The sequence below is a fragment of the Pseudomonas sp. BN415 genome (assembly GCF_029871195.1).
Lineage (GTDB): Bacteria > Pseudomonadota > Gammaproteobacteria > Pseudomonadales > Pseudomonadaceae > Metapseudomonas > Metapseudomonas resinovorans.
Map to the genome: position 1 here is coordinate 1 of NZ_SSOK01000046.1, position 55977 is coordinate 55977.

General features: G+C 63.2%; 54 protein-coding genes and 1 pseudogene (1 of these 55 only partly in view). 21 read left to right on the forward strand and 34 right to left on the reverse strand.

Annotated elements, in window-relative coordinates:
* Window positions 1-1625: phospholipase (locus tag E8F20_RS11270; RefSeq protein ID WP_280283794.1), on the reverse strand; the 1625-nt coding region annotated here is incomplete at its 3' end.
* A 583-nt stretch (window positions 1626-2208) separates the two neighbouring features.
* Window positions 2209-2916 (reverse strand): TetR family transcriptional regulator, encoded by a 708-nt coding sequence (locus tag E8F20_RS11275; RefSeq protein WP_280283795.1) that lies wholly within the window; start codon window positions 2914-2916, stop codon window positions 2209-2211.
* A gap of 115 nt (window positions 2917-3031) precedes the next feature.
* Here E8F20_RS11275 and E8F20_RS11280 point away from each other — a divergent pair, with 115 nt between their 5' ends.
* The 10 genes from E8F20_RS11280 to E8F20_RS11325 all read left to right on the forward strand — a co-directional run bounded on the left by E8F20_RS11280 (window position 3032) and on the right by E8F20_RS11325 (window position 14771).
* Entirely contained in the window at window positions 3032-4582 is a 1551-nt protein-coding gene (locus E8F20_RS11280) for an NAD(P)/FAD-dependent oxidoreductase (protein ID WP_280283796.1), read from the forward strand.
* A complete protein-coding gene (locus E8F20_RS11285) occupies window positions 4579-5463 on the forward strand; it encodes an SDR family NAD(P)-dependent oxidoreductase (protein ID WP_280283797.1) in 885 nt (294 codons plus the stop codon). Before E8F20_RS11280 ends, E8F20_RS11285 begins: the two co-directional genes overlap by 4 nt.
* 286 nt (window positions 5464-5749) lie before the next feature.
* Window positions 5750-6658, forward strand: a complete 909-nt coding sequence (locus E8F20_RS11290; RefSeq protein WP_280283798.1) for a glutamate/aspartate ABC transporter substrate-binding protein — start codon at window positions 5750-5752, stop codon at window positions 6656-6658.
* Window positions 6659-6864: 206 nt separating this feature from the next.
* A complete protein-coding gene (locus E8F20_RS11295; RefSeq protein ID WP_280283799.1) occupies window positions 6865-7611 on the forward strand; it encodes an amino acid ABC transporter permease in 747 nt (248 codons plus the stop codon).
* Window positions 7608-8276 carry an amino acid ABC transporter permease gene (locus tag E8F20_RS11300; protein ID WP_280283800.1) on the forward strand — a complete coding sequence of 223 codons (669 nt, stop codon included), beginning with the start codon at window positions 7608-7610 and terminating at the stop codon, window positions 8274-8276. Before E8F20_RS11295 ends, E8F20_RS11300 begins: the two co-directional genes overlap by 4 nt.
* Window positions 8273-9007, forward strand: coding sequence for an amino acid ABC transporter ATP-binding protein (locus E8F20_RS11305; RefSeq protein ID WP_028630926.1), 735 nt, complete (start codon window positions 8273-8275; stop codon window positions 9005-9007). The genes E8F20_RS11300 and E8F20_RS11305 overlap by 4 nt, the downstream gene beginning before the upstream one ends.
* Before the next feature lie 128 nt (window positions 9008-9135).
* Window positions 9136-11049, forward strand: a complete 1914-nt coding sequence (locus E8F20_RS11310) for a sensor histidine kinase (protein ID WP_280283848.1) — start codon at window positions 9136-9138, stop codon at window positions 11047-11049.
* Window positions 11046-12368, forward strand: coding sequence for a sigma-54 dependent transcriptional regulator (locus E8F20_RS11315; RefSeq protein ID WP_280283801.1), 1323 nt, complete (start codon window positions 11046-11048; stop codon window positions 12366-12368). Before E8F20_RS11310 ends, E8F20_RS11315 begins: the two co-directional genes overlap by 4 nt.
* Before the next feature lie 190 nt (window positions 12369-12558).
* Window positions 12559-13851 carry an MFS transporter gene (locus tag E8F20_RS11320; protein ID WP_280283802.1) on the forward strand — a complete coding sequence of 431 codons (1293 nt, stop codon included), beginning with the start codon at window positions 12559-12561 and terminating at the stop codon, window positions 13849-13851.
* Entirely contained in the window at window positions 13848-14771 is a 924-nt protein-coding gene (locus E8F20_RS11325) for an aldo/keto reductase (RefSeq protein WP_280283803.1), read from the forward strand. The genes E8F20_RS11320 and E8F20_RS11325 overlap by 4 nt, the downstream gene beginning before the upstream one ends.
* A gap of 107 nt (window positions 14772-14878) precedes the next feature.
* On the opposite strand, the gene E8F20_RS11330 is transcribed toward E8F20_RS11325, so the two are convergent.
* Window positions 14879-15628, reverse strand: a complete 750-nt coding sequence (locus tag E8F20_RS11330; RefSeq protein WP_280283804.1) for a 3-oxoacyl-ACP reductase family protein — start codon at window positions 15626-15628, stop codon at window positions 14879-14881.
* A gap of 120 nt (window positions 15629-15748) precedes the next feature.
* On the opposite strand from E8F20_RS11330, the gene E8F20_RS11335 reads away from it, so the two are divergent.
* Window positions 15749-16681, forward strand: a complete 933-nt coding sequence (locus E8F20_RS11335) for a LysR family transcriptional regulator (protein ID WP_280283805.1) — start codon at window positions 15749-15751, stop codon at window positions 16679-16681.
* 126 nt (window positions 16682-16807) lie between these two features.
* On the opposite strand, the gene E8F20_RS11340 is transcribed toward E8F20_RS11335, so the two are convergent.
* Complete coding sequence (locus tag E8F20_RS11340; protein WP_280283806.1) at window positions 16808-18082, reverse strand: CynX/NimT family MFS transporter; 1275 nt, start codon at window positions 18080-18082, stop codon at window positions 16808-16810.
* 28 nt (window positions 18083-18110) lie between these two features.
* Window positions 18111-18191 (reverse strand): annotated as a pseudogene (locus E8F20_RS11345) (GntR family transcriptional regulator); the annotation flags it as partial.
* Between the two features lie 182 nt (window positions 18192-18373).
* On the opposite strand from E8F20_RS11345, the gene E8F20_RS11350 reads away from it, so the two are divergent.
* Window positions 18374-18616, forward strand: coding sequence for a hypothetical protein (locus E8F20_RS11350; protein ID WP_280283807.1), 243 nt, complete (start codon window positions 18374-18376; stop codon window positions 18614-18616).
* A gap of 164 nt (window positions 18617-18780) precedes the next feature.
* Here the strand turns inward: E8F20_RS11350 and E8F20_RS11355 are convergent, their stop codons facing one another.
* Window positions 18781-19413: a class I SAM-dependent methyltransferase gene (locus tag E8F20_RS11355; protein ID WP_280283808.1), complete on the reverse strand. Its 633-nt coding sequence runs from the start codon at window positions 19411-19413 to the stop codon at window positions 18781-18783.
* 112 nt (window positions 19414-19525) lie between these two features.
* On the opposite strand from E8F20_RS11355, the gene potE reads away from it, so the two are divergent.
* The 4 genes from potE to E8F20_RS11375 all read left to right on the forward strand — a co-directional run bounded on the left by potE (window position 19526) and on the right by E8F20_RS11375 (window position 23243).
* Entirely contained in the window at window positions 19526-20875 is a 1350-nt protein-coding gene (potE, locus tag E8F20_RS11360) for a putrescine-ornithine antiporter (protein WP_280283809.1), read from the forward strand.
* Window positions 20872-21768 carry an amino acid ABC transporter substrate-binding protein gene (locus tag E8F20_RS11365; protein WP_280283810.1) on the forward strand — a complete coding sequence of 299 codons (897 nt, stop codon included), beginning with the start codon at window positions 20872-20874 and terminating at the stop codon, window positions 21766-21768. The genes potE and E8F20_RS11365 overlap by 4 nt, the downstream gene beginning before the upstream one ends.
* 81 nt (window positions 21769-21849) lie before the next feature.
* Window positions 21850-22914 carry a bifunctional DNA-binding transcriptional regulator/O6-methylguanine-DNA methyltransferase Ada gene (gene ada / locus E8F20_RS11370; RefSeq protein WP_280283811.1) on the forward strand — a complete coding sequence of 355 codons (1065 nt, stop codon included), beginning with the start codon at window positions 21850-21852 and terminating at the stop codon, window positions 22912-22914.
* Window positions 22911-23243, forward strand: coding sequence for an Ada metal-binding domain-containing protein (locus E8F20_RS11375; protein WP_280283812.1), 333 nt, complete (start codon window positions 22911-22913; stop codon window positions 23241-23243). The genes ada and E8F20_RS11375 overlap by 4 nt, the downstream gene beginning before the upstream one ends.
* 27 nt (window positions 23244-23270) lie before the next feature.
* Here E8F20_RS11375 and E8F20_RS11380 read toward each other — a convergent pair whose 3' ends face one another.
* On the reverse strand, window positions 23271-24320 hold the full coding sequence (locus tag E8F20_RS11380; protein WP_280283813.1) for a Gfo/Idh/MocA family oxidoreductase: 1050 nt from the start codon (window positions 24318-24320) through the stop codon (window positions 23271-23273).
* A 76-nt stretch (window positions 24321-24396) separates the two neighbouring features.
* Here E8F20_RS11380 and E8F20_RS11385 point away from each other — a divergent pair, with 76 nt between their 5' ends.
* Window positions 24397-25341: a LysR family transcriptional regulator gene (locus E8F20_RS11385; RefSeq protein WP_280283814.1), complete on the forward strand. Its 945-nt coding sequence runs from the start codon at window positions 24397-24399 to the stop codon at window positions 25339-25341.
* A 117-nt stretch (window positions 25342-25458) separates the two neighbouring features.
* On the opposite strand, the gene E8F20_RS11390 is transcribed toward E8F20_RS11385, so the two are convergent.
* Window positions 25459-26154: a lipopolysaccharide kinase InaA family protein gene (locus E8F20_RS11390; RefSeq protein WP_280283815.1), complete on the reverse strand. Its 696-nt coding sequence runs from the start codon at window positions 26152-26154 to the stop codon at window positions 25459-25461.
* A gap of 227 nt (window positions 26155-26381) precedes the next feature.
* Here E8F20_RS11390 and E8F20_RS11395 point away from each other — a divergent pair, with 227 nt between their 5' ends.
* Window positions 26382-26726: a cupin domain-containing protein gene (locus E8F20_RS11395; protein WP_028630940.1), complete on the forward strand. Its 345-nt coding sequence runs from the start codon at window positions 26382-26384 to the stop codon at window positions 26724-26726.
* 82 nt (window positions 26727-26808) lie between these two features.
* Here the strand turns inward: E8F20_RS11395 and E8F20_RS11400 are convergent, their stop codons facing one another.
* The 5 genes from E8F20_RS11400 to E8F20_RS11420 all read right to left on the reverse strand — a co-directional run bounded on the left by E8F20_RS11400 (window position 26809) and on the right by E8F20_RS11420 (window position 33872).
* A complete protein-coding gene (locus E8F20_RS11400; protein WP_280283816.1) occupies window positions 26809-27606 on the reverse strand; it encodes an SDR family oxidoreductase in 798 nt (265 codons plus the stop codon).
* A gap of 417 nt (window positions 27607-28023) precedes the next feature.
* The gene (locus E8F20_RS11405) at window positions 28024-29406 is read right to left on the reverse strand and encodes an aspartate aminotransferase family protein (RefSeq protein WP_280283817.1); all 1383 of its coding nucleotides are present in this window, start codon (window positions 29404-29406) and stop codon (window positions 28024-28026) included.
* A gap of 216 nt (window positions 29407-29622) precedes the next feature.
* Entirely contained in the window at window positions 29623-31026 is a 1404-nt protein-coding gene (locus E8F20_RS11410; RefSeq protein WP_280283818.1) for an APC family permease, read from the reverse strand.
* A 146-nt stretch (window positions 31027-31172) separates the two neighbouring features.
* Entirely contained in the window at window positions 31173-32225 is a 1053-nt protein-coding gene (locus tag E8F20_RS11415; RefSeq protein WP_280283819.1) for an ABC transporter substrate-binding protein, read from the reverse strand.
* 156 nt (window positions 32226-32381) lie between these two features.
* Window positions 32382-33872: an aldehyde dehydrogenase gene (locus tag E8F20_RS11420; RefSeq protein WP_280283820.1), complete on the reverse strand. Its 1491-nt coding sequence runs from the start codon at window positions 33870-33872 to the stop codon at window positions 32382-32384.
* A gap of 232 nt (window positions 33873-34104) precedes the next feature.
* Here E8F20_RS11420 and E8F20_RS11425 point away from each other — a divergent pair, with 232 nt between their 5' ends.
* The 3 genes from E8F20_RS11425 to E8F20_RS11435 all read left to right on the forward strand — a co-directional run bounded on the left by E8F20_RS11425 (window position 34105) and on the right by E8F20_RS11435 (window position 36611).
* The gene (locus E8F20_RS11425) at window positions 34105-35022 is read left to right on the forward strand and encodes a LysR family transcriptional regulator (RefSeq protein WP_280283849.1); all 918 of its coding nucleotides are present in this window, start codon (window positions 34105-34107) and stop codon (window positions 35020-35022) included.
* Window positions 35023-35162: 140 nt separating this feature from the next.
* The gene (locus E8F20_RS11430; RefSeq protein ID WP_280283821.1) at window positions 35163-36071 is read left to right on the forward strand and encodes a LysR family transcriptional regulator; all 909 of its coding nucleotides are present in this window, start codon (window positions 35163-35165) and stop codon (window positions 36069-36071) included.
* Window positions 36072-36185: 114 nt separating this feature from the next.
* Window positions 36186-36611 (forward strand): VOC family protein, encoded by a 426-nt coding sequence (locus tag E8F20_RS11435; protein WP_280283822.1) that lies wholly within the window; start codon window positions 36186-36188, stop codon window positions 36609-36611.
* Window positions 36612-36748: 137 nt separating this feature from the next.
* On the opposite strand, the gene E8F20_RS28410 is transcribed toward E8F20_RS11435, so the two are convergent.
* The 21 genes from E8F20_RS28410 to pfkB form a co-directional block, all read right to left on the reverse strand.
* Window positions 36749-36892 (reverse strand): hypothetical protein, encoded by a 144-nt coding sequence (locus E8F20_RS28410; RefSeq protein ID WP_348529619.1) that lies wholly within the window; start codon window positions 36890-36892, stop codon window positions 36749-36751.
* 167 nt (window positions 36893-37059) lie between these two features.
* Window positions 37060-38073, reverse strand: coding sequence for a hypothetical protein (locus E8F20_RS11445; protein WP_280283823.1), 1014 nt, complete (start codon window positions 38071-38073; stop codon window positions 37060-37062).
* A 20-nt stretch (window positions 38074-38093) separates the two neighbouring features.
* Window positions 38094-39023: a hypothetical protein gene (locus tag E8F20_RS11450; RefSeq protein ID WP_280283824.1), complete on the reverse strand. Its 930-nt coding sequence runs from the start codon at window positions 39021-39023 to the stop codon at window positions 38094-38096.
* Window positions 39023-39472 (reverse strand): hypothetical protein, encoded by a 450-nt coding sequence (locus E8F20_RS11455; RefSeq protein ID WP_280283825.1) that lies wholly within the window; start codon window positions 39470-39472, stop codon window positions 39023-39025. Before E8F20_RS11455 ends, E8F20_RS11450 begins: the two co-directional genes overlap by 1 nt.
* Window positions 39473-39485: 13 nt before the next feature.
* A complete protein-coding gene (locus E8F20_RS11460; RefSeq protein WP_280283826.1) occupies window positions 39486-40646 on the reverse strand; it encodes a hypothetical protein in 1161 nt (386 codons plus the stop codon).
* Window positions 40647-40674: 28 nt separating this feature from the next.
* The gene (locus E8F20_RS11465) at window positions 40675-41325 is read right to left on the reverse strand and encodes a penicillin-binding protein activator LpoB (protein WP_280283827.1); all 651 of its coding nucleotides are present in this window, start codon (window positions 41323-41325) and stop codon (window positions 40675-40677) included.
* A 628-nt stretch (window positions 41326-41953) separates the two neighbouring features.
* Window positions 41954-44230 carry a type II secretion system protein GspD gene (locus tag E8F20_RS11470; RefSeq protein WP_348529620.1) on the reverse strand — a complete coding sequence of 759 codons (2277 nt, stop codon included), beginning with the start codon at window positions 44228-44230 and terminating at the stop codon, window positions 41954-41956.
* Entirely contained in the window at window positions 44214-44765 is a 552-nt protein-coding gene (locus E8F20_RS11475; protein ID WP_280283829.1) for a hypothetical protein, read from the reverse strand. Before E8F20_RS11475 ends, E8F20_RS11470 begins: the two co-directional genes overlap by 17 nt.
* Before the next feature lie 75 nt (window positions 44766-44840).
* Window positions 44841-45440, reverse strand: a complete 600-nt coding sequence (locus E8F20_RS11480; protein WP_280283830.1) for a GspMb/PilO family protein — start codon at window positions 45438-45440, stop codon at window positions 44841-44843.
* Window positions 45437-46528 carry a hypothetical protein gene (locus E8F20_RS11485; protein ID WP_280283831.1) on the reverse strand — a complete coding sequence of 364 codons (1092 nt, stop codon included), beginning with the start codon at window positions 46526-46528 and terminating at the stop codon, window positions 45437-45439. The genes E8F20_RS11480 and E8F20_RS11485 overlap by 4 nt, the downstream gene beginning before the upstream one ends.
* Entirely contained in the window at window positions 46470-47516 is a 1047-nt protein-coding gene (locus E8F20_RS11490) for a type II secretion system protein GspK (RefSeq protein WP_280283832.1), read from the reverse strand. Before E8F20_RS11490 ends, E8F20_RS11485 begins: the two co-directional genes overlap by 59 nt.
* Window positions 47506-48096 carry a prepilin-type N-terminal cleavage/methylation domain-containing protein gene (locus E8F20_RS11495; protein ID WP_280283833.1) on the reverse strand — a complete coding sequence of 197 codons (591 nt, stop codon included), beginning with the start codon at window positions 48094-48096 and terminating at the stop codon, window positions 47506-47508. Before E8F20_RS11495 ends, E8F20_RS11490 begins: the two co-directional genes overlap by 11 nt.
* Window positions 48096-48521 (reverse strand): prepilin-type N-terminal cleavage/methylation domain-containing protein, encoded by a 426-nt coding sequence (locus E8F20_RS11500; protein WP_280283834.1) that lies wholly within the window; start codon window positions 48519-48521, stop codon window positions 48096-48098. Before E8F20_RS11500 ends, E8F20_RS11495 begins: the two co-directional genes overlap by 1 nt.
* The gene (locus E8F20_RS11505) at window positions 48518-48958 is read right to left on the reverse strand and encodes a prepilin-type N-terminal cleavage/methylation domain-containing protein (protein WP_348529621.1); all 441 of its coding nucleotides are present in this window, start codon (window positions 48956-48958) and stop codon (window positions 48518-48520) included. Before E8F20_RS11505 ends, E8F20_RS11500 begins: the two co-directional genes overlap by 4 nt.
* Window positions 48900-49334 carry a type II secretion system major pseudopilin GspG gene (gspG, locus tag E8F20_RS11510; RefSeq protein ID WP_280283836.1) on the reverse strand — a complete coding sequence of 145 codons (435 nt, stop codon included), beginning with the start codon at window positions 49332-49334 and terminating at the stop codon, window positions 48900-48902. The genes E8F20_RS11505 and gspG overlap by 59 nt, the downstream gene beginning before the upstream one ends.
* A gap of 88 nt (window positions 49335-49422) precedes the next feature.
* A complete protein-coding gene (locus E8F20_RS11515) occupies window positions 49423-50610 on the reverse strand; it encodes a type II secretion system F family protein (RefSeq protein ID WP_280283837.1) in 1188 nt (395 codons plus the stop codon).
* 4 nt (window positions 50611-50614) lie between these two features.
* Window positions 50615-52330 (reverse strand): GspE/PulE family protein, encoded by a 1716-nt coding sequence (locus tag E8F20_RS11520; protein WP_280283838.1) that lies wholly within the window; start codon window positions 52328-52330, stop codon window positions 50615-50617.
* Window positions 52320-53063, reverse strand: a complete 744-nt coding sequence (locus E8F20_RS11525) for an ABC transporter permease (RefSeq protein WP_280283850.1) — start codon at window positions 53061-53063, stop codon at window positions 52320-52322. The genes E8F20_RS11520 and E8F20_RS11525 overlap by 11 nt, the downstream gene beginning before the upstream one ends.
* Before the next feature lie 356 nt (window positions 53064-53419).
* Entirely contained in the window at window positions 53420-53833 is a 414-nt protein-coding gene (gene arfB / locus E8F20_RS11530; RefSeq protein ID WP_280283851.1) for an alternative ribosome rescue aminoacyl-tRNA hydrolase ArfB, read from the reverse strand.
* A 44-nt stretch (window positions 53834-53877) separates the two neighbouring features.
* On the reverse strand, window positions 53878-55623 hold the full coding sequence (locus E8F20_RS11535; protein WP_280283839.1) for a PTS fructose-like transporter subunit IIB: 1746 nt from the start codon (window positions 55621-55623) through the stop codon (window positions 53878-53880).
* Window positions 55623-55977: the final stretch of a 1-phosphofructokinase gene (gene pfkB, locus E8F20_RS11540; RefSeq protein ID WP_280283840.1), read on the reverse strand. 599 nt of this gene lie beyond the right edge of the window; only the last 355 of its 954 coding nucleotides appear in the window; its start codon lies off the right edge, out of view; the stop codon is at window positions 55623-55625. The genes E8F20_RS11535 and pfkB overlap by 1 nt, the downstream gene beginning before the upstream one ends.

Consider the following 55977-nt stretch of genomic DNA (forward strand, 5'->3'; position numbering starts at 1 on the left):
TCGCTGTCCACCTGCATGCTGCGGGTGTTGATGTTGGCCGAGCCGTGGGTGGTGAGTACGTCGTTGACGATCATCAGCTTGGAGTGAATGTACACCGGCACCCAGGGCTTGCCGGCCGGCGAATCGGGGGCCACCAGGGAGCAGATGTGGACCTTCAGGCCAGGGCGTGGCTCGGGGATCAGGTCTTCGTCTTCAATCTCTTTGATCTGCCGATCCAACGCCTCTTGCCACTTGGCCAGCTCCTGTTTGCCATGCCAGTCATTGCCACCATCGGGCCTGGGCTTGGGTGGCATGTCCTTTTCGGCTTTCTTGATACGCAACTGCTTGGTGACCACAGGAATGGTGTCGGCCCGACCGAGGCTTTCCAGCATGCGCTGGGTGTTGACGGTGCCTTTGCCGATGCCTTCGTCCGTGACATTGGTGACCACGAACAGGTGCAGGCTGCCGTGTTGCCCTGGGTCGCGGCCTTCGCGGGTCTGGTCCTGCGCGGCCTGTTTGATGGCTTCGGCCAGGGGCGGCCAACGGAAGTACTGGTTCTCGATGTAGATGAACTGGGTGGCGTTGTTGATGGCCTTCAGGTAACCCGCCTGGATATCGCGAATCCCACCCTGTTCCTGGGCCTGGGTGCGCAGCAGTTGGGCCATCAGTGCAGTGCCGCATTCCGCGCGCGGTTGCAGCTGCACGGCCACCTCTTCGGCGTTGCGTGAGCGCAACAGGTCTTCGCCGGTTTCCTTGGCCCAGGCGGTGGCGAAGTTGTGGTGCAGGTCCCTGAGGATCCGGCCGGTGATCTGGCAGGAAATGTCCTGGCGCGGCAAGGCACCGCGAGGGCCGCGATTGGGGGCGTGGGTCTTCGCATCGGGTCGCTTGGGATCCGGCCGGCAGAGGGCCGAGTGGTGGTCGGTGTCCCAGTACTCGTCAAGCATGTTGTGGCCCATGACGAAGCCGATGGCCCGCTCCGGCAATTCGAAGTCGACCAGCACGGACTTCTGGTGGTGGGTCACCGTGTGACGCATGGTGAAGGCAGAGCGTTTGGCCAGCTCCGGGTCGAGGCGCTTGAGCTTGAGCTGGTGGGCGATTTCCGCACGCTCGGACAGGCTGAAGTCACGGCTGACGAACAGCGGAATATGGGCATCCGCCAAGCCGGCGGCCTTGTTATCGGCGACCGCGTATTGCTTGAACCACTGCCGGTCGTAGGCGTACTGCTCATCGCTGGAGGTCTGCCCTGCCCGGTCGGCGAGGCCGCCCTTACCGGGCAAGTTGGCTTCACCCACCACCCCAGCTGCATTGAGCGGCATCTCCCACCCCAGGATGCGTACCTGCACGCCTTGCCGGGCCTTCTCTTCCAGCAGGACGCCGATGCAGCGGTCGTCACTGCCGTCGCGGATGAAGTGCATCGAAGGCTGGAAGCCCCAGCAGATGATGTCGACCGAGCGCTCGGCATTGGCGATGGCCTGGTGCACCGCACGAAAGGCCTCCTCGCCATTGATCAGGGGCTTGTAGCTGGCCGGCCAGGGCCGGTACTCGGTATCGCAGACGAACCAGGGCGCGCTGCAGACGGCTTCGTGGGTGTGCTGGAGGGCGATGGGCACGACGATTTCGGGGTGCCTGGCGTTGGCGGGTCTCATGGGGCACATCCTTTCTGGCCCAGGTGTTTGGCGAGCAGCTCGGCGTACCCGCGGCGATGTTCGGTAGGCACTTCGTCATTGAAACTACTGATCACCCCGTGCCGGCGCCGCACTGACCGGGCCGGCGGCACGCGCGTGCGAGCTAAGAACGTCGGTGTGGGTAGCGGGAGGAAACTGACGCTGGCCGTCTTACCCCGGAAGACGAGCACGTCAAGCAGCGCATCACGGTTGCAAACGCGGGGCTTGTGGCGGCGGCGGTCGAAGATGGGGTGGAGTTCGTCAAGCATGCGGAGATACTTCCCTGCGTAAATACAGAACGCAGGAGACTGCCGCGAGCCGTCGTAGAACCGCTATCAGGCCAGTTCAGAATGAACACTGGAAAAAGAGCTTCTTCGTGCAGGGAGACGGGTAAACGCAGGAAAGGCGTTTCCGACGGACGTCTGAAAGCGGTGGGCAGGGATGCGCGCCAACCAATAGAACGCCCACCCCCTTCATCGGGGCCCAGGCTTTCCACCCGGACAGGGCAGCAAGCAACCTAACGGTGCATTCATTCGCGAATGAGCTCGCCACCCCAGAAAAACACCTACACCGCCCCCACCGCCTGCAGCACGCTGGCACCGGTGAACAGGAACAGCACCTGCTCCTCCGCCTCCGCGCGGATCGCCTCGCGGCGCTCCGGTTCGCCGATGTAGTCCAGGGACATCTGGAACAGGTTGCGACTGACCAGGCGCGAGACACGCCGCACCACAGGCTCCGCCACCAATGCCGGCAGCAACCTGTATTCGCGGACGTCGTCGGCCATATCAGTGGCGAAGTCTTCCATCACCTCACGCAAGGCTTCCCGCAGCACCGGGGAAGCGCCGTGGAGTTCGCGCACGCCGATGACGAAAGCCTCGGTATTGTCGTCCACGAAATCGAAGAACAACTGCACCGTCTCATGACAGACCCGGCGGCCACGGCCGAGGTCGATGCCCAACAGTTTCGGCATCACCCCGCCATCGCCCTGCACGGCACGGGCCGCCGCCTCGCGACGCAGGTCGCGCAGGGGCTGGCGCAGCTGGGTGGCAATACTGCGGATGATGGCCAGGCCAAGGTCGTCCACATCCTTGAAGTGGCGGTAGAAGGTATTGGGATTCAGGCCGGCCTCCCGCGCCAATTCCCGCAGGCCCAAATTTGCCAGGCTGCGGCTCTGGGAACCCAGGCGCAGTGCCGCCTCCATGAGCAGGCGTTTGCCGGGGGCGTCGGTAGCACGTTCTGGCGACTGGAGCGCGTCGCCGGTGACGGAATTCATCTCTGGCCCTACCTAAGGTTGGTTGTGACGGCGTTGGATTGCCGGCGAGTATACATCTGTCTACTTTGGTATACAGCTGTATATGCCGCAATTAATAAGAACAGGAGCACGGCCCATGTCTGCGTCAGCCTCACCCCGCCCCGCTAACCGCCATTGCAAGGTCGCCATCATAGGTTCGGGCTTCTCCGGCCTGGGCATGGCGATCCGCCTGAAGCAGAAGGGCGAGAACGATTTCCTCATGTTCGAGAAGGAGCCAGGCATCGGCGGCACCTGGCGGGTGAACAACTACCCGGGTTGCGGCTGCGATGTGCAATCGCACCTCTACTCTTTCTCCTTCGAGCCGAACCCGAACTGGACGCGGATGTTCGCCAAGCAAGGGGAAATCAAAACCTACCTGGAAGGCTGCTGGGAGAAGTACCGGTTGCAGGACAAGACCCTGCTCAACACCGAAATCACCCGCCTGGCCTGGAACGACGTGGACGAGTTATGGCAGATCGAAGACGCCGCCGGTAACCACTACAGCGCGCAGTTCGTGGTCTCCGGCATGGGCGCCCTGTCCACCCCATCGATTCCGGCCCTGAACGGCCTGGAGAACTTTCAGGGCGCAAGCTTCCACTCCCAGCAGTGGAATCACGACTATGACCTCACCGGCAAGCGCGTCGCGGTGGTCGGTACCGGCGCCTCCAGCATCCAGTTCGTCCCACAGATCCAGAAGCAGGTCGCCCAGCTCGACCTCTACCAGCGCACCGCGCCTTGGATCATGCCCAAGCCCGACCGCGCTATCAGCGAGGGCGAGCGCTCCCGTTTCAAGCGTTTCCCCTTGCTGCAGAAACTCTGGCGCGGCGCCATCTACGCCGTTCTCGAAAGCCGTGTAGTGGGCTTCGCCCTGACGCCGAAAGTCATGAAGCTCGCCGAGTTGGTCGCCAAGGGCTACATCAAGCGCAAGATCAAGGACCCAGTGCTGCGCGCCAAGGTCACCCCGGACTACACCATGGGCTGCAAGCGGGTGCTGATCTCCAACGACTACTACCCGGCCCTGACCCAGCCCAACGTCGACGTGATCACCGACGGCATCCGCGAAATCCGCGCGAGCAGCATCGTCACCGCCGACGGTCAGGAGCGCGAGATCGACGCCATCATCTTCGGCACCGGTTTCACCCCCAGCGATCCGCTGCCGCGTGGCGTGGTCTTCGGCCGCAATGGCGTCGACCTGCTGGACACCTGGCCGAACGGCCCTGAGGCCTACAAGGGCACCCTGACCGCCGGCTTCCCCAACCTGTTCTTCCTCATGGGCCCGAACACCGGGCTTGGCCACAACTCGATGGTCTACATGATCGAATCACAGATCCACTACGTGCTCGGCGCCCTCGACCTGCTCGACGCCCGTCGCCTGCGCAGCCTGGAGGTCAAGCGCGACGTGCAGGACAAATTCAACGGCAAGCTCCAGGGCAGCCTCGGCAACACCGTGTGGAACGCCGGAGGCTGCATCAGCTGGTACCTGCACCCGGTAAGCGGGCGCAACTGCACCGTCTGGCCCGGCTTCACCTGGCGCTTCCGTTTGCTGACCCGCAATTTCGACCCGGCGGCCTACCACTTCAGCCGCAGCGTGCCGGCGCACGCTGCCCAGGGCTCGCTGCAGATGTCCAACCAGGAGGTGCCCGCATGAAGTCCTTCGAAAACAAAGTCGCCGCTGTCACCGGTGCCGGTTCCGGCATCGGCCGCGCCCTCGCCTGCGCCCTGGCTCGCCAGGGCTGCCACCTGGCGCTGGCCGACGTCAACACCGACGGCTTGGCAGAAACCGCTGCGCTGGCACGCAAGTTGGGCGTTCAGGTCACCGAGACCCGCGTCGACGTCGCCGACCGCGACGCCGTGCATGCCTGGGCCGAGCAGGTGGTGCTGGACCATGGCCGCGTCAACCTGATCTTCAACAACGCCGGCGTCGCCCACGCCGGCACGGTGGAGGGCAGCGACTACTCGGAATACGAGTGGATCATGAACATCAACTTCTGGGGCGTGGTGTACGGCACCAAGGCCTTCCTGCCGCACCTGAAAGCCAGTGGCGAGGGGCATGTAGTGAACGTTTCCAGCGTGTTCGGCCTGTTCGCCCAGCCCGGCATGAGCGCCTACAACGCCACCAAGTTCGCCGTGCGCGGATTCACCGAGTCCCTGCGCCAGGAACTGGACATGGAAAACAGCGGTGTGTCCGCCTGTTGCGTGCATCCAGGCGGCATCAAGACCAACATCGCCAAGACCGCGCGCATGAACGACAGCCTGGCCAAGGTCACCGGCCAGGAAGCCAGCCGCGCCCGCCAGCAGTTCAACGATCAGCTGCTGCGCACCACCCCGGACAAGGCTGCCGAGGTGATCCTGCGCGGCGTGCTCAAGGACAACCGGCGCATCCTCATCGGTGCCGATGCCTGGGCCCTGGACGGCATGCAACGCCTGCTGCCGACTCTCTACCAGCGCCTGGTCACCACCTCCATGCGCCTGGCCGCGAAGTTCGCGCCCAAGCCGAGGGCGGTAGAGGTATCCAAGGCGGCCGATTGATCGGGACTGCCGCGCAGACCCTGGCGATTGAACTCGCCACTACAGCCTGTAGGGGCAAGTTCAATCGTTCGGAAACCCGAACGATATTCGGGGCGCATATTCGGAACCCCGGACAAGGCGTAATTACCGTTAGCCAACTAACAACATTAAATCCTTTAATTTCAATAATTTACCTATCAATCAAAGGCACCATACAGCTGGCACGCATTCTGCGAATACAGATCCCCGACGGACGCGAACTCCTACTCGCGCCGATAAGAACAAACAACATCGAGGACTGTCGTTCATGCGTATGCTCCCCAAGGTTCTGGCCACCGCTATCGCAGCAACCCTGATCAGTGCTCCGGCCTTTGCCGCCGAGCTGACCGGTACCCTGAAGAAGATCAAGGAGACCGGCACCATTACCCTCGGTCACCGTGACGCTTCCATTCCCTTCTCCTACCTCGGCACCGAGCCAGGCAAGCCCATCGGCTACTCCCATGACATCCAGCTGAAAGTGGTCGAGGCCATCAAGCAGGAACTGGGCATGCCGGAGCTGAAGGTCCGCTACAACCTGGTGACCTCCCAGACCCGTATCCCGCTGGTGCAGAACGGCACCGTGGACCTGGAGTGCGGCTCCACCACCAACAACCTCGAGCGCCAGAAGCAGGTCGGTTTCTCGGTAGGCATCTTCGAAGTGGGCACCCGCCTGCTGTCGAAGAAATCCGCTGGCATCAATGAATTCGACGCCCTGAAAGGCAAGAACGTGGTGACCACCGCCGGCACCACCTCCGAGCGCCTGATCAAGTCCATGAACGCCGAGAAGCAGATGGGTATGAACATCATCTCGGCCAAGGACCACGGCGAGTCCTTCCTGATGCTGGAATCCGGCCGCGCAGTGGCCTTCATGATGGACGACGCCCTGCTCTACGGCGAAATGGCCAAGGCCAAGAAGCCCGATGACTGGGTCGTGACCGGCACCCCGCAGTCCTTCGAAATCTACGGCTGCATGGTTCGCAAGGGGGACGAGCCCTTCAAGAAAGTGGTCGACAAAGCCATTGCCGACACCTTCGCCTCTGGCGAAATCAACGGCATCTATGAAAAGTGGTTCACCCAGCCGATCCCGCCGAAGGGCCTGAACCTGAACTTCCCCATGAGCGACGAGCTGAAGAAGCTCGTGGCCAACCCCACCGACAAGTCAGCCGAAGAAATCTGACGCCTTGCGCCCCTCTCCCTCCGGGAGAGGGGTTGGGGATGAGGGTGTTGGAGGCCGCGCGCAGTCGGGCTTCCCTCACCCCAGCCCTCTCCCAGAGGGAGAGGGGGCTGTCCAGAGTCGGTGGAAAACTCGCCGCTCACTTTTCAGCCTCCCCCCTTCTACTGCCCTCAACCGCAGACAGATCGACCTGATAGGGGACAACCCTGATGAATTACAACTGGGACTGGGGCGTGTTCTTCAAGTCCACCGGGATCGGCAGCGAAATCTACCTGGACTGGTTCGTCACCGGCCTGGGCTGGACCATCGCCATCGCCCTGGCGGGCTGGATCATCGCCTTGCTGCTGGGCTCCTTGCTCGGCGTGATGCGCACCGTACCGAACCGCTGGGTATCCGGCATCGCTACCTTCTACGTGGAAGTCTTCCGCAACGTGCCGCTGCTGGTGCAGCTGTTCCTCTGGTACTTCCTGGTGCCGGACCTCTTGCCCGAGCCGCTGGAAATCTGGTTCAAGCAGGACCTCAACCCAGCCACCTCGGCCTATCTCAGCGTGGTGGTCTGCCTCGGCCTGTTCACCGCCGCACGCGTTTGCGAGCAAGTGCGCACCGGTATCCAGGCATTGCCCAAGGGCCAGCTCGGCGCCGCCCGCGCCATGGGCTTCCGCCTGCCGCAGATCTACCGCTACGTGCTGCTGCCCCAGGCCTTCCGCATCATCATTCCGCCGCTCACCAGCGAGTTCCTCAACATCTTCAAGAACTCCTCGGTGGCATCTCTGATCGGCCTGATGGAACTGCTGGCGCAGACCAAGCAGACCGCCGAGTTCTCCGCGAACCTGTTCGAAGCCTTCACCCTGGCCACCCTGATCTACTTCACCCTGAACATGAGCCTGATGCTGATCATGCGCACGGTGGAACGGAAAGTGGCGGTGCCCGGCCTGATCTCCGTAGGGGGTAAATGATGGATTTCAGCGCAATCATCCCCGCCCTGCCGGGTCTGGCCGACGGCCTGCTGATGACCCTCAAGCTGATGCTGCTGAGTGTGTTCGGTGGCGTCGCCCTGGGTACGGTACTGGCCCTCATGCGCCTGTCGCACAACCCGATGCTGTCGAAAGTGGCCGGGCTGTACGTCAACTACTTCCGCTCCATCCCGCTGCTGCTGGTGATCACCTGGTTCTACTTCGCGGTGCCCTTCCTGCTGCGGGCGATCACCGGCGAAGACACTCCGGTAGGCGCGTTCACCTCGTGCCTGGTCGCCTTCATGATGTTCGAGGCGGCGTACTTCTGCGAAATCGTCCGCGCTGGCATCCAGGCCATCCCCAAGGGCCAGATGGGAGCGGCACAGGCGCTGGGCATGACCTACGGCCAGTGCATGCGACTGATCATCCTGCCCCAGGCCTTCCGCAAGATGACCCCGCTGCTGCTGCAGCAGAGCATCATCCTGTTCCAGGACACCTCGCTGGTTTACACCGTGGGCCTGATGGACTTCCTCAACGCCGCCCGCTCCCGCGGCGACATCATCGGCCAGCCCCATGAGTTCCTCATCTTCGCTGGCCTCGTGTACTTCAGCGTCAGCTTCATCGCTTCCCAGCTGGTCAAACTCCTGCAGAAAAGGTTAGCCGTATGATTTCCATCAAGAACGTCAACAAGTGGTATGGGGACTTCCAGGTGCTGACCGACTGCAGCACCGAAGTGAAGAAGGGTGAAGTCGTGGTGGTGTGCGGCCCGTCCGGCTCGGGCAAATCCACCCTGATCAAGTGCGTGAACGCCCTGGAGCCCTTCCAGAAGGGCGACATCGTGGTCGACGGCACCTCCATCGCCGACAAGGCCACCAACCTGCCCAAGCTGCGCTCCCGCGTCGGCATGGTGTTCCAGCACTTCGAGCTGTTCCCGCACCTGTCCATCACCGAGAACCTGACCATCGCCCAGACCAAAGTGCTCGGCCGTGGCAAGGACGAGGCCATGGACAAGGGCCTGAAGCTGCTCGACCGCGTCGGCCTCAAGGCCCATGCCCACAAGCACCCCGGCCAGCTCTCCGGTGGCCAGCAGCAGCGCGTCGCCATTGCCCGCGCCCTGGCCATGGACCCGGTGGTAATGCTGTTCGACGAGCCCACTTCGGCACTGGACCCGGAAATGGTCAACGAAGTGCTCGACGTGATGGTCGAGCTGGCCCAGGAAGGCATGACCATGATGTGCGTGACCCACGAGATGGGCTTCGCCCGCAAGGTCGCGGACCGCGTGATCTTCATGGATCGCGGGCAGATCGTCGAAGACTGCGCCAAAACCGAGTTCTTCGGGGACGTCAACGCCCGCTCCGACCGCGCCCAGCAGTTCCTCGCGAAGATCCTCCAGCACTGATGCACCTGTAGGAGCGAGCTTGCTCGCGAATGGCCCCGAGCACTTCGCCAGCAAGCTGGCTCCTACGGCCCCACTCCACCATTCGGCACCCGCACGTGGTGCCGACTGGAACGGCCCGGATGTCTATGATGCAATGCCCTACCGCCAGCCTCCGCGCCGTACCGCCCGCATTGACCGTGAAACCGCGCCTGCTTCGCCACTCCTTGCTATTCCTGCTGCTGCTCCTGTGCATGCTGGGCTTCGGCTACGTCGGCTATCACCTCAGTGAGGAGTCGGGCATCCGTCATCTGCGGGAAAACGGCGAGCGCCAGCTGGAGCTCCACGCCCGCGCCGTGGAAAGCGAGATCAACCGCTACACCTACCTGCCCAGCCTGCTGGAGCTGGAGTCCAGCGTCAGCCACCTGCTGCTCAACCCCACGCCCTATCGGCGCAATCTGGTCAACGATTACCTCGAAGGCCTGAATCGCAGAAGCGGCGCCCGCGCCATCTACCTGCTGGACACCAGCGGCCGCGTCCTGGCCACCAGCAACTGGCGCGACAGCGACAGTTACCTGGGCGAGGACCTGTCCTTCCGCGCCTATTTCGAGGAAGCCATACACGGCCGCCCCGGCCGCTTCTACGGTATTGGCAGCACCACCGGCGAGGCCGGTTACTACCTGGCCCACGGCCTGCGCTACCAGGGCCGGATCATTGGCGTCGCCGTGGTCAAGGTAAAGCTCGAAGCCCTGCAGGAGCGTTGGGAAAAGGCCCGCCTGCAAGCCTTCGTCAGCGACGAGAACGGCATCATCATCCTTTCCAGCGACCCGGCCCTGCGCATGAAGGCCGTGCGCCCGCTTTCGGCCGAAGACAAGGAGCGCCTGGCGCGCAGCCTGCAGTACTACTGGTGGGCGCTGAATGAATGGGAACCACGCACCCGCCAGGTGCTGGGCGAGGGCCTGGAAGCCATCAGCTTCGCCGCCAGCGGCCCCCAGGGCGAGGCGGAGGGAGAAATCGCCTACCTGGCCCAGACCCGCACCCTCAACGACACGCCCTGGCACTTCACCCTGCTTTCCCCACTGGCCGACTTGCGCCGCGAAGCGGTGATCCAGGGCATGCTCGCCGCCGTCGGCTTCGCCCTGCTGGCCTTCCTGCTCATCGCCTGGAACGAGCGGCGCAAGGTCATCGCGACCCGTCTGGCCGCTCGTGAAGCATTGCTGGCGGCCAACAACGAACTGGAACGCAAGATCGCCGAACGCACCCAGGACCTGCGCGCCAGCAACAGCCGGCTGCTAGCGGAGATCCGCGAACGCAAACAGACCGAAGACAACCTGCGCAAAGCGCAGGACGGACTGGTCCAGGCCGGAAAACTGGCGGTGATCGGGCAGATGTCCACCAGCATCGCCCACGAGCTCAACCAGCCGCTCGCCGCCCTGCGCACCCTCTCCGGCAACACCGTGCGCTTCCTGGCGCGCGGCGCCCTGGACACCGCCAGCACCAACCTGGCGGCGATCAACGAACTGGTCGACCGCATGGGCCGAATCACTGCCAGCCTGCGCGCCTTTGCACGGCGCTCCGACGACCACGGCCAGGCACGCCTGGGCAAGGCGGTGGATGCCGCACTGTTCCTCCTGCAATCCCGCCTGGAGCGCACGCCGCTGACCCTGCACCGGGACTTTGCCGACGAGTTGCTCGCCATCGACCAGACCCGCCTGGAACAGATCCTGGTCAACCTCATCGCCAACGCCCTGGATGCAATGAGCGGCCAATCCGATTGTCAACTCTGGCTCAGCGGCCAGATCGATGGCGGCAAATACCGGATTCAGGTGCGCGACAACGGCCCCGGCATCGACCCGGCCAACCGCGTGCACCTGTTCGAGCCGTTCTTCACCACCAAGCCCGGCGAGCACGGCCTGGGCCTCGGCCTGACCCTCTCCGCCAGCCTCGCCACCGCCGCTGGCGGCAGCCTGGCGGCGCACCACCCGGATACCGGCGGCACTGCCTTCGAGCTCTGCCTGCCACGCATGGAAAGCCCTGAAGGATCCCCCGCGAGCCCCGCCCCATGACCGAGCCGCTCAGCGTTCTCATCGTCGAAGACGACCCCCACGTACTGATGGGTTGCCAGCAGGCCCTGGCCCTGGAGGACATTCCCAGCATCGGCGTCAGCAGCGCCGAGCAAGCCCTGCAGAAAATCGGCGAGGACTTCGCCGGCATCGTCATCAGCGACATCCGCCTGCCCGGCATGGATGGCCTGACCCTGCTCGAACGCCTGAAGAGTCGCGACCGCAGCCTGCCAGTGGTCCTCATTACCGGCCATGGCGACATCTCCATGGCGGTGCAAGCGATGCGTGACGGCGCCTACGACTTCATGGAGAAGCCTTTCTCCCCCGAGCGCCTGGTGGACGTCGCGCGCCGCGCCCTGGAGCAACGCGCCCTGGCCCGGGAAGTGACGAACCTGCGTCGCCAGTTGGCCGGCCGGCACGCCCTGGAGCAACGCATCATCGGCCGCTCGTCGGCCATCCAGGCCCTGCGCGAACTGATCGCCAATGTTGCCGACACTTCGGCCAATGTGCTGATCGAAGGCGAAACCGGTACCGGCAAGGAGCTGGTCGCCCGCTGCCTGCACGACTACAGCCGGCGCCAGACCAAACAGTTCGTCGCCCTCAACTGCGGCGGCCTGCCGGAAAACCTCTTCGACAGCGAAATCTTCGGCCACGAAGCCCACGCCTTCACCGGCGCCGGCAAGCGCCGCATCGGCAAGATCGAGCACGCCCACCAGGGCACCCTGTTCCTCGACGAGATCGAGAGCATGCCGATCAACCTGCAGATCAAGTTCCTCCGCGTGCTGCAGGAACAGACCCTGGAGCGCCTGGGTTCCAACCAGTCGATCCCGGTGGACTGCCGCGTCATCGCCGCTACCAAGTTCGACCTGGACGAGGAAGGCAAGGCTGGGCGCTTCCGTAGCGACCTCTATTACCGACTGAACGTGGTTACCCTGGAACTGCCGCCACTGCGTGATCGCCGCGAAGACATCCTGCTGCTGTTCGAGCACTTCCTGCAGCTCTCTTCCCTGCGATTCGATCGCGCTGTCCCCGAGCTGGACAACGCCACCGTTTCGGCGTTGATGGCCCACGACTGGCCGGGCAACGTGCGCGAGCTGCGCAACGTCGCCGAACGCTTTGCCCTCGGGCTACCAGTATTCAAGAAGAGCAGCCAGACCCCGGACGGCAACGATCCCCGCTTTGCAGAAGCGGTGGAAGCCTTCGAGAAATCCCTGCTCAGCGCCGCCCTCGAACGCCATGGTGGCAACCTCAGCCAGGCCTGCATTGCCTTGGGCATGGCCAAGACCACACTGTTCGACAAGGTGAAGAAGTACGGGCTTTGATCGAGCCCCCCGGGGGCGGGCTGAACCTTGTGGGGGCGAATTCATTCGCTAAGGGCAGCACAGCTGCCCCCACCAGATCCCGAATGGCAGACCTGCGGTCTGCGTAGCGATTGAAATCGCCCCCACAGAAAAGCGACTCCCGCCTCCCCATGGTCTAAAACCACCAGACCACCCCACACGAACCACCACCATGTCCCTCCTGCACCGCGCCATCCATGCCAGGGCCGGTGAACTGGCCCCGGCCCTGGCCGCCTTCGCCCTGCTGCTGTGCCTGTTCGGCGGCTACTTCATGCTGCGGCCGGTGCGCGAAACCATGGGCATTGCCGGCGGTGTCGAGAACCTGCAATGGCTGTTCAGCGCCACCTTCGTCGTCATGCTGCTGGCGGTGCCGGCCTATGGCTGGTTGAACGCACGGGTACCGCGACGGCTGTTCCTCGACTGCGTCTACCTGTTCTTCGCCAGCAACCTGCTGGGCTTCGCCTGGCTCCTGTGGCGCACGCCGGACCCGCTGTGGGTGGCGCGGGCCTTCTATGTCTGGCTGTCGGTCTACAACCTGTTCGTGGTGTCGCTGGCCTGGAGCCTGCTGGCGGATGTGTTCGATCGGCGCCAGTCCAAACGCCTCTTCCCCTCCATCGCCGCCGGAGCCAGCCTGGGCGGGTTGCTCGGTCCTGTACTGGGCGGACTGCTGGTTGGGCCACTGGGCACGGCAGGGCTGCTGGCCTTGGCCGCCCTGCTCCTGCTGCCGACCCTGGCCCTGCGCCGCTTCCTGATGACCTGGCGCGGTATCGGTGGGGCAGGAAGGCCCGGCGCAGAAAGCGAACCACCGGAGCGCCCGGTGCCCGGCAATCCCTTCTCTGGTATCAGCCTGGTGCTGGGCTCTCCCTATTTGCTGGGTATTTGCGCCTTCGTCCTGCTGCTGTCCTGCACCAGCACGTTCCTCTACTTCGAGCAGGCACGGCTGGTGGCAGCGCTGTTCCCGGACAGTCGACAGCAGGTCCGCGTATTCGCCCTGATCGACTTCAGCGTGCAGTCGCTATCCCTGATCTGCCAGCTCTTCGTCGCCGGGCGCGTGGCCCAGCGATTCGGCGTTGGCGCCCTGTTGGCAGTGGTGCCGCTGCTGGTCGCCCTGGGCTTTCTGGCCCTGGCGTTGCAGCCGCAATTCGCCGTGTTGGCCGGGGTGATGGTGCTGCGTCGCGTGGGCGAGTACGCCTTCATTCGGCCGGGGCGGGAAATGCTCTTCGTACCGCTCGGCGCCCAGCAGAAGTACCGGGCGAAGAACTTCATCGACACCGTGGTCTATCGCGGAGGCGACGCCCTCAGCGCCTGGCTCAACACGCTGCTCATCGGCATCGGCCTTGCTGCCGCCACGGTGGCGCTGGTTGGCGCAGGCGTAGCCGTGGTCTGGTCCGTACTGGGCTGGCGCCTGGGCGTGCGGCACGAGCACACTGAATCCTCGGCAAGCCCACAGGAGGCCAAGCCATGAGAACCGGTATCACCCGCGCCGAATTCCTCCGCCTCAGTGCGGGTACGGCACTTCTGGCCATGAGCCCATTCAGCCTCAGCGCCGACTTGGAGCCGCATCCATTACACCGTCGCGCCATCCCTTCCAGCGGCGAACAGTTGCCAGTGATCGGCGTCGGCACCTACCGGGGCTTCGACATCTCCCATGATGCCAGCGAGGCCTGGGCCGACTGTCGCAAGGTACTGGAAGCGCTCTTCGCGGCCGGCGGCTCGGTGATCGACAGCTCGCCCATGTACGGCCAGGCGGAAGAAGTGATCGGCGGCTTGCTGAACGAGCTGAAGGCCCATGAGCATGCCTTCGTCGCCACCAAGGTCTGGACCCAGGGGCGTCAGGGCGGCGTGAAGCAGATGCAACATTCCATGCGCCTGCTGCAGCGCCAGCGCATCGACCTCATGCAGGTACACAACCTGGTGGACTGGAAGGAGCACCTCACAACGCTGCGGCAATGGAAAGAGGAAGGCCGAATCCGCTACCTGGGCGTCACTCACTACACCTCCAGCGCTTACGGCGAACTGGAAAAGGTGCTGCGCGCCGAGAAGCTGGACTTCCTGCAGGTCAACTACGCCCTCAACGACCGCGACGCCGAAGCGCGCATCCTGCCCCTGGCGCAGGAGCGCGGCGTGGCGGTGCTGGTCAATCGCCCTTTCGGCGGCGGCAACCTGCTGCGCAATCTCTTGCAGCAACCACTCCCGGAATGGGCTGCCGACTACGACTGCACCAGTTGGCCGCAACTCTTGCTGAAGTTCTGCCTGAGCCACCCGGCGGTAACCTGCGTGATCCCCGGAACGGGCAACCCCCGCCACATGCTGGACAATCTCCAGGCCGGACGGGGGAAAGAGCCCGACCAGGCGCTACGGGACAGGCTGATTCAGCTCCCGTAGGGTCCACGTGCGTTTGTAGGATGGGTAGAGCCTGCGAAACCCATCGATCACGGTCCGCATGGATTTCGCCCATCCCATCCAATTACGGAAGCCTTTCTCGCCCGTCCTCAGGCCGAGAAGCCTCCGTCGATCATCAGATTGGCGCCAGTGATGTACCCCGCCTCCGGGCCGGCCAGGTAGGCCACGAAGCTGGCAATCTCCTCGGCCTGGCCATAGCGCGGCAGGGCCATGATCTGCTTGAGGGATTCGGCGAACTCGCCCTGATCGGGGTTCATCTCGGTGTCCACCGGGCCCGGTTGCACGTTGTTGACCGTGATGCCACGCGGCCCCAGGTCACGGGCCAGGCCCTTGGTGAAGCCGGCCACCGCCGCCTTGCTCAGGGCGTACACCGAGCCGCCGGCAAATGGCATGCGCTCGGCATTGGTGCTGCCGATGGTAATGATGCGACCGCCCTCGCCCATCACACGGGCGGCTTCCTGGCTGGCGATCACCACACTGCGGACGTTGACGTCCAGGGTACGGTCCAGGTCATCGATGCTGAACTCTTCGATGGGCGCCACGGCCAGCACGCCCGCATTGTTCACCAGGATGTCGAGGCGGCCGTAGGTTTCCACCGTGTGGCGGATGGCAGCGCGGATGGCCTGCTCGTCGCGGCTGTCCGCCTTGATGGCGATGGCGCGGCCACCAGCGGCTTCGATGGCCTGGACCACTTCAAGTGCGCTGCTGGCGGATGCAACGTAGGTCAGGGCGACGGCGGCGCCTTCCTTTGCCAGGCGCTTGGCAGTCGCGGCACCGATGCCGCGGGAACCGCCCTGGATGAATGCGACTTTGCCTTCGAGGGGTTTTTGGGTGCTCATTGAGGATCTCCTGGAACTAGGGGGTGTGGTTGAGTACGGCCCCAGTATTGAGCGCCGATTCACAACCGATAAGCCGGCAATCGCTATATTCAGTCGATACCAATGGTTTATGGAGAGCCCATGGAAACCCTCAGCAGCATCGAGTGCTTCGTGCGCGCCGCCGAGGCTGGCAGCTTTGCCGAGGCCGCGCGGCGCCTGGGCTTGACCCCCGCTGCGGTGGGCAAGAATGTGGCTCGGCTGGAGTCCAACCTTGGCGTTCGGCTGTTTCTGCGCAGCACCCGGCGCCTGACCCTGACCGAGGCCGGCGAGCGCTTTCTGGCGGAAGTGAGTGGTGGACTGGCGAGCATCCAGGGGGCGGTGGCGAACCTCGCCAGCAGCCAGGGCCAGCCGGCAGGCACGCTCAAGGTAAGCATGGGCGTCGCTTTTGGCCGCGATTACATCCTGCCGCACCTCGCCGACTTTCTCGCCCGCTACCCAGCCATCGTCCCCGACTGGCAGTTCGACAATCGCCCCGTGGACCTGATCGGTGAAGGCTTCGATGCCGCCATCGGCGGCGGCTTCGAGCTGCCTCCCGGGGTGATCGCCCGCCAGTTGGGGCCGGCCCACCGCGTACTACTTGCGTCCAAGGATTACCTGGCACGCAGCCCGGCCATCGAATCACCGGAAGACCTGGCCCGGCACGACGGCATCCTCATCCGCTCGCCCCAGACCGGGCGAGTGCGCAGCTGGCCGTTGCGTACCCGCGACGACCGCCAGGCGACGTTCGAACTGAAACTACGCATGGCCATGACCGACCCGGATGCCGCCTGCCATGCGGCCATTCAAGGGCTGGGCGTCACCCTGGTCAGCACGGTACACGCCCTGCCCCACCTCAAGCGCGGCGCGTTGGAACGCGTACTGCCGGATTGGTATGTGGACACTGGTAGCCTGTCCCTCTACTTCAGCGCGCAGAAGTTGCTGCCAGCCAAGACCCGCGTGTTCATCGATTTCATCGTCGAGCGTTTCCGCCAGCAGAAGCTGGCGGAACAGTTCAACGCCAACTGGCGGCCCTGAGCACGGCTTGGCACGGTCCACGCGAAGGGTGGAAGTCGCTCTTCACTTCCACCCGCGCGCCACACCGGGGCCCGACGCTGATGGGTATCGCTTCGCTCTACCAGATCCTACGAATAGGTCCGGGCCTCAGAGGTGCTCGCTGCGGGCGGCCACATGCAGGTTGCGCCCGGCGCCGAGGCCGAATGCGGTAGCCGCCAGGCTGATGACGACGAAGATGATCCCGACCGCGCTCCAGCCGTGGGTCAGGTCATGCACCACCCCCACCATTAGCGGCCCCATTGCAGCCAGGGTGTAACCCACGCCCTGGGCCATGCCGGATAGGTTGGCCGCCACGTGGGCATCCCGCGAGCGCAGCACGATCAGCGCCAGGGCGATGCTGAAAGTGCCGCCCTGCCCCAGGCCCAGCACCACCGCCCAGCCCCAGATGCCAGTGAGCGGCGCATAGAGCATGCCCAGCAAGCCGGCCAGGGTAAGGCCCATCACCAGCACCACCGCCAGGCGCTGGTCGCGGCCACGGGTAGCCAGCCAGGGGGCGCCAAGGGCGCTGATCAACTGCGTCATCACCGAGCCTGACAGCACCAGCCCTGCCTCCACCGCGGAAAGTCCCCGGTCGGTCAGGATCGACGGCAGCCAGCCAAAGACGATGTAGGCCAGGGACGATTGCAGGCCCATGTAGAGCGTCACTTGCCAGGCCAGCGGGTCGCGCCACAGGCCCGTCACCTTGTAGGCCTGGCGATGGGCGAGTTGGCCCTGGCGCGCTTGGGGCAGCCAGATCAGCGCGGCGAGGATCGCCGGCAGCGCCCAGAAGGCCAGCGCCGGTTGCCAGGCGTGGTCCAGCAGCTCGGCCAGCGGCACCGTGGCGCCCGCAGCCAGCGCCGCGCCCAGGCACAGGGCCATGGTGTAGACCCCGGTCATCAGCCCGGCGATATGCGGGAAATCACGCTTGACGATCCCCGGCAGCAGCACGCCGATAATGCCGATGCTCGCCCCCGCCACCAGGCTGCCGAAGAACAGCCCGGCGACCGGGAACAGGCTGCGCAACACGATGCCGCCAGCCAGGGTGAGAAGGATCAGCAGCACCGTACGCTCGCTGCCCAGGCGTCGCGCCAGCAGGGGCGCCAGTGGCGCAAACAGGCCGAGGCAGAGCACCGGCAAGGTGGTCAGGAGGCCGGCACCGGTGGCTGACAGGCCGGTGGCCTCGCGCACCATGTTCAGCATTGGCGCCAGGCTCGACAGCGCTGGGCGCAGGTTCAGCGCCACCATCACCAGCCCCGCCAACAGCAGCCAGGTACTGCCGTGCAGTGCATGGGGTTGGGTTTCGTCGTCGGCTTCGGCGTCGATGAGCAGCTCTTCCGGCGGGCAAACCGGCTTGGCGTCATCCAGGGGATTCGGGGCATTCATTCAAGGCAGTTCCAGAAAGGGGACGAGGTCAGATCAGCAACGCGCGGTTCGCCGCAGCGGCGGCATTCGCGTCTTGTCGTTCGATGGCGTCCCGCAGCACAGGGTGCAGATGAAGGGCCCACCGGTATGCTCTGGGAGGTGAAGTCGAAAAGGTTAGCTCCCTAAGTAATTCACTGCAACCGCCATACTTGCGAGTAACGAAATAGTCATTATCGGTGGGGATGATTTTTCCCCCTCCCCGGCCATTGGTAGCCTGCGCGCTCTGAACCACACACCGCTCGGGGCCACCCCATGAAACACGCACACATCCTTGCGCTGGCCGCAATAGCACTGATCCTCAGCGGATGCGCCAGCCAACCCGAACCCGAGCAACGCCCCTACACCGATGCCGAGGTGAAGCAGTTCGCCCTGGAAATGCTCAGCCGCGCCGGCCTGCCCTACGACGACTACGAGAAGGTGCGCCAAGCCCTCAACCAGCCGAAGGTGCCCGCGGCCGGAAAAGACCTGCCGAAGCAATTGCCGCGCAAAGGTTGAAGTCTCTACTCGAGCCTGACAGGGCTCACTGTGGGGGCCAATTCATTCGCCAAGCAGGCCTGCCGCCTGCCTTAGGTTGAGCAGAGGAACGAAGCCCAACGCGTGGACGTGACCGTAAACGTTGGGCTTCGCGGAGCTCAGCCGCAACCTACGATTGCAAGCCCCTACCGAGCGCTCTTGCGCCACACACTCGCCAACCATGGCTGCTGCTCACGCGGCAGGCCTGCTGGCCGGTAGTAGTGCTCCACGGCTTCGAAGCCGGCCGCTTCCAGCAGGGCTTTCCAGCTTTCGTAGTCGTGCCAGGCGCCGTAGCGGCTGCCGTTCCAGCCTTCGTCGTTCTGCCCGCGCGGGTTGGAGCTGAAGAGCACGCCGCCGGGTTTCAGGGTGGCGTGCAGTTGGCGCAGGACGCGGGGCAGTTCCTGGCGCGGGACATGAAACAGGCTGGCGTTGGCGAAGATGCCGTCGAAGCGGCTGGCAGGCAGGTCGAGGGCGAGGAAGTCCTGGTGCCAGACTTCGCAACCGGAGTCAGCACGCGCCATGGCAACGAAGCTTTCCGCGCCGTCCAGGCCGACGGCGCAATGGCCCAGACGGGTGAAGGTTTGCAGGTCGCGGCCGGGACCACAGCCGAAGTCGAGGATGGTGAACGGCGCGCGTCCCCGGATATGCCGCAGCATCGCCTCGATGTTCTGGCTCACGTCGTGGTCGCGAGTGCCTTCGCGGAAGCCTTCGGCGTTGCGGTTGTAGTCGTCGAGGGTAATGGCGGTGATGCTGGCGAGGTCTTCGGGCTTCAGGGGCATGGGCGACTCGGGACGGGATAGTGCAGGAAAGTAATTCTACTCCCTGGCCGGCAGCAACTATGCCGGGAGCAGCCTATCGTTCTGGATACGCCTTTCCAGCAAGGAGCCAGACATGGCCGTCTCCGGCAAGAAAATGAGCCTGACCGCACTCACCACCCTGGTGGCGGTGAACATGATGGGCTCCGGCATCATCATGCTGCCCTCCAGCATGGCCCAGTTGGGAGCGATCTCCCTGCTGTCCTGGATCATCACGGCGATAGGCTCCATGGCCATCGCTTACTGCTTCGCCCAGTGCGGCATATTTTGCGCCCGTTCAGGCGGGATGTCGGCGTACACGGAGGAAGCCCACGGCAAGTCGGCCTTCTTCCTCTGTTCCTACCTGTACTTCCTCTCGCTGGCCATCGGCAACGTGGCCATCGCCATTTCTGCCGTGGGTTACCTGACACCCTTCTTCCCCTGGCTGGGTTCCGGTGCAATCCCACTGTTCATCGGCGCCGTGGGGCTGATCTGGCTGACCACCCTGGCCAACTTCGGCGGACCGAAAATCACCGGTCATATCGGATCGATCACGGTCTGGGGGGTGATCATCCCGGTGGCGGGGCTGTCAGTGATCGGCTGGTTCTGGTTCGACCCGGATATCTTCAGGGCGGCCTGGAACCCCAACGGCATCGCCACCAACGACGCCATCACCCAGAGCATTCCGCTGACCCTCTGGGCCTTCCTCGGCATGGAGTCCGCGGCGCAGAACTCCGATGCCGTGGAGAACCCCAAGCGCAATGTGCCGCTGGCCTGCCTGATGGGCACGCTGGGCGCGGCGGTGGTCTACGTGCTCTCCACCTCGGTGATCATGGGCATCGTGCCCAACCCCGAACTGGCCAACTCCAGCGCTCCCTTCGCCTTCGTCTACGCGAAGATGTTCAACCCGCTGGTGGGTGACCTGATCATGGGCCTGGCGGTGATGGCCTGCGTCGGCTCGCTACTGGGTTGGCAATTCACCCTGGCGCAGACCGCCAAGGTCACCGCCGACCAGAAAATGTTTCCGACGCTGTTTGCCAAGGTCACGCTGCTGGGCGCCCCTGTCGCCGGGCTGATCGCCAATGCCGTTCTGCAGAGCGGCATGGCGATCTCGACCATCTCGCCCAATGCCTCGGAGCAGTTCGGCAAGCTGGTCAACCTGGCGGCCGTGACCAACATCATTCCCTACATCACCTCGCTTTCGGCGCTGCTGGTCATCATGCAGAAGGCCGGCGTGACGGGTTTCCCGCACCACCGCAACGTAGTGGTGCTGCTCATCGCGATGGCCTACAGCTTCTATGCGCTCTACGCCTCGGGGACGGAAGCGGTGTTCGGCGGCATGATCGTCACCGCCGTGGGCTACCTGATGTTCGGCTACATCGCCGACCGCTTCCTGGAAGAGCGCGCCGCGCGGGCTCGCGCCCTCGGTCTGGAGGATAAGGCATGAACCGGAAAGCAACGCTTTGGCTGCCCCTGATAGTGACGCTGTTGCTACCGTCACTGGCCCCGGCCCAGACCCTGGACCGCATCCGCGCCAGCGGCACCCTCACCCTCGGCTACTTGCCGGACCAGCCGCCGTTCTCCTCGGACGAGGGAGAAGGCGCTTCCGGCTACGCCATCGACCTGTGCCAGAAAGTCGCCGAGCAACTGCGTACCCTTCCTGGCTTGGCCACACTCAAGGTGCGCTTCGTACCCCTGGCGCCGGACAAGGCCCTGGACGTCGTGCAGGAAACCGGTGTGGACCTGCTCTGCAGCCCTATGGTGGAAACGTTGAAGCGTCGGCAGAACCTGGCCTTCTCGCTGCCGGTGTACACCGCGGGCATCGGCGTGGTGCTGCGCAAGAACGCCCCGCTGTCGCTGGTCAGAGTGCTCAATGGCGAGGTGGAACAAACCGGCCCCACCTGGCGTGCCACCCTCAATCGTGGTCTTGCGGCCCACCGCTTCGCGGTGCAGGGCGGGACGCTGGTGGAAGAGTGGGCGCGGGAGAGGCTGCGTCTACTGAAGGTGCAGATCACCCTGGAGACCGTGACCAGTCCGGCCGAGGGCGTGGAGCATGTGGCCAGCGGCAAGGTGGACGCATTCTTCTCCAACCAGATGATCCTGCGCAGCCTGGTGGCACGGGACACGGCCAACACCAACCTGATGGTGCTGGACCGCCGCTTCGAGTTCGAGCCGGTATCCATGGCCATGGCCCGTGGCGACGAGGACTTTCGCCTGCAAGTGGATACGGCGCTGAGCCAGCTCTATCGCTCCGGTGACATCGTACCGCTCTATACCCGCTACTTCGGCGCCCCGAGCGAGCTGGACCAGACACTCTTCAAGGTGTATTCGCGCCGCTGAATTCGACAGCAAGAGTCGGGATGCGGGCGATATCCTGCCCGCATACTCTCTGCCCTGACCGAACAGCAAGCGGATAGCGCCATGAAGCCCACTGCCAGGAACGCCATCGAACAGGACCCTCGCTGGGCCGCCGTGCAGGCCCGCGACCCGGCCGCCGACCGGCAATTCGTCTATGCGGTGAAAACCACCGGCATCTACTGTCGCCCCAGCAGCCCCACCCGCCTGCCGCGTCCGGAGAATGTGGAATTCTTCGACAGCGCGGAAGCGGCCGAAGCCGCTGGCTACCGTCCCAGTCGCCGTGCCGCTGCCGACATGACCAGCGTTGCCGCGCAGCACGCGGCGCTGGTGTCGGCCGCCTGCCGGCAGATCGAAAGCGCCGAGGAAGCGCCAGGGCTGGAGGCCTTGGCCGAGTCGGTGGGCATGAGCGCCTCGCACTTCCACCGGGTATTCAAGGCAGTCACCGGCGTCACGCCCAAGGCCTATGCCCGCGCTCGCCGCGCGCGCAAGGTGCGCGACCAGTTGGGCGCTGGCACCTCGGTGACCGAGGTGATCTACGACGCCGGCTTCAACTCCAACAGCCGCTTCTACGCCGACTCCGCCCAGGTGCTGGGCATGAAGCCCGCCGACTACCGTGCCGGCGGCGTCAACAATGAAATCCGCTTCGCGCTGGGCGAATGTTCCCTCGGTTCCTTCCTGGTCGCGCAAAGCGGCGTTGGCGTATGCGCCATTCTACTCGGCGATGACCCGGACGCCCTGCTGCGTGACCTGCAGGACAAGTTTCCCCGCGCCCGACTGATCGGGGGCGACAGCGACTTCGAGCAACTGGTGGCCAAAGTCATTGGCTTCATCGAAGCGCCGCAACTGGGCCTGGACCTGCCGCTGGATGTACGCGGCACGGCCTTTCAGGAACGGGTCTGGCAGGCGCTGCGGGAAATTCCGCCTGGCAGCACCGCCAGCTATGCGGAGATTGCCGAGCGCATCGGCTCGCCGCGCGCCGTGCGTGCAGTGGCCCAGGCCTGCGCGGCCAACAGCATCGCCGTGGCCATCCCGTGCCACCGAGTGGTACGCAGCGACGGCAACCTCTCCGGCTACCGCTGGGGTGTGGAGCGCAAGCGCCGTCTGCTGGAGCGCGAGGCCGAAGGGTGAAAGGCTGGACCCTGCTCGGGGCGGACGGCAAGCCGTACACCAGCCCGGTGCCCGGCACCCTGGGCGGGCATCGCCAGACGCGAATCTACGGCCGCCTCGACTGCCCCACTGCCCTGCGTGCCATTGCGCGTGGCGGGTATGTATCGGCGCGGGTGTTCTTCCTTGATGCAGCCACGGCACAGGCGGCCGGGTATCGGCCTTGCGCACGGTGCATGAGTGGCGCCTACCGGGAATGGCAGGCCCTGTGGGGGCGAATTCATTCGCCAGGCAGGCCGAAGGTCTGCCCCTCGAACGTCGAAGGGGTCAGCTGCGCTGCCCTTGGCGATTGAAATCGCCCCTACAGGCCAACGACCCACCTACTGCGCGACCACCACGGTTCCGCCGTCCCGTGCGGCCCGGCCGATGGCGTCCACCACCCGCAGGTTCTGCAGACCGTCGCGCACGCTCACCAGCGGTTCTGCCTCACCGCGAATGACCTGGCAGAAATGTTCGAGCTGCCGCGCTAGCGGGTCTTCGCGCTGCAGGTCGACCACTTCGCAGGTGAAGGGCTTCCACCAGGAATGGTCTTCTGGCTGGTCGTAGCACTTCAGGCGCAGGGTGGGCACGGCGAGGGAGCCGCTGGTTCCGGCGATCAGGTAGCAGTCTTCATCGTCATAGCTGGGGTAGTCGCGGTTCTCCCGGGAGGTCTGTTCCCAGCTTCGAGCGGAGGCCGCCGTGTCGGAGAGCAGGAAGCTGCCCAGGGCGCCGTTGGCGAAACGCAGGCTGATTGACACCGTGTCCTCCACCGGAAAACCGCGCGTGGCACTGGAAGCCAGGGCCTGCACGGCGACGATCTCGCCGCACAGCGAGCGTAGGTTGCCGATCTCGTGGATCAGGTTGATCAACACCGGCCCACCACCGACTTTGCGCCGCCAGGTTGCAGCATCGAAGTAATCGTCCGGCTTGTAGAAGAGCGCGCTACCCATCACCGCTACCAGGCTCCCGAGGCGGCCTTCGCGGATAATCGCCCGCGCGCGTTGGAGAATCGGGCTGTGGGCGCGGTGATGGCCCACCAGCAGCGGGACCTTCGAATCAAGCGATGCGGCCAGCAGCCGCTCGCCCTCTTCCAGCGTATCGGCCACGGGTTTTTCGATGAGTGCAGCAACGCCGGCCTGCAGGCACACCAGCGCCTGCTCGACGTGCAGTTGGTTGGGGGTGGCGAGAACGATGCCGTCCGGCCGTTCTGATTCGAACAGCGCCTCCAGCGACGGGAACAGCGGCACGCCGGCACGCTGGGCGACGTCCCGGGCCGCGGTGACGGGGTCGACCAGGGCTGCCAGTTCGCAGGAAGGATTGGCCTGGATGAGTTCAAGGTGGCGCTGGCCAATCAGGCCGGCACCAGCAATGGCAATGCGGAGGATGCTCATGTCGTTCGATCTGTTCCTGTGGGGGAAGGGTCGATCGAAAGACTAATATTCACTAATCCATCTATAATCCGCCACCATGAAAAATCAGAATGCGCTTTTAGCGAATAATGATCCCTTCCTGCGCGACCTCTTGCTGTTCTGCGCCGTCGCGAGGCGCTCCAGTTTCATCGCTGGCGCGACCGAGCTGGGCATTTCTCCCGCCCACGTCAGCAAGCGCATCGCCATGCTGGAGGAGGCCCTCGGGGTCAAGCTGTTCAACCGCACCACACGGCGGGTGAACATCACTGCCGATGGCGAGGCCGCCTTCGCCTGGGCACAGACGATCCTCGAAAGCGTGGAGGGCATGGTGGAGGCCCTGTCCGGCCTGAAGGGCGAGCCGCGCGGTGTGCTGCGCATCGCCACCAGCCTGCGCCTGGGGCGGGACTACGTGTCGCCGGTGCTGTCCCTGCTGCGCCAACGCCATCCCGGGCTGGAGGTCTGGCTGGAACTGCTGGATCGGCGGGTTGACCTGATCGGTGAGAACGTCGACATCGACCTGCGCGTGGGTGAAGTCCACGAGCCGCACCTGATCGCCCACAAGATCGCCGAAAGCCACCGCATGCTCTGCGCCGCCCCGTCCTACCTGGCACAGCGCGGCCATCCGCGCAGCCTGGCTGACCTGGCCCAGCACGACTGCCTGCTGTTTCGCGAGCGCGAACTGAGCTTTGGCGTGTGGCGCCTGGCCGGCCCCAATGGCGAGGAAACCGTGAAAGTCACCGGCCCCATGGCCTCCAACCACAGCGATGTGGTGCGCCAATGGGCCCACGAGGGTCACGGCGTGATCATGGCCTCGGTTTGGGATGTGGCCCCGAGCATCCGCGCCGGCAAACTGGTGCGCGTGCTACCGGCCTACCAGCAGGCCGCCGATGTCTGGGCCGTGACCGCCGCGCGGGCTTCGGGATCGGCCAAGGTGAAACTCTGCATCGAGTTCCTCAAGGAGCAGTTGACCCAGGGCCCCCATGCGCTGGATACACGGCTGTGAAGCGGGTCGACAAGCCTTGAACACTTGGCTAGGCCTCCAGGCAGACCTCGCTGATTCATTCGCCCCGCTCTCTCGCCGAGGAAGCGGGGCTATCCGCGCTGGCGAAACCTACCCGGCTTAGCGCGTGTAGTCGCTCTCCATCACGTCCCGGTACACCGTCGCAAAGGCTTTCCAGTCCTCATCCGGCATGGGCTTTCGGTGCTGCTTGAACTGCTCGTAGTCGTGCTTCGAAGCACTGTAGGCAGTCAGGCGATGATTGGCCTTGGCCAGGCCGAGCAGGGCGACCTCCACATGCGGCTCCCGTTCACCGGTGACTTTGACGAAGATGTTTTTCGGATAGAGCCGACCGTGCTCCCAGCCAGCACGGTGCATGCGCGCTATGGTGTTGGCCAGTTGCTGGATCAACTGCTGGCGCAGATTGGCCTGCATTGGCTGGGCATACCACGCTTCGAGGCTGATGAAACCGTCGAGGCTTTCGGTGATAAGCAACGCCTGCCATTCGGTTTCGGTCTTGCGTGCGGCGCTGAACACCACCTTGGGCACGCGGATCCCCAGCTTGGCCAGTGCCTGCAAGGCTCTCATTTCATGGAGGATGGCCGGCTCGCCGAACGGGTGTACCAGGTCGTGGTGGAAGTGGTTGATCTGCCGCTTGCTGTAGAGCACCTGACCATCCTGGGTGTGCAGGCGCTGGATGCCGCTTTCGCCACTGAGCAACTGATCCTCGGAGTCGAACCACTCGCCATAGGTATCCCACCATTTGTCGAAGCTGCCTTCCGAGGCGGCGTTGTCATGGCTGAACCACTGGGTGTTCATGAGAGCACCTCCTCGTGGAGCGCCCCCGCTCCACCGGCTACTGCCGAGGCAACCCGACACGGGCCGCCGCCTGAGACCGGAAGAATCGGCCCCCTGGATTCACGTTAGCGCCCTTTTGCCTGTTTTGCCGGCGCGTTCATAGACACCTGGGGGTCGAATCCAGACAACTCCCGACAGATCATTAGACCTATGGTGACGGGCCTTTCATCAGATTGTCTGGAGCTGAAATGTCCGACTTCATCACCGTCCTGCGCGAGACCTGCCCTACCCCCGTCCTGGACGCCACCAAGTGGAAGCGCATCGGCGGCGATCCGCACACCGTGAACCTCAACGCTTACCTGTCCAAGGACGGCAGCAAGATCATGGGCACCTGGATCTGCACGCCCGGCAAATTCGAGGTCAACTACGAGAAATGGGAGTACTGCCACTTTCTGGATGGCTACTGCATCATCACCCCGGAGGGCGAGCAGCCTAAGCACCTGAAGGCCGGCGACGTGTTCGTGATCGAACCCGGCATGAAAGGCACCTGGGAAGTGGTGGAAACGGTGCGCAAGTACTTCGTTTTCGCCTGATTCCCTTCCCTCTTGCGGGAACGAATTCACTCGCGAAGCAAAAGGCCGGGCACTCGCCCGGCCTTTTGCGTTGGAGAGCCAATCAGGCCTTGTAGCGATCCGCTGCCGACGAACGCGACAGGTTCGGTGCCATGTGGAAGCGGGCAGCCGTGAAGCGCTCCCAGTCGCCTTGCTCCGGCAGCGAGGGGATAGTCACCAGTTCGCCCTGATCCAGACCGGCCAGCGCGGCATCCACCATCTCGACCACGTCCATCAGGATTTCCTGCGGGATGTTCTCGATACCGGTGCCCGAGCGCTCCCAGATTTCGGTACGGGTCGCCCCTGGCAGTACTACCTGCACCCGCACGCCCTTGTCCTTCACTTCCGAATTCAACGACTGGCTGAGGTTGAGCACAAAGGCCTTGGTGCCACTGTAGGTGCCGTTGAACATTTCCGGCGCCAGGGCGAGCACGGAAGCGATGTTGATGATGGTGCCGCGTCCCTGCGCGACGAAGTTGGCCGCCGCCGAGGCAGCCAGGTGGGTCACGGCCACCACGTTGAGCTGGATCATCGCGTCGAAACGGTCGAGGTCGGTATCCAGCAGGCTGCCGCTGACGGCCACGCCGGCATTGTTCACCAGCACGCTGATGGCGGAGTCGCTGCGCAAGCGCTGGGCAACGCGGGTCAGATCGGCCTTGTCGGTCAGATCGGCCTTCAGCACTTCCACCTTCACTCCAGCCTGCTGGCGCAGCTCGGCTGCCAGGGCTTCCAGGCGGTTCTGGTCACGGGCGACGAGCAACAGGTCATGACCCCGCTCGGCCAGGCGCTTGGCATAGGTGGCACCGATGCCAGTAGACGCGCCGGTGATCAGGGCAACGCCTTGGTGCTTGTGTTCGCTCATGGTTCAGTCTCCAGGGAAAGGGCTCGGGGTGAGCTGTTCGCTTAAATTACACACATAATATTACGACCGCAATATATCTTCTCGAACCGTTCGTCGCGGGGAGGACCAATAAATCCTTGAGCGCTTGCTCGTGTGGGGGGCGAGCTCATTCGCCAAGGGTTGCGAAGCGGCCCCTGGAATTCCGGGGCAGAGTTTCGCTGGCAAGCCAGCGCCTACAAGGCTCTTGGCCCGAGGGTCCATCTCTCGCAACAGCTAACGCAGACATCGCGAATGAACTCGCCCCTACAACGGATTTGTCCCACACCAGAATCCCGCAAAAAAAAAACGGCGCGCGGGCAGCAATCCCGGGCGCCGTAACACTGCCTAGCAGCTGTGGTGGCGGACCGCCGCCCTGGTCGCAGGCGGTCCGTAGCGGGACTAGAGGCGTCCCAGCTCCTGCGCGGTTCGATCCACCGCGATCTTCGTCTTGCTGACCAGTTCGTCGATCTCGGCACGGGTGGCCACAAGGGCCGGCGCCATGATCATGCGACCGAGGGTGGAGCGAATGATCAGCCCCTCCTCGAAGCCGATAGTGCGGCAACGCCAGGCGATGTCGTTCTCGTTGGCGAAGCGCTTGCGGGTGGCCTTGTCTTCGGCGAACTGCAGCGCGGCAACCAGACCAGCGCCCTGGATGTCGCCCACCAGCGGGTGGTTGCCGAACACTTCGCGCAGGCATTGCTGCAGGTAAGGGCCGGTGTCGGTCTTCACCTGGGTCACCACACCTTCGTCGCGCAGTGCCTTGAGGTTCGCCAGGGCCACCGCCGCTGCCACCGGGTGGCCGGAGTAGGTCAGTCCGTGGGCGAACACACCACCCTGCTCGACCAGCACTTCGGCCATGCGTTTGCTGAGGATCAGGCCGCCCATGGGGATGTAGCCGGAGGTCAGGCCCTTGGCGATGGACAGGGTGTCCGGCTCGAAGCCGAAGTGCTGGTGGGCGAACCATTCGCCGGTACGGCCGAAACCGCCAATCACTTCATCGGCACACAGCAGCACGTCGTACTTGCGGCAGATGCGCTGGATTTCCGGCCAGTAGGTTTCCGGCGGGAAGATCATGCCGCCGGCCCCCTGGAAGGGTTCGGCAACGAAGGCGGCAACCTTGTCGGCGCCCAGTTCGAGGATCTTCTCTTCCAACTGGCGAGCCGCGCGCAGGCCGAACTCCTCGGGCGTCAGGTCGCCGCCGTTGGCGAAGTAGTAAGGCTCATCGATGTGGGCGATGTCCGGCAGCATACCGCCCATCTCGTGCATGAATTTCATGCCGCCCAGCGCCGTGGCGCCCAGGGTGGAGCCGTGGTAGCCGTTCCAGCGACCGATCATGATCTTCTTCTCGGGCTTGCCGAGAATCTGCCAGTAGCGGCGTACGGTGCGGATCAGCACCTCGTTGGCCTCGGAGCCAGAGTTGGTGTAGATGGCGTGGCTGTAGTGGCCCGGCAGCAGGCTGAACAGCAGCTCCGACAGCTCCACCACCGCCGGGTGGGTGGTGTGGAAGAACATGTTGTAGTACGGCAGTTGCTCCATCTGGCGGGTAGCAGCGGCGGTGAGGTCCTTGCGGCCGTAGCCGAGGTTGGTGCACCACAGGCCGGACATGCCGTCGAGGTAGCGCTTGCCGTCGTTGTCCCAGAGGTGGAGGCGCTCGCCACCGACGATCACGCGCGGCCCTTCGGCGTTCAGCGCCTTCTGGTCGAGGAAGGCATGGATGTGGTGGGCCGCATCCGCTGCCTGGTAATCACGGGTTTCGCGTTGTGCCTGGAATTGAGCGTTCATCTTTGGGGGTCTCCTCTTCCCGCTATTCAGCTGTACCGATGCTGGCCGAAGCCGATGGGCAGGGAAAATACTAAATATGTCTTCGAGCTATACGAAAAAGCTGCCCTGCCCGCCGAGCGACCAGGCGCCCGATGTCCGGCCGGGTGCCGGGCATGCGGGCAGGTATCCGGGCGACGAACTGCATATCGCCCTGACCCTGCATTCAGTCGCGGCGTGTCACTGGATCTGCTCCAGTGGCTCAGGGCGGAACAGGTCCTTGCGCATCACGACCTTGATCCAGACCACAGCAATCAGCGACACCAGCGCCAGCACCACACCGGCAATGCCGAAAATCTTGCCGGTCATGTCCGGGCTCGGCGAGGCATACCAGATGGCGTAAAGCATGCCGACGATGCCGAACAGTTGCGGCAGCGGGTAGAACGGCGTGCTGAACGGGCGGGCGATGGCCGGGTAACGGCGACGTAGGGCGATCACATCCAGGTGCACGATGATGTAGGCCAGCAACCAGGCCAGGGCCGCAGCGAGCAGCAGCAGGTTGATGGAGGCGGCATCCTGGCCCATGACCAGAATCGGCAGGCCGGTAATGGCGGCCACGAACAGTACCGCCACCCAGGGCGTGCGAGCGCGCGGGCTGAGCAGCTTGAACTGCGGGAAAGCCTGGCCGTTCTGCGCCATGCCATAGAGCATGCGCGGGATGGCCGCCAGCGAGGTGTTCAGGGTGCTGCAGGTGGCAGTGACCGCGGCGATCACCAGGAACACCTCACCCGCCTTGCCGAACACCGTGGTGGCGAACAGGTAATGCGGCAGTGCGTCGGTGGTCAGGGCCTCGGTGGGCACCATGAACAGTGCGCCCAGGCAGTAGAGCGCAATGGTGATGAAAATGACGGTCAGGCCGATGATCATCGAACGCGGGATGTTGCGCTCGGGGCGCTTGGTTTCCTCCACCAGCGGGCAGACGAACTCGGCGCCGACGAAGCCCCACACGGCCAATGCGGTAAGGGTCAGCACACCCGCCCCCATGGGGTTCCAGTCACCGTGCAGCACCATGCTGGCGGTTTCGCTGGGCGCGCCTTCAACGACAGCGGCCAGGCCTAGCACCAGCAGCACGATCACCATCACCACCGCCAGGGCGGTCTGCAGCTTGGCGAAGATGTCGATGCCCATCAGGTTGAGCACGGTGAACAGGCCGAGCACGCCGAAGGCGACGCTGAAGGGCGGGAACACACCCGGATAGACCTTGCCGACGATCAGGTCGAGCAGCAGCAGTTCGGCCGACAAGGCGAACATCGCCACCACCACATAGCCGGAGAAGGTCGCCAGGATGGCCGGAAAATGCCCCAGGGCAACCTCGGTGTAGCTGGAAAGGCCGCCGGCACGGGGAATCATCAGCGACAACTCGGAGAAGGAAAACGCGTAACTCAGGGCCAGCAGGTAGGCCAGCCCCAGCGGGACGATGAAGCCCAACCCGGAGAAACCGGCGCCCTGCAGCATCAGCACCATCACACCTTGGGACACCACCAGGCCGATGGCCACCGCCAATAGCGCGCCAAGGCCCAGCACGCGGCGGAATCCACCCTCTTCCACCTGCCCATGGGCAGGAACGGACACACTTGCACTCATGACATTCTCCCGATCTTGTACTTGTTATTGGCCCGCCCGGCCGTAACCACCGACGAGCACTGGTAGTGCAGGGCGCGGTAGGTTCCGGCCCCGCCAGTCACGCCCCGCCCGCTCACCGCACTTGCGGCGTCTGCGGGGCGCAATGTTCAACGTGCCGCCCAGGCGTTGAAGCGCTCCTCCAGCTCCTCGCCGTGGTTGACCCAGAACTCCGCGCTGACCAATTGCGCATCGGCCAGGTTCGCCGGCGCGGTGGGCAGTTGCATCTGGGTGGCGGCGGGCAGTGCGGCCAAGGCGTCCTTGTGGACCGGACCGTAGGGGATCTGGCTGGAGAAGGTTTTCTGCGTATCCGCCTGGCTGGCGAAAGCAATGAAGCGTTCGGCCAGGGCCTTGTTCGGGCTGCCGCGGACAATGGCCCAGTGGTCCGGGTCGTAGAGATTGCCGTTCCAGACGATGGCAAGCGTGGACCCCTCCTTCTGCGCAGCGGCGATGCGACCGTTGTAAGCGGCCGACATCACCACATCACCCGCCACCAGCCACTGCGGCGGCTGGGCGCCGGCTTCCCACCACTGGATATGGGGCTTGATCTGGTCCAGCTTGCGGAAGGCACGGGTCACACCATCCGGGGTTTCCAGCACCTTGTAGAGGTCTTCGCGTTTTACCCCGTCGGCCAGCAGCGCGGCTTCCAGGGTGTACTTGGCGCCCTTGCGCAGGCCGCGCTTGCCGGGGAAACGCTGGGTATCCCAGAAATCCGCCCAGGAGGCAGGTGCGGCGGCCAGCTTGTCGGCGTTGTAGGCCAGCACCATGGACCAGACGTAACTGGCCACGCCACACTCGCTTACCGTGCCAGGCATGTAACTGGCGGACTCACCGAGCAGAGCCGGATCGATACGCTCGAACAACCCTTCCTCGCAGCCGCGCAACAGCTCGGGGCTTTCCACTTCAACGACGTCCCAGGTGACTTGGCCGATGTCGACCATCGCCTTCACCTTGGACAATTCGCCGTTGTACTCACCAGCGACCACCTTGCCGGCGCCGCTCTGTTCGAAGGGTTTGAAATAGGCCACATCCTGGGCAGCCTTGGTAGCGCCGCCGAAGGAGATCACGGTGAGGCTGGAGGACTGGGCCTGGGCGGGTACACCGGCGGCGGCCAGCAGGGCGACGCCAAAGGCGACACGGATGCACGGTAAGGACTTGAGCATGGAAACTCCCTCACTACTTGTTAGTTGTGGTCAGTTGCTGAGGCAGTCGTGGCCAGGAAGCCGTGAACCCGCGCGTGCACCACGCGACAGGAAGGTGTTTCTCGTTATGGACAGCCGCGCGCCGTATGAGCACGCGGCCGGGTCGTCATGGCGACCTCAGCGCAGCTGGAACCAGGTGGTTTTCAATTGGCTGTACTTGTCGAAGGAATGCAGCGAGAGGTCGCGGCCGAAACCGGACTGCTTGCCTCCACCGAAGGGCACTGTGACGTCCAGGGCGTCCACCGTATTGACCGACACCGTGCCCGCCTTGAGCGCGCGGGCGACGCGATGGGCGCGGTGCAGGTCATCGCTCCACACCGAGGCAGCCAGGCCGTAGATGCTGTCGTTGGCCAGGCGCAACGCCTCTTCCTCGGTATCGAACGTGCTGACGGCCAGCACAGGGCCGAACACCTCTTCACGCGCCAACTGCATGTCGCTGCTCACATCGGCGAAGACAGTGGGTTCGACGAAGTTGCTGGAACCATTGAAGGACAGGCGACGCCCCCCGGTGAGCAACCGCGCGCCCTCCCCTTGGGCGCCTTCGATGAAGGACATGATGCGCGCGGTCTGCCCGGCGTCGACGATGGCACCGGCACGGCTGGCCGGGTCCAGCGGGTCGCCGGGCATCCAGTCGCGGGCCTTGGCCAGCAGGCGTTCGATGAACTCGTCGCGGATGGAGCGCTGTACATACAGGCGCGAGTTGGCCGAGCAGACCTCGCCTTGGTTGAAGAAGATGCCAAAGGCAGCCTTCTCGGCGGCCAGGTCCAGGTCGCGGCAGTCGTCGAAGATCAGGTTCGGGCTCTTGCCGCCACACTCCAGCCAGACCTGCTTGAGGTTGGACTGGGCCGAGTACTGCATGAAGTATTTGCCCACCTGGGTCGAGCCGGTGAACACCAGGCAATCCACATCCGGGTGCAGGCCCAGGGCCTTGCCGGCGCTTTCGCCCAGGCCCGGCACCACGTTCAGCACGCCTTCCGGCAGCCCGGCTTCCAGCGCCAGCTCAGCCAGGCGCAGGGCGGAGAACGGCGACTGCTCGGCAGGCTTGAGCACCACGCTATTGCCAGCGGCCAGGGCTGGAGCCAGCTTCCAGGCGGCCATGTCGAGGGGGAAGTTCCAGGGCACCACGGCGGCGACTACGCCCAGCGCTTCGCGGGTGATGGTGGCCAAGGCGTTCGGCGCAGTGGGCGCCACCTGATCATAGAGCTTGTCCAGGGCTTCGCCGTACCAGGCGAACACATGGGCGGCGCCGGGCACGTCGATGTTCCAGGCATCCATCACCGGTTTGCCCATGTTCAGCGAGTCCAGCAGGGCCAGCTCTTCGCGATGGGCCATCATCAGTTCGGAAAGACGCAGCAGCACCTTCTTGCGCTCCACCGGGGCCATGCGCGCCCAAGGGCCTTCGTTGTAGGCGCGGCGCGCAGTGCGCACGGCGAGGTCGACCTCAGCCTCGCCGCAGGCGGCGACGCGGGCCAGCAGCTCATTGGTGGCCGGGTTGATGGAGTCGAAGGAGGCACCGGAGGCGGCGGCCACCTGGCGGCCGCCGATAAGCGCCTTGTCAGTGAATGCTTGCCGGGCAGCTTTCTGCTGCCAATAGCCGAGATCTAACACGCTGCACTCCCAGATCGACCGTCGTCGCGGTCATGTTGTTATTCGGGTCGAGGCAGATGGTGCGCCAGCTACCGGCAGAGGAAAATTATTAAAAATATGCTCGAGTCATATGAAAAAGCTCGGCAGCCCATCAGGCCTGACACTACGCGTCTGGGGTAAGGTGCCACTCACGACTACGAGAAGAATGAGCCGCCCGCACAGCGCCAGCGGCCGACAAGAAGCGGAGGTGCCAGTGGCTACCTATACCTTGCGACAACTCAAGTATTTCGTGACGACGGTGGAGGCCGGCAGCGTGGCCGAAGCGTCGCGCAAGCTGTACATCGCCCAGCCATCCATCTCCACCGCCATCAAGGGCCTGGAAGAGAGCTTTGGCGTGCAGCTGTTCATCCGCCACCACGCCCAGGGCGTATCCCTCACGCCCAGCGGCGCGCGCTTCTACGAGAAAGCCCAGGAGCTGCTACGGGTGGCGCGCGAATTCGAACAGAACGCCCTGGCCGACAATGACATCGTCGCCGGGCAGATCGACATCGGTTGCTTCGAGACCGTCGCCCCGCTCTACCTGCCGCAACTGATTGCAGGCTTCCGCGAGCGCTACCCCGGCGTGGACATCCGCATCCGCGACGGCGAGCAGCAGGAACTGGTGCAAGGCCTGACCGCCGGCACCTTCGACCTGGCCTTCCTCTACGAGCACGACCTGGACAGCACCATCGCCACCGAACCACTGATGCCGCCGCAGAAGCCCTACGCGCTGCTGCCGGAGAATCATCGCTTCGCCAGCCAGCCCCAGGTCTCCCTGCGCGACCTCTGCCTGGAGCCGATGATCCTGCTCGACGTGCAACCGAGCCGCACCTACTTCGTCAGCCTGTTCCATGAACTGGGCCTGACGCCCAACATCGTCTTCAGCTCACCGTCGATCGAGATGGTGCGCGGCATGGTCGGCCAGGGCTTCGGCTTCTCCCTGCTGGTCACCCGCCCCCACTCCGAATGCACCTACGATGGCAAGAAGGTGGTCACCGTCGACATCACCGAACCCGTCGCCACCTCCGGCCTGGTGGCCGCCCGCCTCAAGCGCGGCCAGTTGACCAAACCTGCGCAACTGTTCGTCGACTTCTGCCGCGAACGACTCGCCCATAAGGCCGAAGCGCCGTAGGTTGGCGTAGAGCGCAGCGAAACCCAACGATCCACGCGCCCAGTCACGCCGTCCGATGGGTTTCGTGCCTCAACCCATCCGGCATTGGCGTAGAACTCCAGTAGCATGGCGGCAGCATTTCCAGGACGGGTAGCACGAACGTGATCAGAGAACTCAGGACATTCGTGGCGGTGGCCAGGCTTGGCAGTTTCTCCGCCGCCGCCCGCCAGGTCAGCCTGACCCAGGCCGCGGTCAGCGCGCAGATGAAGAGCCTGGAAGATGCACTCGGTATGCAGCTGTTCGACCGCACAGCCAAGTCGGTCACCCTCAATGCCAACGGGCTGCGAACCCTGCCGATGGCGGAGGAGATGCTGGCGCTGTACGCCCGCATGTGCCTGCCGGAAACCCTGGAGGGCTATCGTGGCAGCCTGAACATAGGCGCCATCGGTACGGTGCAGACCGGTGTACTGCCGGAAACCCTCAAGCGCCTCAAGGAGGCCGCGCCACTGCTGGAAGCCCGGCTGATTCCTGGCGTTTCGCTGGACCTCGTGGGCCAGGTGGAGGCCGGTGACCTGGACCTGGCGCTGATTATCGAGCCGCCCTTCCCGCTTGCCAAGGAAATCCATATGGAGCGTGTGCTGGAGGAGCCCTTCGTGCTGATCCACCCGCCGGGCACCGACTGCGGCAGCATCGCCGAAATGCTCGAGCGCCACCCCTTCATCCGTTACGACAGCAAGTCATTCGGCGGCCGGCTGGTGGGCAAGTTCCTCAAGGACCACAAGCTGCAAGTGGACCAGGTCATGGAGCTGGATGACCTGGACGCCATCGTGCGCATGGTGGAAACCGGCCTGGGCGTAGCCATCATTCCCTTTGCCGGGGTCTGGTTGCGGAGCGCATCCACGGTTCAGGTACGTGCCTTGGGTGAGATGGCGTTCAAGCGGGAGATCGTGCTGGTGTGCCGCTACGGCAACAAGGCACTGCCACAGGTCGACCTGTTCCGCAGGGTGCTGCAGCAGTCAGCACTCGGTTACATGGAGGAGCTAAGCACCCGCTTCGCCCAGCGAAATTGAAGGCGACACCAAGCATAAAAATCCTTTGGGCTGAGCGATGCGCATATTCGCTTTCTCCCCAAAGGGTTCGAATCGAACATTGGAGCCTCCAATGACGAGCAGCCGGAGCCTTCGATGAGTCTCTCCCCCTTCCACCTGGCGATTCCCGTTTACGACCTCCCCGCCGCCCGTGCCTTCTACGGCGAAGTGTTCGGCCTGGAAGAAGGCCGTTCCAGCAGCCACTGGGTGGACTTCAACTTCTTCGGCCACCAACTGGTTATTCACGAACATCCCAAAACCGACTCGCAGAGCCATGCCCACACCAATGCGGTAGACGGCCACGACGTGCCCGTGCCGCATTTCGGCGTGGTGCTGGAATGGTCCCAGTGGGAAGCCCTGGCCGAGCGCCTGGCGTCACTCGGCACCCGGTTTGTGATCGAGCCCTACATCCGCTTCAAGGGCGAGGTCGGCGAGCAGGCCACCATGTTCCTCTTCGACCCGTGCGGCAACGCCCTGGAGTTCAAGGCCTTCAAGGACATCGGCCAGCTGTTCGCCAAGTAAGCCCTTTGATCCGCGTCCCACCTTGTGAGCGCAGAGGGTGGATCGCGGCAGGGGTTTCCTGCCGGACATTTCGGCGAGACGGGCCTGCCAGCAGCCACGGCAGACGGTGGCGTCCGACAAAACGCGCCCGGTGCCTTTCACGCGCTGGCGCCGTGCGCCTGCCGGTACGCTTTCAGGTACTCGATCAACACCTTTACCTTGCGCACGTTGCGCCGGTGGGTGAGGTAGAGCACGTAGATCTGCGGGCCGAAGCCGCTCGGTTCGCGCCAGCACTCGGGCATCACCTCAACCAGTTCGCCTCGCGCCAGATAGGGTGCCGCGCTCCATTGCGGGATGAACTGCAGGCCCTGGCCGTCCAGCAGGCAGGCGAGCCGGTTTTAACGAACGCAGTTCTGTCCATGCGCTTTGAAGGCCGCGTGAGTGACAGGAGGCTGTTCGCTGGACTTACTCACTGCCCCTTCGACCACATCGCGGCAGTAGCCGCTTCCGCGGCCTGGTCCCGCTCCAGAAGCTGGATCTCTCCCTGAACCTCAGGGTAGATAGGGTAGACGGCGGTCAGCACGTCTTTGTACTGGGGATGCCCGGCGTGGCGAAAGTGGAGATCACGGGCGAGATCTGCGGCGGAATTGAACGAGAGGTCCGAGTTGGCCTTGATGAAGTCCCACCCACCCACCGCCTGTAGAGCCAACTCCCGGGCTGCCAAGGTAGCTCCAGCCCCAACCAGGGCAGCGCCTCCGTTCTGGCTCGCCGCCGCAAGGTTGCCTACGGCACTGCCGGTACTCATACCGGCGGATACGGTCAGCCCTTTTTCGACCCAGGGCGCGATGGTGTCGTCCTCGGTGAAGGGGCTCATGTATTGCCCGCCGCTGCCCAGGATGGGTTGCGGCAGGCGGAGGATGTCCTGCGCAGGGGCTGCGCCGGATACCAGGCTCAGGGAGTATGCCCCTCCCGCCTGGGGCATCGCGCCATTCTTCGGCATCGAATGCACAAGAATGAAGTAAGTCTTGTCGTCATCCGGCGGCAGGGTGATCACGACTTCCGAGTTGGGGCCATTAATGTCGAAGCTCCGGCCATATGACTGGTCCAATGCGATCGGCATTTCTTCCATCGCCAGGGTCACGTGATGCAGGGAGAGCGACGTGTCCGATAATTCCGAGCGAACCGTAACGGTTACCTGCGAGCCCGGCTCGGCCTGGAAGCTGTATATCTCCGATGCGATGGAAAGCTGGCCCTGCAGCGTTTGCCCCGGCTGGATCTGCTTTATCCGTGCGGCCATGGAACTCTCCATCATCGCGCGCACATCGGGGGGTGTCTCCGCCTCGATGCGGGCCAACTCGGCCATGATCTCTTCGGTGCTAGGGCGGTGAACGCAGCCCGTGAGCATTGCGCAACCCAGAATGGCGGTAGTGAGGAACTTCACGATCGCGTCTCTGCCTTGTTCGTTGTAGGTGTTCGCGTCCATGGCCTGACCGGCCGGCCGCGTCAGGATCTGTTGCCTATCTGCTGCGACAGGGAGCGCATGAGCTTCAGCGTCAGCGCCCGCGAGATGCCTTCGACGGTCATCTCTGGGCTTTCCTCTTGCCGCTCGTAGCCCTTGTTGGTGGCGACGAAGCGAGATTTACGCGCGCCTTCGACTTCGGAGCCATTGACCAGGGCCGTGCCGAGAATGCGTCCGGTCCGGATGTCCTTTGCGGTGGCGCGGAAGTCGTAGCCAGGCTCAGAGCCGGAGCGGGTCACGCTGGTTTCCACCAGGATGTCGGCGTACCGGTCGAGGGCAGATATCTCGTTCAGGCTGGTGGAGTCGGCCGAGAGGTTCCGCCTTGCCATCTGTCGCAGGATGACCGAGCGATCCACGACGTTGACGTTCGCCTCCAGGAACAGGCGGGTAATGGCATCCTCGAAACGCCATTTCCAGGCCTCGCTGGGGTCTTCACGCTTACCGCTGGCGCCGTGGTGCAGCTCGTCAGTGCTCTCCACCTGCAGGGTATCCGTCCCATGCACCGCGAACTGACCTGCGCCCTGGCTGTAGCCGGCTGCTGACTGGGTGGATTGCAGGGTGACCTGTTGCCGCTGGACAGGAATCCACTCGCGTATCTCGTCGCTGAGTTCGCGATTGAAGTAGATCGCAAACCGTGGCGAGCGCGCCTGACGGTAGGCAGCGTCGAACTCGGCCAGGGTGGCGCCAGAGGCTTCTTCCGTTGGCGGGGCCGTTTCGGTGATGTAGGGCTGCTCGTCGGACAAGGCCGCCGCGCCTGGCTGGCTGCTCGGCGGGGGCACTCGTCCGGCCGGAGTTGCCTGCTCCAGGCGACTCTCCAGGACGGACGAGTCGAACGGCTGTTCCTCGGCATGGACCAATGGCCCTCCCGCCAGCAGGGCCGTTAGCACCGCCAGGGGGAAATGGCCCTGACTCATCAGCGCCCCTCCCGTACTTCGATGTAGTAGTGGGCAATGCCTTGGGCGCGGGTCGAGAATTCCCGGTAGGCACCGACCGATTGCGGGTCGAGGTAGACCCGTTGCCACTGCGTCGGGCCCTCGACGGGCACCGGGAGGTCGTCGAAGAACTGCGTCCTGGCCTCGATCTGCAGCGGATGGTCAGTACGGTTGCGAATCACCGCGAAGACTTCGAGGGTGCCGGTAGCAGTGCGCCGGGCACCACTATTCTCGATGGCGAGCTTGCTGGAGCGGCGGTCCTGCAGGGCCTTGTCGAGAATCACGACGGTGTCGAGATTGATCCCGGCGTTGGGCGCGCGCTCGTCGGCCACACGGACACCCGGTCGGGCGCCCTCGTTGCGGTCGACGGCGCTGCAGCCGCCCAGTACCAGGGTGGCGCCGACCAACAGGCAAGTCAGTTTGGAGTTCATGGCTGGTGCTTCCTTATCGGTTGTCCACGTCCGTCGCCCGGCGAGCGCGCACCCAGAGGATGCCCCGTCCCTTGTCGTCGACCTGAATGCGGCGGGTCTGGGTGAGCTCGGAAATCACGGCACCCGAGGCATCGAGAAATTCGAAGGTGAGTTCGCCGGGGGTCGTCGGCATGGGCAAGGTATAGAGATGCACCTGGTCCGGCAGGTTGTTCCAGAAGCGGTTGTCGGCGCGTCCCTTCATGTTGGTGGAGACCAGGGCCGCGACGCTGGCCACCAGCGCGACGCCGGCGGCTGCGCCAGCCGCGCTGCCGCTCTGGGCGGAAAGCTGGGGAACGATCTGGGCGACGGCCCCGGCGGTGTTGGCGGCGACCCGTTCGCTGCCCTGCTTGAACTGGACCTTGCCTTCGAGGATGCCGTCGATGGGCCTGCCGCCACGGGTCGACGCCTGCCAGAAGATGTCCTCGGCTGGGTTCATGCGCACGACCTGCCCGTTGATCCGGATCTGAGCCCCTTGCTCGGTAAAGCGCTTTCCACGGCGATACACCAGCAGGTTACCGCCCACGCCATCCTGCAGCTTGCGTGGCGCCTTGCCGGTCTCGGCGATGATGAGCAGCCTGTGGTCGGCACCGGGCCGTGGGATGCCCGGCCGTAGCGACGCCAGTTCGGCATAGCGCTCCTCGGCCAGCGAGTCGGCGCCGAGCATCTGCGAAGACCAGGCCTCGAGGAACATCAGCAGGGCGAAGTCGGCGCGATTCTGCGCCTCTTCGGCGAACGCGTCCTGCAGCAGGCCGCTCTTGAAACTGGCTCTGGCGTTCTCGTAATCCCCGGCCTGCATGTCGAGCAGGCCGCGGTAATAGAACGCCATGGCGCGCTCATAAGGCTCGCCCTTGTAGTCCTTGCTCCCCTCATTGCGCCACAGGCCACGGGCGGCGGCGGCCTGAGCCGAGTCTGCATAGACGGCGGTGACGCCCGTGAGGGCTTCATCGAATAGTCGACCTGCGTCGTCATCGCGCCCGAGGTCGAGCGCCAGCGTTGCCGCCTGCAGCTGGTTCAGGACCCGGTTGGCGGGGGCGTCGGTTTCGACCTTTTCCAAGGCCGCGGTGAGCGCTGGCGGCGCCGGAGCGGCAACGGCCGCCGACGCCAGGAGCAGCAGCGGAGCTAGCAGTACGCGCATGGCACCCATCCTCTGGCGGGACTTTTCCTTAGCGGTAAATCACATCGTCTTGCGCGGTTTTCTTGAACTCGTAGATGCCGCCCCAGACGACGGTGCCATATTCGAGATCGATCATTTCGAAGGTGATTTGCTGATAGCGCGAGGTGGTGCTGGTAGCGGTATCGACCGCGTCCAGGGAAGTGATCCGCCCCACCAGACGGAAGTCCGCGCCCGCCGTACCCTGGGTCTTGCGGATGGTGCCGCCATCGGTCACACCGGCGCGCTTGAGGTCGCGCTCGTTCTCGACCATCGCTGCGTACTGGCGGCCGACGAAGACCATGCGACCTTGAGCGGCACGCTGCAGCTCGATGCGCAGACGATCGGTGATGGAGTTCTTGTTGATGCGCGAGGAACTTTCGTTGGTGAAGTACTCGGAGTCGATGATGATACGTGGCGGCGGGTTGCGGCCGGCCAGGACCGGAGTGGCCAGCATGTCCCGCATCATCCTGTCCGTCACGCCGACGATATCCTGCGACTCGATGCCAACGCCTTGGACGACGGTACTGCTGCTTCGGACATCCTCGTAGACCGTTTTCCGGCCCGAGGTATTGTTCACTCCCGTACTGGCGCAGCCGGCCAGCATAGTACTGGCAGCGGCTACCAGAACAAGCCGCGACGCATGGCTACGTACGACGTTCATCCCTGGTTGTTTTCTTACCATCTGTGGCGGGCTCTGACGTGATGATATGTGGGAGTTTCTGATGTTTCGAATTCTGACGGCGAAGATTAGCCTTGATGTCAATGCAATGGCAATGTGCTACAGAATCGAAAACAAACCGGGGCCGCGTTGCTCGTTCTTCACCGCAAACCCATGAATTGCCGTGATGGCAAAAGCGAAGACTGGCAGGTCAGGAAGCGCCGCATTCGGAATAACGAAGCGCATGCATAGGGCGAGGCTGATCGGCTCTAGCAACTGACGTTCTGATCCGCTACCGGAACATCAATCCGTACTAACGGTGATCTGGTCTCTCGCAGCCTCAGCGCCTCCGCAACCTGAAGTCGGAGTGGACGCCAGCGACTGGTTACCTGACTGGTCGCGAGGCCTTGCGGGACATCAGTCATTAACTGATGCATCACCACAACCGGATCAGGCCCCATCCATCTAATGATGGATTGCCGCGTGAAATAGCCGAAAAAAACTTAACCCACTGTCCGGGTTGGGTTGGCCACTACCGATTTCTACGCAGCGCCACGCGCGAAGCCCGCAGGCACTTTTCGCACCGAGTCTAATAGACTTGCGAAAGTCTGAAATCCAACGGAGCGGGTCGTCAGTCCAATCCGCACTGCCCTGCCCTGCCGGAGCATGCAAGCGAACGATCTAGCATTGCGCGCAGCTTGGCGGTGACTTCCTTAGCGTCTTCGTCGCTTTCCAGCACATATGGCTGGATCAGCAGGATGACCTCTTCGCGGCTTTTGACGACCTCCTGGTTACCGAAGAGCGCTCCCAACCAAGGTATATCCTTAAGTAAAGGCACGCCGGTACTGGCGTCCGTGACGTTGTCCCGGATCAATCCGCCCATCAGCACGGAACCACCGCTCTTTAGGGTCAAGGCCGTTTCCAGGGAAGTCCGAGTAATAGTCGGGGCCGCTAGGCTGCTCCCTTTCCCCTCGCCGCCACTTCCACCACTGTCGCTCAGCTCCTGGCTCACGGTGAGATCGACGCGATTGTTGGAATAGACCACCGGTGCGACGTTCAGAATGGTACCCGTGGAGCGATAAGCGATCTCGTTGCGTAAGTTGGTGGTTCCGCCGGTCGTACTGTCATCGTTGATCTGTGCAGTGGGCACAGGAATATCACTACCCACGTTGATATTGGCCTGTTCACCACTCTTGACCAATATGCGCGGGGTAGCTAGCACCCGGACACGCTGATCCTTGGCCATGGCGGAAATGGTCGCCATATTGCCCCCTGCAGTGTTGACCACGTAGTTGAATCCCCCGCCCCCCATGGTGCCACTCAGCTTGGCATTGCTGAAGTCTCCGTTCAGGATCTTCCACTCCATCCCCAAGGACTTTGCGTCACTGAGATTCACACTCGCGATCGTGACTTCGATGAGTACCTGACGCGCAGGCTTGTCCATCTGACGGATAAGCCCCTGCATCTGCTGCCAAGTCCTGGCTGAGCCCCGGAACAGTATGGCGTTTCGGTTCTCGTCCTCCACTATCGTCCCACTGCCGGTGATGTCCGACGCCAGACTACCCAGCAAGCGGTCCTGTCCTCCCCCCATAAGAGCGGCAGCTCCGGCAGCCTGCAGCAAGGGAGAAACGGGAGCCTTAGCTCCTTCCTCGCTTGGTTTCCGGCCGCCGGCGGCCATCCCCGCGCGCGCTGAAGCACTGTTTCTTAGTCCGGACGTGATGCCGTAGGCTCCCTCCCCAGCAAGCCCAGATATCAGCGACCTCAGCGATCGGGCGAGCTCCGTGACCCGTGTATTGCGTGCTTCGTAATAGAACAACCCTTCTTTTTCGCTTCCTTCGCCCTGCCCTACGACCGCCGCGGCAACGGGAACTCGATCCACCTGCTGCACCCACTCACGCACCAGACCAAGAAGGCTCTCGTCGTTGGCAAATACGATGAGACCGTTGGAGCTGTCCAGCGGCACAAGGACAACGGTGCCGGTGGCTTGACCAATACTCACGCTGTAACCCTGAGCCGACATCAGAGCCTTGAGTTGCTCAGCCATGTCAGCAGCCGTTACGAACGCCGGATCAACCCTCAGGCTATGACGACCACGCATGAAGGGCTGATCGAGCAAGCGAACCGCTTCAGAGGCCTGCCGAACGATGGACGACATGCCCTTCAGCATCAATCCGCTTCGCGCCGCGTCAGCCGACACACTGAGCCCGGACTTTTCATAGGCACTGTTGAGCCAGGGAATGACGTCCCGCGTATCGACATTTTTCAGGGGCATGAACTGGAACACGGGTCGATATGCGATGGGCACCTCCGGCCGGGCATCCCCGCTAATCAGGATCGGTGGTTCGTCGGGACTCAACCCAACCTGTTTAATCTGGAATCGAAACACATCGCCCTGCCGAACGATCTCGACGCCATAGTTAGCCAGGATCTGCCTAGCCACTTCATAGACCATCTGCGGGGTTTGGGGTTGCTCCAGCCGGACCGTGACCCGATCAACCTTGCTCTTCAGGGCGCTTTCGATCTCGAATGGCAATTCGAGGATATTGCCGAACACCTCGTTTATGAATGCCGGCAACTGGATATCCTCAATGTTGAGCCGGATATCGGCGGTCTTGTCATCAAGCACAACCTTGTCACCACGATCTACGATGCCCACGCGCTCCACCGCTAAACCGCTGGGCGTCCGGCTGAAGTGGGTCTCCAACTGAGCTGTCGCGACCTGCTGATCATCGCTCTCGGTAGTGGCGCTGGCGCCTGGCTCCTCATCGCCACGAGCACTCTCAACCTCCAGCAAGGGGTGAGGAATCTGCATGGGAGTGGTACTGCAACCCGCTGATAGAGCCAGGCATGTTGCGATGAACAATGGACCGCTCGAGAATCGCTCGGTGGGGTTATTGCTGTGGTGCATATAGTTCCCTGTCAAAACCTTGAATCTCGCCGTCTTCGGCAAGAGAGAATCGAATACCTTGCGTCGAGATCAGCTCCAGACGCTCACCTCCCGGCAAGATGGCGCCCCGGGAAAATCGCAAAGGCGGCGTAGTAGCGCCCTTTGAAATCAGCGCGAAGGTCCCTTGGTGATCCCGGACGATGCCGTGAAAACGCCAGGCAACTTCAACCCTGGCAACGCCGTCCTCTCCTGTCGAAACCCGCTTTTCTTTGTCGCGAGTTTCCGGTGACGAACGCTCGCCCCCCCACCACAGCATCTCGGCCAATCGCTTGGCCCCAGCCGGATCGACAGAATGAGGTTGGAGGCTCACAGGCACCCAGTCATCCTGGTTCGAGATGCTCGCACCGGGGGGTTCCGTATCAGGTGCGATCAACCATCCGAAAGAAACAGTGAGTGCGGGGAACAGCAGGTACCAGCGCAGGGTTGATTGGTGGTCCATGAGTGTCACGCGAGTCGGGCAATGGGATGCGGGCGCAAAGGCGAAGAAGTCTCGCATTTGCGGCCACCGCCAAACGCCGAGTTAATGGTAGGAAACGTCCCAACCTTTCCCACTCATTTGGACCATGCGCCGCTAAAGCGCAGCCTGGGACGGCTGAAGGAACAGAAAAGAGAGCTGGAGGTTAATCGCAGGAGATATCTGGTTGTTAAGCTCGAGGTAGTCGACCACGATTTGCCGTGGCTCTCCCTCGATCGCATGTAGCAGCCGGCTGAACGATTCGGGGTGAAACACTCCCCGGACCTGAGCCTCGATCCGTGCTACGGAGTCCTCGCGATCAAATCCCGTCGGTGCCAGAACAGTAATCTTCGCGTCATCCACGCCAGCCATCGTGACCTGATCGTCCAACCAGGCCTGAACATCCGCGCGCGCCTGAGATGCATTGGTGGACATCCAGAATCGCTCGCGCACGCGAAGCAAGACATCATCCGCCTGCTTCGAACGTTCCGGCCACGACGTCTGACGGGAAATCGCTTGCAGCTTGAGCCAATCCTTAGCCAACCTCCGATATTGTTCCTCACGTTCGATACGCCAATCCTGGCAAAGCAGAATCAGATGCACGACTGACAACATTACTGCCAACCAAAGCGACATACGCAGGGGGAGACTTTCCTGGTACTGCCGTCGGAGCTGGTTCCAGTGAGAGCGGAAGGGAATCCGGTTGTCCAACATCATCCCTCCCCTCCTGCGTGCGACAAGCTCAAGCTCAAGCTCAGTATTATTCCCCCATCACGCGGCACAGGTTCCACTCGCACATTCTCGAAGTTCCCAGCCTCCATGAAGCGATTGACATAGAAGCGAGGATCAACCTTACGGGTGTCCAGTTGGAGCTCCAGTTCTTGCCCTCCAAAGCGCCAAGCGAGCAAGCGGCTATCGCGGTCCAACAATGCTGCAACCTGGCTGAGCAATTTGCTTTGTGACGTAGCCCGCGAGACTTGAACCAGATTGACACTTGCTTCATTGGCCCTGAGCGCTCTGCTGCGAGCAAATAACACAGGCTCGACCTGACGGCTCAACTCATCGTACTGAGCCTGCAAGGCGCGCCCTGCCCACCACCAGGAAAATCCGATGCCCATGTTCAGCCCCCCCCCCAGCGCCAAGGAAGCCGCCAATACATGCGGAAGCCATCGCTCCCAGTGAAATGAAGCACCGACGACCGCGGAATTGGCCCATGGGCGATTGAGCGAAGAGATACAAGTAGCCTCGACAGCAAAAGACGCTTCTACTCCTGTCAATCCTCGCAGCAGTGGGAGGTACTTCTCGGGGTCTGGCAACATGGGAAAGCAATGACTCATGACCAAGGTATTTTCTTGCCACACCTGCAGATCCACTCCCGATCCGAGTCGCACCATACGTACCGTCGCCCCCTCGGACTTGGGTAGCGCCTGGAGCAATGGTTCAGGAATGCAGCGATAACGCTTCGGCGCATCGCTCAGGGTCGCAGCCGCTTCCTCACGCTCGCGCTCATCCCACGACCACACCATCGCTCGCCCGCCTCGCCAGACCACATAATGTCCGGCATGGCGGAATGGAGAGACTGATAAGAGCTTAAATGCCAGCGCCCGGGGACGATCGGATCGAGGAACATGTTCAAGGTCCAAGCAATGGAAGATGCACAGGGAGCGATCAATGACCCATTGCACCGGCCAGCCACTAAACACACCTACACTACGACGCTTCCACTTCAGCGCGACTTGCCCGTCCTCACCACGGGCCTGCCATAAGCGAGGCGGAGAGAATTCCGGGAACGTCTCCAGACGCATGGATCGAGTCAGCTTCATTTCGCTTCACGGACCTTTTCAGTTGGAGCTGCCAAGGTGGCAGCATTCGATGGTCGGAGCTGAAGCTGACTTCGTACTCCGTCACTCGCTCCACTCCAGTGGGATGCAAACGGATCGACAGCGTGGAGCTAGCGAGGCGGGTCCAGCCATCGTCGGGAACAAGGTTTGCGTGCGCCCCCAACAGGGCACGCAAATCGGTGGAGCGTGCGAGTGACTGCTGCTCGCGAGCCGCCACTAGTCGACTTACTTGCTCCACCGGCAAGCCCCAGGCCAGATTCAAGACACGAGGATCTGCAGTATTGATGTTCAACGGCGTAGCGCTGGTCGTAACCAACTCGGTCCAGCCGGCATTCAGCAAGTGCTCCTCCCAAGGCTGCCAGCCATCGAGAAGGAAAACCTCCAACGCCGAACGTGGAATGCGGCGCGAGTCTTGGCTGCCGCCCCTCCAAGTGGCGCGACCACCGGCGCTACCCAGGCGCGGAGCCCCCTCTGGCATGAGGTAGTCGGACCACTGCGCCAACATGGCCGGCACTTCTTCCGGCGTTACACCCAGGCCGAGCAGCAGGTTACCTAAAAGACGAGGATCCACAGCTGAGAGGCTGAGCCGTGCTGCATCATCCGTCAGCCCCAGGCACCAGCCGTTCGCCATGCAACGTGGACGGCCATCCAAAGGCAGCTCACCGCCCACCGGCATGACCGACGAATCCATCTGCGGAACCTGGGCTGCCCCGTCACTCGGAATGGTCAGCCCGGCGATGGTGTATCCCTGCGTCGCGATCAGCCACTGCACGCGCGCCAACAATGTACTTTCCTCGATCTCCCTCAACATGACCGCACGCCGGCTCTCCATAACGTTCACGGAGCGCTCGACCCAGAGCACGGCTGCTGCTGCCAGTAAAGTCATGACGGCCAGGAACCAGACCACGCCGACCAGCACGAAACCACGACTGCGATGTTGTTCAGTGCTCATGTACCGACGGCCTGACTTTAGGTAGCTGTACAACGGCCAGGACGTAGAGATTGTCCTCTAATCCTTCGAGCACGATGGCCTCCGGTAGCTGGTCTACGTTCATTGAGGATGGTGGCCATGTTTGATGCCACGTCCCACGGGCATCCAGGTAACTAAAATGGGCATCCGCAGGCAGCGACGAAACTGACCAACGGCTGTCCAACAGCGGACGCACGTATATCAGCTCCGCATCTCGCCCTTCGCCCCGCGCTTCGATACGAAACGCAAACGGTTGGGGAATGCCCTGTCGACGGTCCACGGTGCCCTGAGAGACAGCTTCGAAACTGAGCTCGTCCCCACGTAAACGCATCGCAACATCCCCCTGTTCAGGAGCGACGAGGTTCTGCACGGCATCCAGGAACCAGCCATGGGCAAGCGTCTCGACTCGTTTGCTGCCCGCATGCAGGTGAAACGTACTATTGACCTTGCCAATGTAGGTCAGCGCCTGCATGAGAAGTGCGCTGACGAGCGAGACCAGCATAAGGACCACCAACACCTCAAGTAGCGTGAACGCAGACTCCTTGCAGACCCGTCGTTGCATCATCCATCTCCAGAACGGCTGGCCACCCGCACATGGCCGACCTTTTCAAGGCGAAAGCGAAAGAGAAGCTCGTTCCGCGCTCGCACTTGCGTTTCGACGCGAAACAGCTGGGCATCGTAGATGCCGGGCTGGGCACCATGACGACTAACTACGGGTTTGGGCGTTGAACGAGGCGAACTCTGCCAACTCAGCAAGTAGTGCCCCAACCTAACTTCTCCATTGGGGTCTTGCATGGGATTCAGCGTTTCCAGGTACGCCATTGCAACCTGGGCAGCCTCAATGCGTTCCTCGGCGGCCTCGACTCGCTGCAAGCTTCTGAAACCGGAGTTGAGCCAAGCCAGCAATGCACCGCCCACTACAGCCAGCAATGTCATCGCCACGACAGCCTCAAGAAGTGTGAATCCCGCCTGGTGCGAAGCTCTCATGGAAGCCCTTTCGGAGCGCAGAATGGCGGGTCCAACCGGACATCACGTGGCAGGCCATCGTGAATGATCCGCAAACTGCCGCCGAGACAGACCCCATTGGCCAGATAGCGCACGGGAGGTTCCGCGACGATCAACCAACCAGTAGGCACCTGCAACAACTCCGCGCGCGACGCGCCATCTGCATCGATGGTCAGCTCCCTCCCGTCGTTGCGTACTCGGAGGCCCAGGCTTTGAAGTTGCTCCTGAATATCCTGCAAAGCCACCCGACGAGACCAGGCCGACTGCATGTTTGCCAACCCTGGCAACACGACCGCAGCGATAGCCGCGACCAAGGCGAGCACGACCAGCAGCTCAAGCAAGGTAAACCCTCGCACCCGATCAGCGCTGCGGCAGGTAGCCGACATCGGCATCCAGCCCGTCACCGCCAGGCTGCCCATCCGCTCCCAGACTGAACAGAGTGAACGGTTGCTCGGTACTTGATCTATCGCTGTAGACGTAGGGGCGGTTCCACGGATCCAGCGGCACCCCACCCTCCAGGTAGGGGCCCTTCCAAAATGCCTTGATGCGTTCATCGGCCGGTGGAGCATTGAGCAGTCCAAGCCCTTCCTGCTCGCTCGGAAGGCGACCGATATCCAGGCGCATGGTTAGCAACGCCCCCTTGAGCATCTTTACCTGGGTATCAGCGGTCTGCGCCTTGGCCTTGTCCGCCTGACTGAACAGACGCGGCCCCACAAGCCCCATCAATAGACCGATGATCACCAGCACCACAATCATCTCGAGAAGGGTAAAACCTCGTTGTGCCAATTTGCTCATACCGATTCCGCAGATGTTTTCGTCTTCCGACGGGATTCAAATTGCCGGTCGCTCCCGCGATCGAAGCGGAGCAGCTTGCAATCGTTACCTAGAGCGCCATGTCATTGGCGCTAGTGATGGCCAAGACAACACCAGTGATGATCAAACCAAACACGGAGCCAATCAGCAGAATGGCCAGCGGCTCGATCAGCACCAGGGTCTTCTTCATCCGGCCCCGGCCAGCTTCTTCATACAGCGTTGCCAGACTCAGCAGCATCCCAGCGAGTTGCCCGGAAGCCTCTCCAACGCGAACCAGGTTTGCGCCAATGGCCGTGATAGCCTGGCGCTCTTCAAGCGCCACAGACAGAGCAGTGCCGCCCCTCACATCCTGGGTAACACGCTCCAGCACCTGGCGCTGTCGAGCGATGCGCATCCCTCCACCAGCCAGTTCCAGGGCATCAACCAGCGCGACGCGGTTTCCCAGAAGCGCTCCAAGTACCTTGGACCATTGCGCGATCTCTGCCTGGAGCAGCCACTCACCAACCAGTGGCAACCTCGCCAGTTGATCGAAGGCCCAGTCCCGCAATCGCTCGTTACTCAGGCCCATCGCGACTCCGACGCACAAGCCCAGAACGGTGAACATCAACAGGCCCGCATTCCCGTTGCTCCATACCCCGGTGCTCAGCACTATCCAAGCCAACCAGGGAAGTTCGACCACTTCATCGAGCAGGTTGGCAAACTTGGGAACGACGAATACGAACAAGGTCGCTATCGCAAGCAAGCCGCTCAAGACCAGGATGCTCGGATACACCAATGCCCCAGTGATCTCCGCACGAGTACGCCTTTCGTACTCCAGCTGCTGGGCGCAGTCGCGTAGCGCCCCGGCCAGGTCGCCAATCAGTTCGCCAGCGGCCACGAGTTGGTAGACGTACTTAGGCAAGGGCAGTCCGGATGCCTCTAGTACAGCAGGAAACGATTGCCCACTTCGCAAGCCGCTTCCGATGACCTCCAACGCAGCCACCAGGACGGGATGGTGGGCAGTCCGCTCCTGAGCCGCCACCGCTTCCGCCAGCGTCACTCCAGCAGCGAGCAGCGTCGCAAGTTCATGGAAGGCCATGTTCAACTCCTCAGCACGCAGATGGCGACGACGGCCAAGCGCCCGCCTCTTCTGCTCCAGGCGAAGTGGCGTCAATCCCTGGTTCTGCAGTTGCCGCAGCGCGTCCTGCCGAGAGGGAAGATTGAGTTCGCCGATGAATCGCCGGCCGCTCCGATCGATGGCCTCATAGATGAAGGTCATGAGATCAACCACTGGTTACACGACGAACTTCGTCGAGACAGGTTTCGCCGAGCCAGGCCTTCAAGAGGCCGTCGCCTCGAAGATTTCGCATGCCCTGCTCGTGGGCCAAACGCCGCAGTTGCTCAGCAGTTGCTCGTTGTACGATCAGTTCGCGCATTTCCGGAGTTAGATCAACCAACTCATAGATTCCTAGGCGCCCACGGTAGCCGGTACCTTCGCAACGCTCACAACCACGAGCCCGTTTCCACCGCGCCGATTGCCCTGGAAATAACCGGGCAGCGACCATGCGAGTGTCTTCCAGCTCCGCGTCGCCAATGCTCGGGGCGCACGTTTCCGCGCAGTACTGGCAGAGCCTGCGGACGAGGCGCTGGGCCTGAACCCCGCGCACCGGAGAGGCTACGAGAAATGGCTCGACACCCATGTCCACGAGGCGGGTGAAGGCACTTACCGAGTCGTTGGTGTGGAGGGTCGAGAACACCAGATGGCCGGTCAGGGAAGACTGCACAGCAATCTCTGCGGTTTCCAGGTCACGAATCTCACCGATCATGATGACGTCCGGGTCCTGACGAAGAATCGAACGGAGCGCTGCGGCGAATGTCAGGCCAATATCGGCGTGGGCCTGTACCTGGGTGATATTGGGTACCTGGTACTCGACCGGATCTTCCACCGTGATGATCTTGCGCACACCATCGTTGATCTCCGCAAGGGTACCGTAGAGGGTGGTCGACTTGCCGGATCCGGTAGGTCCGGTAACCAGGATGATGCCATGGGGCTCCGCTATCCATTTGCGCAGGATGCCCAGATGATCGGGCAACATGCCCAAACGATCTAGTCGCAAGGATTCACGCTCCTTGGGCAGCAACCGCATCACGACTGATTCCCCATGGACACCGGGCAATGTCGAGACGCGCACATCCAGTTCGGTGCCGCTTACGCGAATGCTCATGCGCCCATCCTGCGGAAGTCGACGCTCGGCGATATCGATGGCGGAGATCAGCTTGATCCGCGAAACCACGGCAGCAAATCGCTCGCGCGGTAAGTTGAGTTGTTCCTGCAACACGCCATCAATCCGGAATCGAATGCGGAAATCGAATTCACGCGGCTCGATATGGATGTCCGACGAGCGTTTCTCGATAGCCTGCCCCATCACGTTGTTGACCAGCTCGACTATCGGAGCCTCCTCAGCCATTTCGCGCAAATGGCGCACGTCGTCACGGCCGTCGCCCCCCTGGATAGCCCCTTGGCGGGCGAGATCGAGACAGCGTTCAAGCCAGGCGTCCATATCCTGGGCTCGACACAGCACCGGCCGTATGGCCCGCCCCGGATAGAAATACTGGAGGGTTTCCGGGATCGAAGGCGAAAGCGGATCTCTGGCAGCGAACAGCAGTTGCTCACCGTCCTCCCACACCACCACTTGCTCCTCCACGAACCAATCGGAGTTGATCGGGGAGGTTTGCAGGAACGCCGTAATCACTTGTTCCGAAGGCGGCTCGAGGTGCTCCCCCACCAACGGCATCTGCAATTGATCAGCCAGAACTTGAAGCAACGCGCTTTCCGCAAGCGCGCCGGAACGCACCAGTATGCCTCCCAATCGCCCACCGACCTTGCGCTGCATGGCCAGGGCACGGTCGAGTTCTTGCTGGTTCACCAGCCCACGTTCGAGTAGCCGCTGCCCAAGCGACCGCCACTGCAAAAGCGCCTGCTGGGAATCAAAGGACATCGGCAAAACCTTCCTGGACACGACGGAACCAGGCCAAACCAAGCAGGAACACCAGCATCGACATAGCACAGTAGAGCGCAATAACACCGAACTCTGGCAGCGGCGAGTCGAACAACACGGCACGAACCATTTCCACCGGGACAGTCAGCGGGTTCATGTACAGGTATGGCTGCACAGCAGGCGGCAGCGAGCTGAGCGGATAGAAGACTGGGCTGATGAACAGCAGGAGGATCAGGAGGAAGTGGACGAACTGGCCAGTATCGCGAACGTAGACGCCGAGTCCGGATAGGAACCAGGCCAGCCCCGTTACGCAAAGCAGGAATGGCAGGAGCATTAGCGGCAGCAGGATAACCGGCCACCCCGGCGCGACGCCCTTGATGACGAGAAAGACGATAAGTACCAGGTAGCCAAGCGCAGAATTGATGAAGGCAGCCAGTATCGGTGTGAGGGGAAGGATCTCAAGCGGGAAGACCAGTTTTTTCACCAGGTTGACGTTACCTGGAACGATGCCTGGAGCCCTGGAAAGGCCCTCTGCGAGAATGCCGTTGAGCAGGAGCCCAGCGAAAAGCGTCAGCGCAAAGGAAAAGGTGTCCTGCTCACTTCCCCAGCGCGACTTGAGCACCACGCCGAAGACGAAGGTGTAGATCAGGAGCAGCAGAACAGGCGAAAGGATGATCCAGATGCGCCCCATTACTGCATCCCGATAGCGCGACTCAACTTCACGCCTGGTCATGGCGAGCAAGAGCTCCAGGCGAAGTGCAAGCACGTCTGGCAGCGGAGGAAGCAGGTTCAAGGCGCAGATCTCCTGGCCACCCGTCACAGGTAGCGGCTCTTTTGAGGCCCGGAAATATGCGAAATTCGCGCATCCGACACCATCGGCAGCCGCCCCTGACGATTGGCGACTTTTCCGACTACGTCGACGGAACGTTCCAAGAAGCACCTATTCGATGCGCTGCCACCCCGAATGATTCAGTTGCATGGAAACGCTAAAGACATGGAACCAGTCCAATTACCCAATCCGGCCATTCCCGTGCGGTGATGCCGAGAAACCCAAGAGACGAATCAAGCGCACGGCCCCGCCCGAACACCTCAGTAATCCACCTTCCCCCGCCCTGCCTTGACCGCCCCGCGCTTGGCCTTGCCTTCCAGGCGCCGTTTTTTCGAGCCCAGCGTGGGCTTGGTCGGCCGCCGCGCCTTTTCCACTTTGGCCACGCTGCGGATCAGCTCCGCCAGGCGCTCCAGGGCGTCCGCGCGATTCTGTTCCTGGGTGCGGTACTGCTGGGCCTTGATGACGATCACGCCTTCACCGGTGATGCGATTGTCACGCAGCGCCAGCAGCCGTTCCTTGTAGAAGGGCGGCAAGGACGAGGCATTGATATCGAAGCGCAGGTGCATTGCGCTGGACACCTTGTTGACGTTCTGCCCACCCGCGCCCTGGGCGCGGATGGCGGTCAGCTCGATTTCGTCGTCCGGCAGGTGAACGTTGTTGGAAATAAGCAGCATGGCAAAGGCAGTCGCAGGATGGGTGGGACCCATCCTACAGGTCCTCAGGCAGTGCGGCTGCCTTCCAACACCATCTCTTGCTCAGCGCCGCGCTTGAGCAACGCATAGAGCACGCCGGTTACCAGGCTGCCGGCGACTATCGCCAGTAGGTAGAGCAGCGCGTGGTTGATGGCGTTGGGGATCAGCAGCACGAACAGGCCGCCGTGGGGCGCCATCAGCTTGCAGCCGAAATACATGGACAGCGCCCCGGTCAGGGCACCGCCGGCGATGCTGGCGGGGATCACCCGCAGCGGGTCCTTGGCGGCGAAGGGGATGGCACCTTCGGAGATGAAACAGAGCCCCAGCACCAATGCCGCCTTTCCCGCCTCACGCTCGCTCTGGGCGAACTTGCGGCGCATCAGCAGGGTGGCAATGCCCATGCCGATGGGCGGCACCATGCCGGCCGCCATGGTGGCTGCCATCGGTGCGTAGCTCTGCGAGGCCAGCAAACCCACCGAGAACGCGTACGCGGCCTTGTTGATCGGGCCGCCGAGGTCCACGCACATCATCCCGCCCAGCAGCAGGCCAAGGAGAATCGCGTTGGAGGTGCCCATGTTGTCGAGGAAATGGGTGAGGCTGGTGAGCATGCCCGCTACCGGCTTACCGACGACGTAGATCATCACCAGGCCGGTGAACAGGCTGGCAAGCAGCGGGATGATCAGGATCGGCTTCAGCGCCTCGACGCTCTGCGGCAAGCTCAGATGGCGATTGATGGCCCGCGCCGAGTAGCCGGCCAGAAAACCCGCGATGATGCCGCCGATGAACCCCGCGCCCAGGGTGCTGGCCAAAAGCCCGCCGATCATGCCCGGAGCCAGGCCCGGCCGGTCGGCGATGGAGTAAGCGATATAGCCCGCCAACAGCGGCACCATCAGTTTGAACGCCGCCTCGCCGCCGATCTGCATCAACGAGGCCGCCAAGGTGCCTTCTTCCTTGAACGCCTCGATGCCGAAGACGAAGGACAACGCGATCAGCAAGCCCCCCGCCACTACCATCGGCAGCATGTAGGAGACTCCGGTAAGCAGGTGCTTGTAGGCCCCCTTGGGCTCGGCCTTGGCCTTGCCCGTCTGGACGTCCCCACCCGACTTGCCTTCCAGCAACTGCCCTTCGCTCAATGCGCGCTTCAGGGTGGCTTCGGACTGCTTGAGCGCAACGCCGGTGCTGCAGCGAAATACCTTCTTGCCGACGAAACGGCCGGTGTCGACTTCGATATCAGTGGCCAGCAGAACGGCGTCGGCAGCCGCGATGGCTTCCGGACTCAACGGATCGCGCGCACCTACCGAACCCTGGGTTTCCACCTGGAGTTCGTAGCCCAGGCGTTGGGCCGCCTGCTTCAGCGCCTCTGCCGCCATGAAGGTGTGCGCCACGCCCGTGGGACAGGCCGTCACAGCGACCATGCGCGGGCGCGCATTGGCGTCGGGGGCGGCAGCCGCCGCTTCGACTTCCAGCTCCCTCGCTTCGACAGCGCCGCGCAGGAGGAACGCTTCACTGTCGCGCAGGGCTTCGCTCGGGCTGGCGAGGAAAATACGCTTGCCGGCGAAGCGGCCGAGGTCCAACGGACCACTGCGCACCACCAACACCCAGTCGGCAGCGTCGAGCGTGGCGGCGGACAACTGGTTCTCCGGATGCTGCGGGTCGACCACTTCCACGCTGGTGCTCCAACCCAGACGCTGCGCGGCGGCATCCAGCAGGCGCGCACACAGCACGCTGGTGACCTTGCCATTGGGGCAGGCGGTGACTATGGCAAGTTTCATCAGGACACCTCTTGTTGTTCTGGCAGCGCCTGGACGTCGACGGCGCCTTCGAGCTGTTGCAGTTGCGCGGCATCGCTGATGCCGAAACCGACCTGGGTTACGGCCTGGGCGGCGATGGCGGTGGCATGGCGCAAGGTGCGCGCCGCCGGCCAGCCACTGAGCAGGCCATGGACCATGCCAGCCAGCAGGGAATCGCCCGCGCCCACGGTGCTGGCCACGGTGACCCGTGGCGGCTGGGCATGGAGAGCCACGCCGGGGCCGAACCAGTTCACGCCGTTTGCGCCTTGGGAGATGACGATGTGCTCGATGCCCATCGCCTGCAACTGACGGGCTTCCTGCCGCTGGGCCTCCACT

What these genes read in the sequence shown, in the direction of transcription:
- E8F20_RS11275 (WP_280283795.1), bottom strand. Translation starts at nt 2,916, where the DNA reads ATGAATTCCGTCACCGGCGACGCGCTCCAGTCGCCAGAACGTGCTACC.
- E8F20_RS11280 (WP_280283796.1), top strand. Translation starts at nt 3,032, where the DNA reads ATGTCTGCGTCAGCCTCACCCCGCCCCGCTAACCGCCATTGCAAGGTC.
- E8F20_RS11285 (WP_280283797.1), top strand. Translation starts at nt 4,579, where the DNA reads ATGAAGTCCTTCGAAAACAAAGTCGCCGCTGTCACCGGTGCCGGTTCC.
- E8F20_RS11290 (WP_280283798.1), top strand. Translation starts at nt 5,750, where the DNA reads ATGCGTATGCTCCCCAAGGTTCTGGCCACCGCTATCGCAGCAACCCTG.
- E8F20_RS11295 (WP_280283799.1), top strand. Translation starts at nt 6,865, where the DNA reads ATGAATTACAACTGGGACTGGGGCGTGTTCTTCAAGTCCACCGGGATC.
- E8F20_RS11300 (WP_280283800.1), top strand. Translation starts at nt 7,608, where the DNA reads ATGATGGATTTCAGCGCAATCATCCCCGCCCTGCCGGGTCTGGCCGAC.
- E8F20_RS11305 (WP_028630926.1), top strand. Translation starts at nt 8,273, where the DNA reads ATGATTTCCATCAAGAACGTCAACAAGTGGTATGGGGACTTCCAGGTG.
- E8F20_RS11310 (WP_280283848.1), top strand. Translation starts at nt 9,136, where the DNA reads ATGCAATGCCCTACCGCCAGCCTCCGCGCCGTACCGCCCGCATTGACC.
- E8F20_RS11315 (WP_280283801.1), top strand. Translation starts at nt 11,046, where the DNA reads ATGACCGAGCCGCTCAGCGTTCTCATCGTCGAAGACGACCCCCACGTA.
- E8F20_RS11320 (WP_280283802.1), top strand. Translation starts at nt 12,559, where the DNA reads ATGTCCCTCCTGCACCGCGCCATCCATGCCAGGGCCGGTGAACTGGCC.
- E8F20_RS11325 (WP_280283803.1), top strand. Translation starts at nt 13,848, where the DNA reads ATGAGAACCGGTATCACCCGCGCCGAATTCCTCCGCCTCAGTGCGGGT.
- E8F20_RS11330 (WP_280283804.1), bottom strand. Translation starts at nt 15,628, where the DNA reads ATGAGCACCCAAAAACCCCTCGAAGGCAAAGTCGCATTCATCCAGGGC.
- E8F20_RS11335 (WP_280283805.1), top strand. Translation starts at nt 15,749, where the DNA reads ATGGAAACCCTCAGCAGCATCGAGTGCTTCGTGCGCGCCGCCGAGGCT.
- E8F20_RS11340 (WP_280283806.1), bottom strand. Translation starts at nt 18,082, where the DNA reads ATGAATGCCCCGAATCCCCTGGATGACGCCAAGCCGGTTTGCCCGCCG.
- E8F20_RS11350 (WP_280283807.1), top strand. Translation starts at nt 18,374, where the DNA reads ATGAAACACGCACACATCCTTGCGCTGGCCGCAATAGCACTGATCCTC.
- E8F20_RS11355 (WP_280283808.1), bottom strand. Translation starts at nt 19,413, where the DNA reads ATGCCCCTGAAGCCCGAAGACCTCGCCAGCATCACCGCCATTACCCTC.
- potE (WP_280283809.1), top strand. Translation starts at nt 19,526, where the DNA reads ATGGCCGTCTCCGGCAAGAAAATGAGCCTGACCGCACTCACCACCCTG.
- E8F20_RS11365 (WP_280283810.1), top strand. Translation starts at nt 20,872, where the DNA reads ATGAACCGGAAAGCAACGCTTTGGCTGCCCCTGATAGTGACGCTGTTG.
- ada (WP_280283811.1), top strand. Translation starts at nt 21,850, where the DNA reads ATGAAGCCCACTGCCAGGAACGCCATCGAACAGGACCCTCGCTGGGCC.
- E8F20_RS11380 (WP_280283813.1), bottom strand. Translation starts at nt 24,320, where the DNA reads ATGAGCATCCTCCGCATTGCCATTGCTGGTGCCGGCCTGATTGGCCAG.
- E8F20_RS11385 (WP_280283814.1), top strand. Translation starts at nt 24,397, where the DNA reads ATGAAAAATCAGAATGCGCTTTTAGCGAATAATGATCCCTTCCTGCGC.
- E8F20_RS11390 (WP_280283815.1), bottom strand. Translation starts at nt 26,154, where the DNA reads ATGAACACCCAGTGGTTCAGCCATGACAACGCCGCCTCGGAAGGCAGC.
- E8F20_RS11395 (WP_028630940.1), top strand. Translation starts at nt 26,382, where the DNA reads ATGTCCGACTTCATCACCGTCCTGCGCGAGACCTGCCCTACCCCCGTC.
- E8F20_RS11400 (WP_280283816.1), bottom strand. Translation starts at nt 27,606, where the DNA reads ATGAGCGAACACAAGCACCAAGGCGTTGCCCTGATCACCGGCGCGTCT.
- E8F20_RS11405 (WP_280283817.1), bottom strand. Translation starts at nt 29,406, where the DNA reads ATGAACGCTCAATTCCAGGCACAACGCGAAACCCGTGATTACCAGGCA.
- E8F20_RS11410 (WP_280283818.1), bottom strand. Translation starts at nt 31,026, where the DNA reads ATGAGTGCAAGTGTGTCCGTTCCTGCCCATGGGCAGGTGGAAGAGGGT.
- E8F20_RS11415 (WP_280283819.1), bottom strand. Translation starts at nt 32,225, where the DNA reads ATGCTCAAGTCCTTACCGTGCATCCGTGTCGCCTTTGGCGTCGCCCTG.
- E8F20_RS11435 (WP_280283822.1), top strand. Translation starts at nt 36,186, where the DNA reads ATGAGTCTCTCCCCCTTCCACCTGGCGATTCCCGTTTACGACCTCCCC.
- E8F20_RS28410 (WP_348529619.1), bottom strand. Translation starts at nt 36,892, where the DNA reads ATGCCCGAGTGCTGGCGCGAACCGAGCGGCTTCGGCCCGCAGATCTAC.
- E8F20_RS11445 (WP_280283823.1), bottom strand. Translation starts at nt 38,073, where the DNA reads ATGGACGCGAACACCTACAACGAACAAGGCAGAGACGCGATCGTGAAG.
- E8F20_RS11450 (WP_280283824.1), bottom strand. Translation starts at nt 39,023, where the DNA reads ATGAGTCAGGGCCATTTCCCCCTGGCGGTGCTAACGGCCCTGCTGGCG.
- E8F20_RS11455 (WP_280283825.1), bottom strand. Translation starts at nt 39,472, where the DNA reads ATGAACTCCAAACTGACTTGCCTGTTGGTCGGCGCCACCCTGGTACTG.
- E8F20_RS11460 (WP_280283826.1), bottom strand. Translation starts at nt 40,646, where the DNA reads ATGCGCGTACTGCTAGCTCCGCTGCTGCTCCTGGCGTCGGCGGCCGTT.
- E8F20_RS11465 (WP_280283827.1), bottom strand. Translation starts at nt 41,325, where the DNA reads ATGAACGTCGTACGTAGCCATGCGTCGCGGCTTGTTCTGGTAGCCGCT.
- E8F20_RS11470 (WP_348529620.1), bottom strand. Translation starts at nt 44,230, where the DNA reads ATGCACCACAGCAATAACCCCACCGAGCGATTCTCGAGCGGTCCATTG.
- E8F20_RS11475 (WP_280283829.1), bottom strand. Translation starts at nt 44,765, where the DNA reads ATGCGAGACTTCTTCGCCTTTGCGCCCGCATCCCATTGCCCGACTCGC.
- E8F20_RS11480 (WP_280283830.1), bottom strand. Translation starts at nt 45,440, where the DNA reads ATGATGTTGGACAACCGGATTCCCTTCCGCTCTCACTGGAACCAGCTC.
- E8F20_RS11485 (WP_280283831.1), bottom strand. Translation starts at nt 46,528, where the DNA reads ATGCGTCTGGAGACGTTCCCGGAATTCTCTCCGCCTCGCTTATGGCAG.
- E8F20_RS11490 (WP_280283832.1), bottom strand. Translation starts at nt 47,516, where the DNA reads ATGAGCACTGAACAACATCGCAGTCGTGGTTTCGTGCTGGTCGGCGTG.
- E8F20_RS11495 (WP_280283833.1), bottom strand. Translation starts at nt 48,096, where the DNA reads ATGCAACGACGGGTCTGCAAGGAGTCTGCGTTCACGCTACTTGAGGTG.
- E8F20_RS11500 (WP_280283834.1), bottom strand. Translation starts at nt 48,521, where the DNA reads ATGAGAGCTTCGCACCAGGCGGGATTCACACTTCTTGAGGCTGTCGTG.
- E8F20_RS11505 (WP_348529621.1), bottom strand. Translation starts at nt 48,958, where the DNA reads ATGGGCAGCCTGGCGGTGACGGGCTGGATGCCGATGTCGGCTACCTGC.
- gspG (WP_280283836.1), bottom strand. Translation starts at nt 49,334, where the DNA reads ATGAGCAAATTGGCACAACGAGGTTTTACCCTTCTCGAGATGATTGTG.
- E8F20_RS11515 (WP_280283837.1), bottom strand. Translation starts at nt 50,610, where the DNA reads ATGACCTTCATCTATGAGGCCATCGATCGGAGCGGCCGGCGATTCATC.
- E8F20_RS11520 (WP_280283838.1), bottom strand. Translation starts at nt 52,330, where the DNA reads ATGTCCTTTGATTCCCAGCAGGCGCTTTTGCAGTGGCGGTCGCTTGGG.
- E8F20_RS11525 (WP_280283850.1), bottom strand. Translation starts at nt 53,063, where the DNA reads ATGACCAGGCGTGAAGTTGAGTCGCGCTATCGGGATGCAGTAATGGGG.
- arfB (WP_280283851.1), bottom strand. Translation starts at nt 53,833, where the DNA reads ATGCTGCTTATTTCCAACAACGTTCACCTGCCGGACGACGAAATCGAG.
- E8F20_RS11535 (WP_280283839.1), bottom strand. Translation starts at nt 55,623, where the DNA reads ATGAAACTTGCCATAGTCACCGCCTGCCCCAATGGCAAGGTCACCAGC.